49 protein-coding genes (1 of these 49 running past the window's edge) are annotated in these 56,443 nt (G+C 67.4%); 29 read left to right on the plus strand and 20 right to left on the minus strand.

What is annotated here, in order from left to right; genetic code table 11:
• Positions 1–1,218 carry the start of a chemotaxis protein CheB gene (locus C8261_RS14995; protein WP_107494540.1) on the minus strand. Its footprint begins 1,731 nt before the window's first position, so only the first 1,218 of its 2,949 coding nucleotides appear in the window; the start codon lies at positions 1,216–1,218; the stop codon falls past the left edge of the window.
• Positions 1,215–2,117, minus strand: a complete 903-nt coding sequence (locus C8261_RS15000; RefSeq protein WP_107494541.1) for a MerR family transcriptional regulator — start codon at positions 2,115–2,117, stop codon at positions 1,215–1,217. The genes C8261_RS14995 and C8261_RS15000 overlap by 4 nt, the downstream gene beginning before the upstream one ends.
• A gap of 298 nt (positions 2,118–2,415) precedes the next feature.
• On the opposite strand from C8261_RS15000, the gene C8261_RS15005 reads away from it, so the two are divergent.
• Complete coding sequence (locus C8261_RS15005) at positions 2,416–2,724, plus strand: hypothetical protein (RefSeq protein ID WP_107494542.1); 309 nt, start codon at positions 2,416–2,418, stop codon at positions 2,722–2,724.
• 3 nt (positions 2,725–2,727) lie between these two features.
• On the opposite strand, the gene C8261_RS15010 is transcribed toward C8261_RS15005, so the two are convergent.
• The 6 genes from C8261_RS15010 to C8261_RS17870 all read right to left on the minus strand — a co-directional run bounded on the left by C8261_RS15010 (position 2,728) and on the right by C8261_RS17870 (position 7,326).
• Positions 2,728–3,405 carry an HAD family hydrolase gene (locus C8261_RS15010; RefSeq protein ID WP_107494585.1) on the minus strand — a complete coding sequence of 226 codons (678 nt, stop codon included), beginning with the start codon at positions 3,403–3,405 and terminating at the stop codon, positions 2,728–2,730.
• A gap of 31 nt (positions 3,406–3,436) precedes the next feature.
• Positions 3,437–4,252 (minus strand): phosphonate ABC transporter, permease protein PhnE, encoded by an 816-nt coding sequence (gene phnE / locus C8261_RS15015; protein ID WP_107494543.1) that lies wholly within the window; start codon positions 4,250–4,252, stop codon positions 3,437–3,439.
• Positions 4,252–5,049, minus strand: coding sequence for a phosphonate ABC transporter, permease protein PhnE (phnE, locus tag C8261_RS15020; RefSeq protein WP_107494544.1), 798 nt, complete (start codon positions 5,047–5,049; stop codon positions 4,252–4,254). The genes phnE (C8261_RS15015) and phnE (C8261_RS15020) overlap by 1 nt, the downstream gene beginning before the upstream one ends.
• A complete protein-coding gene (gene phnC, locus C8261_RS15025; RefSeq protein WP_107494545.1) occupies positions 5,049–5,867 on the minus strand; it encodes a phosphonate ABC transporter ATP-binding protein in 819 nt (272 codons plus the stop codon). The genes phnE (C8261_RS15020) and phnC overlap by 1 nt, the downstream gene beginning before the upstream one ends.
• A gap of 17 nt (positions 5,868–5,884) precedes the next feature.
• Complete coding sequence (phnD, locus tag C8261_RS15030) at positions 5,885–6,841, minus strand: phosphate/phosphite/phosphonate ABC transporter substrate-binding protein (protein ID WP_107494546.1); 957 nt, start codon at positions 6,839–6,841, stop codon at positions 5,885–5,887.
• A gap of 140 nt (positions 6,842–6,981) precedes the next feature.
• Positions 6,982–7,326, minus strand: coding sequence for a phage integrase N-terminal SAM-like domain-containing protein (locus tag C8261_RS17870; protein ID WP_408003226.1), 345 nt, complete (start codon positions 7,324–7,326; stop codon positions 6,982–6,984).
• Between the two features lie 221 nt (positions 7,327–7,547).
• Here C8261_RS17870 and C8261_RS17215 point away from each other — a divergent pair, with 221 nt between their 5' ends.
• Positions 7,548–8,951: a coiled-coil domain-containing protein gene (locus C8261_RS17215; protein ID WP_146161691.1), complete on the plus strand. Its 1,404-nt coding sequence runs from the start codon at positions 7,548–7,550 to the stop codon at positions 8,949–8,951.
• Between the two features lie 98 nt (positions 8,952–9,049).
• Positions 9,050–10,303, plus strand: coding sequence for a hypothetical protein (locus C8261_RS15040; protein WP_219905216.1), 1,254 nt, complete (start codon positions 9,050–9,052; stop codon positions 10,301–10,303).
• A gap of 429 nt (positions 10,304–10,732) precedes the next feature.
• On the opposite strand, the gene C8261_RS15045 is transcribed toward C8261_RS15040, so the two are convergent.
• A complete protein-coding gene (locus C8261_RS15045) occupies positions 10,733–11,977 on the minus strand; it encodes a nitronate monooxygenase (protein ID WP_107494549.1) in 1,245 nt (414 codons plus the stop codon).
• A 173-nt stretch (positions 11,978–12,150) separates the two neighbouring features.
• Here C8261_RS15045 and C8261_RS15050 point away from each other — a divergent pair, with 173 nt between their 5' ends.
• Genes C8261_RS15050 through C8261_RS15065 form a run of 4 tightly spaced genes read left to right on the plus strand, consistent with a single transcriptional unit; the run spans position 12,151 to position 14,885 of the window.
• Entirely contained in the window at positions 12,151–12,615 is a 465-nt protein-coding gene (locus C8261_RS15050; protein ID WP_107494550.1) for a tellurite resistance TerB family protein, read from the plus strand.
• 48 nt (positions 12,616–12,663) lie between these two features.
• Positions 12,664–13,320 (plus strand): leucine efflux protein LeuE, encoded by a 657-nt coding sequence (gene leuE / locus C8261_RS15055; protein ID WP_107494551.1) that lies wholly within the window; start codon positions 12,664–12,666, stop codon positions 13,318–13,320.
• Between the two features lie 45 nt (positions 13,321–13,365).
• A complete protein-coding gene (gene xpt / locus C8261_RS15060) occupies positions 13,366–13,980 on the plus strand; it encodes a xanthine phosphoribosyltransferase (RefSeq protein ID WP_235864942.1) in 615 nt (204 codons plus the stop codon).
• Between the two features lie 44 nt (positions 13,981–14,024).
• Positions 14,025–14,885, plus strand: coding sequence for an HDOD domain-containing protein (locus C8261_RS15065; protein WP_107494552.1), 861 nt, complete (start codon positions 14,025–14,027; stop codon positions 14,883–14,885).
• A 6-nt stretch (positions 14,886–14,891) separates the two neighbouring features.
• Here the strand turns inward: C8261_RS15065 and C8261_RS15070 are convergent, their stop codons facing one another.
• Positions 14,892–15,836 (minus strand): alpha/beta hydrolase, encoded by a 945-nt coding sequence (locus C8261_RS15070; protein ID WP_107494553.1) that lies wholly within the window; start codon positions 15,834–15,836, stop codon positions 14,892–14,894.
• A 183-nt stretch (positions 15,837–16,019) separates the two neighbouring features.
• Between C8261_RS15070 and ppk2 the strand changes: the two genes are divergently transcribed.
• The 4 genes from ppk2 to C8261_RS15090 all read left to right on the plus strand — a co-directional run bounded on the left by ppk2 (position 16,020) and on the right by C8261_RS15090 (position 20,510).
• Positions 16,020–17,171 carry a polyphosphate kinase 2 gene (ppk2, locus tag C8261_RS15075; RefSeq protein ID WP_107494554.1) on the plus strand — a complete coding sequence of 384 codons (1,152 nt, stop codon included), beginning with the start codon at positions 16,020–16,022 and terminating at the stop codon, positions 17,169–17,171.
• 11 nt (positions 17,172–17,182) lie between these two features.
• Positions 17,183–18,334, plus strand: a complete 1,152-nt coding sequence (locus C8261_RS15080) for a trans-sulfuration enzyme family protein (RefSeq protein WP_107494555.1) — start codon at positions 17,183–17,185, stop codon at positions 18,332–18,334.
• A gap of 150 nt (positions 18,335–18,484) precedes the next feature.
• Positions 18,485–19,819: a TrkH family potassium uptake protein gene (locus C8261_RS15085; protein WP_107494556.1), complete on the plus strand. Its 1,335-nt coding sequence runs from the start codon at positions 18,485–18,487 to the stop codon at positions 19,817–19,819.
• Positions 19,812–20,510, plus strand: a complete 699-nt coding sequence (locus C8261_RS15090) for a potassium channel family protein (RefSeq protein ID WP_107494557.1) — start codon at positions 19,812–19,814, stop codon at positions 20,508–20,510. The genes C8261_RS15085 and C8261_RS15090 overlap by 8 nt, the downstream gene beginning before the upstream one ends.
• 11 nt (positions 20,511–20,521) lie before the next feature.
• Here the strand turns inward: C8261_RS15090 and C8261_RS15095 are convergent, their stop codons facing one another.
• From C8261_RS15095 to C8261_RS15105, 3 genes are read right to left on the minus strand one after another with little or no spacing between them, the layout of a single operon-like run.
• Positions 20,522–21,628, minus strand: a complete 1,107-nt coding sequence (locus tag C8261_RS15095; RefSeq protein ID WP_181358960.1) for an FAD-dependent oxidoreductase — start codon at positions 21,626–21,628, stop codon at positions 20,522–20,524.
• Positions 21,625–22,236 (minus strand): TIGR04282 family arsenosugar biosynthesis glycosyltransferase, encoded by a 612-nt coding sequence (locus C8261_RS15100; RefSeq protein ID WP_235864943.1) that lies wholly within the window; start codon positions 22,234–22,236, stop codon positions 21,625–21,627. The genes C8261_RS15095 and C8261_RS15100 overlap by 4 nt, the downstream gene beginning before the upstream one ends.
• A complete protein-coding gene (locus C8261_RS15105; protein WP_107494559.1) occupies positions 22,233–22,916 on the minus strand; it encodes a TIGR04283 family arsenosugar biosynthesis glycosyltransferase in 684 nt (227 codons plus the stop codon). The genes C8261_RS15100 and C8261_RS15105 overlap by 4 nt, the downstream gene beginning before the upstream one ends.
• A 229-nt stretch (positions 22,917–23,145) precedes the next feature.
• Between C8261_RS15105 and C8261_RS15110 the strand changes: the two genes are divergently transcribed.
• The 9 genes from C8261_RS15110 (at position 23,146) to C8261_RS15150 (ending at position 35,414) form a co-directional block, all read left to right on the plus strand.
• A complete protein-coding gene (locus tag C8261_RS15110; protein ID WP_107494560.1) occupies positions 23,146–25,977 on the plus strand; it encodes a DUF2339 domain-containing protein in 2,832 nt (943 codons plus the stop codon).
• Entirely contained in the window at positions 25,974–27,350 is a 1,377-nt protein-coding gene (locus C8261_RS15115) for a DUF3999 domain-containing protein (RefSeq protein ID WP_107494561.1), read from the plus strand. The genes C8261_RS15110 and C8261_RS15115 overlap by 4 nt, the downstream gene beginning before the upstream one ends.
• 249 nt (positions 27,351–27,599) lie before the next feature.
• Entirely contained in the window at positions 27,600–28,211 is a 612-nt protein-coding gene (locus C8261_RS15120; RefSeq protein WP_181358961.1) for a YitT family protein, read from the plus strand.
• Between the two features lie 8 nt (positions 28,212–28,219).
• Positions 28,220–28,453, plus strand: coding sequence for a hypothetical protein (locus tag C8261_RS15125; RefSeq protein ID WP_107494562.1), 234 nt, complete (start codon positions 28,220–28,222; stop codon positions 28,451–28,453).
• A gap of 41 nt (positions 28,454–28,494) precedes the next feature.
• Positions 28,495–31,284, plus strand: coding sequence for an EAL domain-containing protein (locus C8261_RS15130; protein WP_181358962.1), 2,790 nt, complete (start codon positions 28,495–28,497; stop codon positions 31,282–31,284).
• 147 nt (positions 31,285–31,431) lie between these two features.
• Positions 31,432–33,576 carry an FAD-dependent oxidoreductase gene (locus C8261_RS15135; RefSeq protein ID WP_107494564.1) on the plus strand — a complete coding sequence of 715 codons (2,145 nt, stop codon included), beginning with the start codon at positions 31,432–31,434 and terminating at the stop codon, positions 33,574–33,576.
• 4 nt (positions 33,577–33,580) lie between these two features.
• Entirely contained in the window at positions 33,581–34,405 is an 825-nt protein-coding gene (locus tag C8261_RS15140) for a DUF547 domain-containing protein (protein WP_107494565.1), read from the plus strand.
• Between the two features lie 152 nt (positions 34,406–34,557).
• A complete protein-coding gene (locus C8261_RS15145; protein WP_107494566.1) occupies positions 34,558–35,190 on the plus strand; it encodes a sigma-70 family RNA polymerase sigma factor in 633 nt (210 codons plus the stop codon).
• Positions 35,184–35,414, plus strand: coding sequence for a zf-HC2 domain-containing protein (locus C8261_RS15150; RefSeq protein WP_107494567.1), 231 nt, complete (start codon positions 35,184–35,186; stop codon positions 35,412–35,414). Before C8261_RS15145 ends, C8261_RS15150 begins: the two co-directional genes overlap by 7 nt.
• Before the next feature lie 9 nt (positions 35,415–35,423).
• On the opposite strand, the gene C8261_RS15155 is transcribed toward C8261_RS15150, so the two are convergent.
• Genes C8261_RS15155 through arsS form a run of 5 tightly spaced genes read right to left on the minus strand, consistent with a single transcriptional unit; the run spans position 35,424 to position 40,374 of the window.
• Positions 35,424–36,338, minus strand: coding sequence for an HD-GYP domain-containing protein (locus C8261_RS15155; RefSeq protein WP_107494568.1), 915 nt, complete (start codon positions 36,336–36,338; stop codon positions 35,424–35,426).
• Between the two features lies 1 nt (position 36,339).
• Positions 36,340–37,017 (minus strand): hypothetical protein, encoded by a 678-nt coding sequence (locus C8261_RS15160; RefSeq protein WP_107494569.1) that lies wholly within the window; start codon positions 37,015–37,017, stop codon positions 36,340–36,342.
• Complete coding sequence (locus C8261_RS15165) at positions 36,998–37,951, minus strand: metallophosphoesterase family protein (protein WP_107494570.1); 954 nt, start codon at positions 37,949–37,951, stop codon at positions 36,998–37,000. Before C8261_RS15165 ends, C8261_RS15160 begins: the two co-directional genes overlap by 20 nt.
• Positions 37,948–39,354: a sodium:solute symporter family transporter gene (locus tag C8261_RS15170; RefSeq protein WP_219905218.1), complete on the minus strand. Its 1,407-nt coding sequence runs from the start codon at positions 39,352–39,354 to the stop codon at positions 37,948–37,950. The genes C8261_RS15165 and C8261_RS15170 overlap by 4 nt, the downstream gene beginning before the upstream one ends.
• A gap of 15 nt (positions 39,355–39,369) precedes the next feature.
• Positions 39,370–40,374 (minus strand): arsenosugar biosynthesis radical SAM (seleno)protein ArsS, encoded by a 1,005-nt coding sequence (arsS, locus tag C8261_RS15175; RefSeq protein WP_107494571.1) that lies wholly within the window; start codon positions 40,372–40,374, stop codon positions 39,370–39,372.
• Between the two features lie 288 nt (positions 40,375–40,662).
• On the opposite strand from arsS, the gene pxpB reads away from it, so the two are divergent.
• Genes pxpB through C8261_RS15190 form a run of 3 tightly spaced genes read left to right on the plus strand, consistent with a single transcriptional unit; the run spans position 40,663 to position 43,225 of the window.
• Positions 40,663–41,406, plus strand: a complete 744-nt coding sequence (gene pxpB, locus C8261_RS15180) for a 5-oxoprolinase subunit PxpB (protein ID WP_107494572.1) — start codon at positions 40,663–40,665, stop codon at positions 41,404–41,406.
• Positions 41,403–42,440 carry a 5-oxoprolinase subunit C family protein gene (locus C8261_RS15185; RefSeq protein WP_107494573.1) on the plus strand — a complete coding sequence of 346 codons (1,038 nt, stop codon included), beginning with the start codon at positions 41,403–41,405 and terminating at the stop codon, positions 42,438–42,440. Before pxpB ends, C8261_RS15185 begins: the two co-directional genes overlap by 4 nt.
• Positions 42,441–42,454: 14 nt before the next feature.
• On the plus strand, positions 42,455–43,225 hold the full coding sequence (locus C8261_RS15190) for a 5-oxoprolinase subunit PxpA (RefSeq protein ID WP_107494574.1): 771 nt from the start codon (positions 42,455–42,457) through the stop codon (positions 43,223–43,225).
• On the opposite strand, the gene gdhA is transcribed toward C8261_RS15190, so the two are convergent.
• Complete coding sequence (gdhA, locus tag C8261_RS15195) at positions 43,218–44,561, minus strand: NADP-specific glutamate dehydrogenase (protein ID WP_107494575.1); 1,344 nt, start codon at positions 44,559–44,561, stop codon at positions 43,218–43,220. The genes C8261_RS15190 and gdhA overlap by 8 nt on opposite strands.
• Positions 44,562–44,684: 123 nt before the next feature.
• The gene (locus tag C8261_RS15200; RefSeq protein WP_107494576.1) at positions 44,685–45,863 is read right to left on the minus strand and encodes a GGDEF domain-containing protein; all 1,179 of its coding nucleotides are present in this window, start codon (positions 45,861–45,863) and stop codon (positions 44,685–44,687) included.
• A 221-nt stretch (positions 45,864–46,084) separates the two neighbouring features.
• On the opposite strand from C8261_RS15200, the gene C8261_RS15205 reads away from it, so the two are divergent.
• The 6 genes from C8261_RS15205 to C8261_RS15230 form a co-directional block, all read left to right on the plus strand.
• Positions 46,085–48,979, plus strand: coding sequence for a bifunctional diguanylate cyclase/phosphodiesterase (locus tag C8261_RS15205; RefSeq protein WP_235864944.1), 2,895 nt, complete (start codon positions 46,085–46,087; stop codon positions 48,977–48,979).
• A gap of 266 nt (positions 48,980–49,245) precedes the next feature.
• Entirely contained in the window at positions 49,246–50,613 is a 1,368-nt protein-coding gene (locus tag C8261_RS15210) for a hypothetical protein (RefSeq protein ID WP_107494578.1), read from the plus strand.
• 273 nt (positions 50,614–50,886) lie between these two features.
• Complete coding sequence (locus C8261_RS15215; protein ID WP_107494579.1) at positions 50,887–51,264, plus strand: MbcA/ParS/Xre antitoxin family protein; 378 nt, start codon at positions 50,887–50,889, stop codon at positions 51,262–51,264.
• On the plus strand, positions 51,261–52,004 hold the full coding sequence (locus tag C8261_RS15220) for an RES family NAD+ phosphorylase (protein ID WP_219905219.1): 744 nt from the start codon (positions 51,261–51,263) through the stop codon (positions 52,002–52,004). Before C8261_RS15215 ends, C8261_RS15220 begins: the two co-directional genes overlap by 4 nt.
• 105 nt (positions 52,005–52,109) lie before the next feature.
• Positions 52,110–54,878, plus strand: a complete 2,769-nt coding sequence (locus C8261_RS15225; RefSeq protein ID WP_107494580.1) for a sensor domain-containing diguanylate cyclase — start codon at positions 52,110–52,112, stop codon at positions 54,876–54,878.
• 135 nt (positions 54,879–55,013) lie between these two features.
• Positions 55,014–56,443 (plus strand): cache domain-containing protein (locus C8261_RS15230; RefSeq protein ID WP_181358963.1); only part of this gene is annotated, 1,430 nt, incomplete at its 3' end.

The following is a 56,443-nucleotide window of genomic DNA, read 5'->3' on the forward strand; positions in this document are numbered from 1 at the left end:
TTCGGGCTTGACCGTGTAGTGATTGCCGATACGGATGAAGAAGCGTTCAAGCCGCTCGGAGGTTAGCTCCGCCGCGGCTGATTCCGGGTAGCGTCCGGCGGCAGCAAACTCGACGTTGTGCTGATTGACGTCGGTGGCGAATATCTTGAGGCTGGGCCACCGTCGTGCACGTTCGAAGGCCTCGAAGAAGGCGATTGCAATAGAGTATGCCTCCTCCCCGGTGGAACAGCCTGCTACCCACACGCGCAACGCGGCGCCGGACTCAGCGTGGGCGACGAGTTCGTCGATGGCCTTTCGTGCCAAAGTATCGAACACCTCCTGATCGCGAAAGAAGCTGGTCACAGGAATCAGCAACTCACGTCGCAGCACCGACACCTCAGCAATATCGTGCTCAAGCAAGGCAAGATAGTCTGCAAAGCTGCGCATATGCCGTACCTGCATGCGCCGCTCAATGCGCCGGTTGAGAGTGGCTGGCTTGTAGTCGTTGAAATCGATGCCGCTTATTTGGAGCAATAACTGGACAATGCCCTGTCGCGCCTCGTCTTCCGACAGCGGTGGCGCAGTTGCGATCGCTGCCTGAGCGGGTGCATCCTCAAGCGGTAGCTTGCCAAGGTAGGAAAGGATGCGCGTCGCCAGTTTGTCGGCACTCAGAACGGCATCGACCAGTCCAGTACTGATCACGCTGCTGGGCATGCCATCAAACTTTGCCTCCCGTGGTTCCTGTGCAAGCAGAAAGCCGCCGGCAGCATTAAGCGCAACGGCACCACGGGTGCCGTCGGAACCGGTACCGGACAGAATCACACCGATGCCGCGGTTACCGAAGTCGTCGGCAAGCGAGCCGAAGAATATATCGATGGGCAAGGTCAGCAGATGGGGGTGCTTGGGTGTCAAGCGGAAGCGCCCATCCTCGATGCGCATTATCGTGCCGGGCGGGATCAGGAAGATCTGATCGGCGGCGATCGGCAACTCGTCCTCGACCATGCGCACCTTCATGCGGGTGTAGCGCGCGAGCAGATCGGTCATCATGCTCTTGTGATCCGGCGACAGATGCTGGATCACAACGAAGGCAGCGGTGGTATCGGCCGGGCAATGACTGAAGAACCGCTCCAGTGCCTCCAGCCCGCCTGCAGACGCGCCTATTGCAACCACGAAACCGTTGAAAACAGTCGTTGACGCCTGACCCTCCATCTTTGCCCGGCCAACTTTCTTGGCTTTCATCCTTCACTTCCCGCGGTAGGTTGCACATCCATCCGTTGCCATTCACGGCCGAGTCGGCGTTGCATACCGGCGGCGTCAGTGCAGATGACAATGCCATGTTCGCCTCCCCGGCGCTGACAGGCACCGCTTCCACCCAGCCAGAGTTCGCATCCTGCCGGCAGGGCTTCACGCAGCGCTTCGCTGTAGGCATGCAGCGCGCGCGGCGGGTATCCTCGACTCACAGACAACCCGACGATCCGCGCGCGGCAGGCACAAGCTGCAGCAGCGAGTTCATCCAGCGGGGTTTCAGCACCGAGATCCATGCAGTCAACATTCAAACTGCGCAGAATCAGGCCGGCCATCGAGAGCCCCAAGGTGTGCCGTTCACCGGGAGGCGTGGTCAGCAGCGCAAGCACTCGTTCATTCCCCAGGGCAAGAGACTGAGGGGCGACAGACTGACGGAGAACGTCGCGCATGACTGCGCTGACAGCATGCTCTTGCCATACACGAGCATGACCAAGCGCCCACTGATGACCGAGTGCACGCATCAGCGGGGCCGCAAACGATTCGACAAAAACAATATCGTCGAGGGCCGCTCGCCTCGCCAGCAACTCACTACGCAGCACGCTGAAGCGGCCAGCGGCAACCAGTTCGAGCAGGCGGTCTACATGCGGCAGCGATTGGTGGCGTACGTCGGCCAGAGGACTGTCCATGAGTGCAAGGGCAATTGCCTCCCCAACCGAATGCCCCGACTCGACGATGCGCTTGACGGCATGCAGCAGGTGAACCTGCGTTTCGTCGTAAAGACGGGTACCGCCCCCAGTACGCAAGGGGACCGGCCAGCCATGTCGGCTTTCCCACTTCCTCAGCACGTCCGGACTGACGCCAAGCTGCGATGCGACGGTGCCGATGGTGAGCAATCACTTCCCCTTGAACAGAAACCCAGCGTGCAACTACTGCCTGTAGGCTCGTCATTGTACGTCCAGATATTATCTGGACATTGACGAAAGTCATAGTTTCGGCCGAACGGAGCACCTGTCTCCGCCTGCTTTGCCAAGAGGCTGCGGCCCACTTCATTCAGACAAACTTGATTGCCATACTGGCAGGACCGGAAAGACCAGCCGAAGCATCTGCCCGGCAGCGGCACAGACCGTGAACACGCCGTAACCCGCGCTCCGGTATGATTGCTTCTTCATGCCGGGCTCGCGGTCACTGCCGATGGACTTCGACGAACACCCTCTCTACCTGCCCATGCTCGCCGTGCGCGCCCTGGTTGCCGCCAGCTTGCTGTGGATCGCCTTCTCCAGCGTGTCGTTTGCCGCCATGGTGGTGCTCGCCGCGGGCGCGGCTGGGGCGGGTTTTCTGGCCGACCGCGGCATTGCGGCCTACATCCGCCTCGACATCCGCAGCCGCGAGCGTGCCGAGCGCCAGCGCCTGATCGCCGAACGCAAGGCCCGCGAAGCCGCGGAGAAGGCTCGCCAGGCTGAAGAGCGTGCCCGCCGCCTTGCCGAGGCGCGGGCACGCTGAGCATCAGCGCAGGCTGATCACCGTCCAGCCGCGCCGGGCTGCCGCGGCGGCCAGCGCCGGATCGGGGTCCACCGCCACCGGATGATCCACTCGCTCGAGCAGGGCGAGGTCGTTGAGCGAGTCGGAGTAGAACCAGCTCGGCAACGCTCCGCTCAGCCCTTCCTCGCTGCGCCAGGCTTCCACGCGCAGCGGTTTGAGTTCGCGGAAGCAAGGCAGGCCGCACAGCGCCCCGCTGAAGCGCCCGTCCACCAGCTCCGCCTCGGTGACCAACAGATCCGCAATGCCGAGCGCCTGCGCGGCGGGTTCGACGAGAAAGCGATGAGTGGCCGAGACGATGGCGCAGCGATGACCCTGCGCACGGTGGCCGGCGACCAGCGCCGCGGCCTGCGGCGCCAGTGCCGGCAGCAGCCGGGTGTGGGCAAAGCGGGCGCGCAGCGGCAACAGTTCGGCGAGCGTGCGCCCGGCAAGGGTTTCGAGCTGGAAGGCGAGATAGGCGCCGATGTCGAGCCGCCCGGCGAGATAGTCGTCGTAGTAGCGGGCCTGGCGCGCGAGGGTGCGCGGGCCGTCGATGCAGCCTTCGTCAGCGAGAAAGTTCAGCCACAGCTCGTTGGTATCTGCAGCGAGCAGGGTATGGTCAAGGTCGAAGAGCGCGAGGGCGGTGGGCGGGACGTGGCGGTTCATGAACACGGAGCGGTGGGAAAAACGGTGATGGTCAGATCAGCGCATGGCGCACGCGCGCGGACACCCATTCGGAGAGCAGCACGGTAACCAGGATGACCAGCAGGATGAGGCTGACCTGTGGCCAGGCCAGCACGTTGAGCGAGGACTCCAGCGCCAGGCCGATGCCGCCGGCGCCAACAAGGCCGAGGATGGTGGATTCGCGGATGTTGATGTCCCAGCGGAACAACACGATGCCGGCAAGCGCCGGTGCCACCTGCGGCACGATGGCGTAATCGATGACCTGCGCGCGCGAGGCGCCGGTGGCGGCCACCGCCTCGACCTGGCCGGCGTCGATCTCCTCGATGGCCTCGTAGAGCAGCTTGCCGATGAAGCCAATGGAACGCAGTGCGATGGCGAAGATGCCCGCCAGCTGTCCGGGACCGATGATGGCAACCAGCAGCAGCCCCCAGATCAGCGCATTGATCGAGCGCGAGGTAACGATCACCAGCAGCGCCAGCGGGCGCACCAGGCGCACGCTGGGGGTGGTGTTGCGCGCCGCCAGGAAGGCGGTCGGCACCGCCACCAGCAGCGCCAGCAAGGTACCCAGGGTGGCGATGTTGAGCGTCTCCCACAGCGGCCACCACAGCCGTTCCATGTAGGACCAGCGCGGCGGCCACATGCGTGCGCCGATATCGGCGGCCTGCTGCGGCGCATCGGCGACGAAGACCCACAGCGTTTCGCGGGTCATCAGCTGCCAGGCGAATACCGTGACCACCACCAGCAGCAGCCAGCCACACCACAGCAGCAACTGCGCGGGCGTGCTGCGGCGCTGCCATACGCGGACCTCTGCGCGCTGATGGACCGCCATCACTGCACCTGCCTGCGGACAAAACCGGAGATGTACTCGGTGAGCATCACGATGGCGATGATGATGAGCAGCACGGCGGCGGCAGAGTCGTACTCGTAGCGGTCCATGGCGGTGTTGAGGGTGGCACCGATGCCACCGGCGCCGACAATGCCGATCACCGCGGATTCACGAAAGTTGATGTCGAAGCGGTATACCGACAGGCCGATCAGGCGCGGCATCACCTGGGCGCGCACGGCATAGTCGAGCACCTGCCACCAGCCCGCGCCGGTGGCGCGGATGGCCTCGACCTGGGTTTCGTCGATGTCCTCGATGTCCTCGGCAAGCAGCTTGCCGAGAAAGCCCACCGTCGACAGGGTGAGGGTGAGAAAGCCGGCGAAAGCGCCGAAGCCGAACATGGCGACGAAGAAGATGGCGATCAGCACCTCCTGGAAGGTGCGCGCAAAGGCGATAAGCGCACGGCAGCAGTAGTACACCGGCGCCGGGGCAATGTTGCGGGCCGCGCCGATGCCGAAGGGGATGGACAGCGCCACCCCGGCCACGGTGGCGGTGATGGTCATGGTGATGCTCTCCTGCAGGCCGAGGAGGATGTCGTCGCTGCGGGAGGAAAAATCGGGCTGCAGGAAACCTTCGACGAAGCGCCAGCCACGCACCAGCCCTTCACTCACCCGTGCCCAGTTGACCTCCAGCGAGGCCAGCGCGAGGCCGAGGTAGAGCAGCGCGCCGAGCCCCAGCGCCCAGCGCAGGCGGGCATCGGCAATCAGCGGCGGACGCCGCCACTGGCGCACGGCGCTGCTCATCAGAGGCCGGCGCCGGTGGCGAGCAGTGCGGCGGGAGCGGCGTCACAACGCTCGCCGTCCGGCTGCGCCAGCGCGCTCCAGTCGGCAACGCCGTAGATGCGTTCGAGCACGGTGGTGCTGAGGCCGTCGGGTGTGCCGTCATAGACCACCCGCCCGCCGTGCAGGCCGACGATGCGGCTGACGAAGCGCTGTGCGAGGGCGACGTCGTGGATGTTCACGATCGCCGGCAGGGCACGCTCGGCACAGATTTCGCAGATCAACTGCATGATCTGCTGCGAAGTCTTGGGGTCGAGGCTGGCGGTGGGCTCATCGACCAGCAGCAGCTCCGGCTCCTGCGCCAGCGCGCGGGCAATGCCGACACGCTGGCGCTGACCGCCGGAGAGCGCGTCGGCACGTTTGTCCACATGGGCGGCAAGGCCGACGCGGTCGAGCAGCGCAAAGGCGGCATCGATGTCACGCTGCGGAAAACGGCGCAGGAAGGAGCGCCAGAACGGCACGTAGCCCAGACGGCCGGAGAGGACGTTCTCCATCACTGTGAGGCGTTCGACCAGGGCGTATTCCTGGAAGATCATGCCGATCCGCCGCCGCACCGCCGGCAGGTGGCGCGTGGCCACCGCGGTGATCGCCTCGCCACCGAGAAGGATCTCCCCCGCGCTGGGTTCGACCAGCCGGTTGATGCAGCGGATCAGCGTGGACTTGCCGGCCCCCGAAGGGCCGATCAGCCCCACCACCTCACCGGGCGCAACCGTCAGGCTGATGCCGTCAAGGGCGCGGTCGCCGGTGCGGTAGGTCTTGCCGAGAGCCTCGATGCGCAGCATTGCGTGCCTGCCGCCGCTCACTTGCAGGCGTAGCTCACGCCCATCGCGCTGTCGATGTCACGCACCACCGCCCAGTGCTCCTTGAAGGTGATGGGCATGAACTTCTCCTGCGGCGGCTCGGCAGCGTTGAATTCGCGCGCCAGCGCCGACCCCGTCCAGTCATAGGAGAAGAAGGCCTCGCGGATCTTCGCCGCCAGCTCCGGCTTGAGGTTGTGGGCATGGCCGTAGCCGGTGGTCGGGAAGGTCTGCGAGCGGTAGATCACCCGCGTCTGCGCCGGGGTCACCACGCCGCGGGCCTCCATGCGCAGCTTCACCGAATTGGCGATCGCCGCCGCGGGGTAGTCGCGGTTGGCGACGCCGAGGATGGAGTTGTCGTGCTTGCCGGAGAACACCGGCTCGTAGTCGCGCCCGGCCTCCATGCCGAACTGCTCGCGCAGCAGCGCCGAAGGCGCCTTGTAGCCGGAATTGGAGGTCTCCGAGGTAAACGCCATCTTCTTGCCACGGATGTCCTCGACGCGCTGAATGCCCGAATCCGGCGCGGTGATGATCTCCATCTCGTAGCCGTAGCGGTCGTCCATCGAGGCCATCATCGCGAAGGGCACGAAGCCCGCACAATTGACCGCAAGCGGATTCGAGCCGGTATTGAAACCCGCCACATGCAAGCGTCCCGCGCGCATCGCCTCGATCTGCGCGGCATTGCTCTGCACCGGGAAGAACTGCACGCGCTTGCCGGTGACACGTTCCATGTGCTTGAGGAAGTCCTCCCACACCTTGGCATACACGGCGGGGTCTTCCACCGGGGTGTAGGCGAACACCAGCGTCGCCGGGTCGACCCACTGCTTCGGGTCGGCGGGCAGGTCTGCAACCAGGTCGCCGTCGGCATCACGGTAGCGCGGATCCATCGCCACAGCGGATGCGGCGATTGCCAGGGCACAGCCACCCAGCACCAACTTTCGGACAAGAGCGGGAAGCACGATCCAACCTCCATGAATGTCAGATTCAAGGCGATGGAATCTATCTGCAGCACGTTACGCAGGTGTTGCAAGGTACCGCCGGATCGACAGCAGCGGTCATCAACCCGTCAATCGACTACCGCTCGGCCCCACCCCTTCGGCTACGCTGATGACAGGCGCCGGGTCAATATGCGACGCTCGCGCATGGGCAACACCGGCTTCAAGGCCAAGCCAACGGCAGAAGCCTTGCCCCTTCGGTTTCCCGAACGATGCGAGCGCCCCACCCCACCGATGTCGCCGAACAAGCAGTCGTGCCGAGGCCACACAGACCGCCGCGCCAGCCCGGCGCGATCATTGGCGAGCCAACGCAGAGGCGCCTGAAGCTCCTCCGCGCCCATGCCATGCCGATGGCACATCCCCTGCAGCCTGATGAATGCACGGACCCAATGGACATGGGCTTTCTCTGTTCGTATGCTGTAGTCCTTGTAATGGATGCATGCCCGCACGCCTTTGGCCAAGTTTGGCGGGTGGACGCAGGTGTGGCCTTGGGGGTGCCGGGTTTGTCAGGGGCGAGGTGCTGTTTTATCCTGGCAGCATGAGTGCCCAGGGTGTTGATAGTATTGACAAAAGAGCACGCCGAGTTCGCAGGGATTAACCGGCAGATACCTGAATATCCGTCTGATTTGATGTATACAATTCGTTAGCTTTCCCATTTCAACTATCCGCTATGACCAACTTTTCAACTGAGTTTCCGATCGACACAAAGAATAGCGTCGAGGACGTCGTCCGCTTGGCATGCAAGTGGGTGACGGGAAGCCCCCACACAAAAATTCCTCCAACGGCATTTGGCGAACTGCCACTCGATTTGGAGCAGCGCTACTCAAGCGGGCCAGAGGAGGTGACCACCGCTATCGCTAAGAACGCCGACTACGACATCGGTGGCCTCCGGCACATACGTACGGAAAACGGTCTTGAGTGGGTCACATCTATTGTGTCCCTCAAGACGCCTGAAAGACATACGCTTAGCCTTCAGGTTTCGTGTGAGGCACTCAGTACCGCGGTTAGGTTGCCTCCTCCGAAGAAGCCCTACTTCATTCGACAGGCTCTCACGGAACTGGGTGGCGGAATGGATGGGGAAATACCGGTAACGGACAAGCCGTTCCGTTTGGGTGAGAGCGAGGCTGGGATTGCCGCAGCGCTGATGATGGGGGTCGCAAACAACAAGCTGCCCATTGTCTACGTCAGCGCAGGCTTCGACGGAACGCATCTAATCAATCCAGACGATCTGGCGAAATTTGTATCCGGAATGGCTCACGTGGTAGTAGAGCCGAGTCGGGCATTTTCATTCAAGGTTAAAACACTCACAAACTCGGGCAACGTGTTCGGTGGCACCATCGGTGTCTACTGGCCTGAGAGTAATGCGCGGAACGCCTATTTCCTCGATGACGAAACACCGAACCCCCGCGCCATTCAAATTGAAATTGCAAAGGACATTCGCCTTGCTCTTTCAAACAGAAGGGCTCGCACCAATTGCACGTGGGCGCATCTAAAGGAAACGATTTCACGTAAGCGCTACGATTTGTTGAAATCGCAGGGATCCACGGCGCTACAAGAGTACATCGAGGCATTTGACGCGGATCAAGCAGCCAAAGACACAAAGCTGGCTGACGCCGAGCAAGAAATTTCACGACTTAACGCCGAACTTAGGCGAGTCACGTCATCCAATCAGTCATCAAATCGCGGCCTAGTTTCCCTCGGAAATGAACAAGATCTGTATGAGCACGAAATTTCTGACATTATTGTTGACGCGCTTCGGGAGGCTTTACGTGCCGCCCGAGAGAATAGCCGTCGCCAGCACGTATTGACCGATCTATTGGCAGCAAACAAATCGTCTGGTACTAGACAAAAGCTCGAAGAGGAAATCAAGTCTCTCTTTAAGACCTATAGAGACATGGACGCGCGAACAAGAAATGCGCTGGCGAGGATGGGCTTTGAACTGTCAGAGGACGGAAAACACTATAAGGCCGTATTCCAAGGAGACGGTCGTTATACGTTTACACTGCCAAAGACAAGCAGCGACCATCGAGCTGGTAGGAATACAGCGAGTGATATCAACAATACTCTCTTCTAGAGCTAACACTACGCTGCATCCGACCGGCCAAAAGCTGCGCTTTTGTCCGTCGGCTGAGCTTCGACGTTGGACCAATCATCAGGCTAGGAGACGTCATCTTGCTTAAGTACCAGGATGTATTCGTTCCAGGGGGCTTTCCGCGCCATACCTACAACGCTCGGCTGGATTTGAATCTTGAGACGCGACTTGGCGAGATCAAAGACAACCTATGCAAACTTGTTACCGTCACCGGTCAGACCAAGTCGGGCAAGACAGTGCTAGCTCGAAAGGTATTACCCCCAGAGGAGTGCATTTGGATTGATGGGGGTACAGCCGGAACCGAAGACGAGTTCTGGCAACTTGTTATTGAGCAACTCGACTTATTTCAGGATTACGAGGAACAGGAAGGAACAGAAACCAGTACATGCATCGAAGGAAAGGGAACTGCAGAGGCAAATTTCCTTGTTGCAAAGGGGTCCGGCGAAGTCGGGGCAAGTCTTGAGAGGAAGCGCGGGACGGAAACACGTCGAGTTCGGTCCCTTTCATCGCGAGTAGTTGCACTCTCTGGACTCAAGACTCGCAAGCTACCACTGGTTATCGACGATTTTCACTATCTTCCTCCGGATCTTCAAGGCAGGATCGTCCGCGCCCTCAAGCCAATCGTCTTTGATGGTCTGCCCGTGGCGGTAATCGCCATTCCCCACCGAAGATTCGACGCGGTTAAGGTGGAAAGGGAAATGGCTGGGCGCATATCTGGGATTGAGATTCCGTCATGGTCCAACAGCGAACTCTCCTACATCCCAGAAACCGGTTTCAAACTGTTGGGCTATGAGCTAGATCCATCCAGCGCAACCCGGCTCGCATCACAGGCACTTGGTAGCCCACATTTAATGCAGGATTTTTGCCGCGGTCTCGCCAAACAAAGGGACATAAAGTATTCCGCGGAGCTCTCGCAACTTCAGTTCAGCCCCGATGAATGCGACGAGATCTTTCGTGATGTTGCAGACACAATCGGTAGGCCGATTTTTGAGAAGCTTGCTCGGGGGCCACGGCAACGTACTGACCGGATCCCAAGAGAGCTAAAGGATGGACGGCGCGTAGATATCTACGAGTTAGTGCTTCATGCCTTAGCGAGCATAAAGCCGGGGCTCGTGAGTCTCGAGTACGAAGACCTGCGCAGTGCAATACGCGAAGTATCGAGTTCGCAGCTGCCGCAGCTTCACGAGGTAGCACGCGTCCTCAAGCATATGGCGACGATCGCCTCAACCGACCAGAGCTCAACGCCTGTGATTGACTTCGAAGAGGAAGAGAAGAAGCTGCACATCACAGATCCATTTTTCGCATTCTATCTTCGGTGGGGCGACCTATCTTGACGAGTACGTCCAACGATTAAGGTTATGTCGTGATCGCAAAGCGAGCCACGACATGAACCGGTTGTTGAACAAGCCCGGTTCGTTTCCCTGGAAATAGCTTCGAGTGCCCCGGCCCGGAAGTGGGCGAGGCTGCCAGCGCCCTGGGCTGGTAGTTCCGGAGTCAACGCGTGGAAGCGGGCAATGTGCTCCATTTCGCGCTTGGCGCGCGCCTTTGCAGCGATTTTGGGCCGAGCGCCACCGCGGCGCCGGCCGGCGCACCACCCTCTCAGGTGGGCGGGCTTGCTCAACCGTCTCCACAGCCGGAAGCGGTCCTCGTCGCCAAACCGTTGCGGGAAGAATTCGCAGACTACGTTCGCTGCGTAGCCCGCACCGAGGCAGAGGCGAAGCCCGGGAAGACCGCCGCTAGCCCGGGCGCCTGCGCAGCGGCGCTTACGCCGGCAGGGCGAGCTTGCCGTCGGTGCTGAACTGGTAGTCGCGGAAGACGTGCTCGGCGCTGAGGATCTCGTAGCGCCCGTCCTCGCCCTTGCGGCTGGTGTCCTTGAGGCGGTAGGTGTAGTGCCCGCAGGTCCACAGGTCGAAGTTGCGCATGTGGGTGCACAGACAGGTCTTGTCCATGACCTTCACCTTGCTGCCTTCGGGCAGTTCGGCGACGGCGCGGTTGTAGGCGTCGATGTACTGGCAGCTGCCCTTGGCGTCGAGCAGGTAGCCGTAGGCCTCGCAGTTGGGGCGGATGCCGTTGCCGATCGCCGGGCTGTTGATGAGCATGCGCATCGGATAGCCGGTGGGCGAGATGAGGTTGACTTCGATGTCGCCCTCGCTGGCCTTGAAGTATTCCTGCTGGACGTCTTCGGGCAGGCCGCATTCGCGCGTCACGGTGAAGCGGGTGGCAACCTGCACGGCCGCCGCACCGGCTTCGAGGAAGTTCACCGCATCGCTGCCGGTGAAGATGCCGCCGGCGGGAATGAGGGGAATGTCGAGCTCTTCGGCCTTCAGCCAGGCGGCGATCTCGGCGACGATGGTGGCCAGATCGTACTGCGCCCAGTCGAGCCCGAAGCCGAGGTGGCCGCCGGCCAGCGGCCCTTCGACGACGACGTAATCGGGCAGGCGCCCGGTACGCGCGCTCTTCTTCAGGAAGAGTTGCAGGGCGCGCAGCGAGGAGACGATGATGCCGAGCTTGACGTCGCGGAAGCGCGGATGCTCTTCGATCAGCGCAAAGGAGCCAAGGTGCAGGCCGGCGGCCAGGGTGATGCCGTCGATGCCGTTGTCCATGGCGGCCTGCAGCCGCACCCGCAGGGTTTCCCGCGGGCTGTTCATGGTCAGCTTTTCCATGCAGTTGATGAAGACCAAGCCGTCACCGCGCTTGGCTTCCATGGTGCGGCTGACGTGGGTGGCGGTCGCCTCGGCGATGAGGCCGAGATCGAACTGCACCACCGACTTGTCGCTGTTGGCGACGTTGAATTTGTACTGCTTGAGCTTGTCCTTGACGTACTTGGTGTTGTAGCGGCGGTCGGACACCGTGGGCAGCATGGCGTCGGAAATATGGCCGATGCCGCCCAGCCGGGCAGCCTCCAGCGACAGTTCGGCGGTCGAGATGTCGACGCCCATGCCCCCGATCATGATCGGCACCAGTTCCTGCTTGCCAAACCGCAGGCGGAAATCATCCACACGCTTCATTGCTTGAGTGTCCAGATTGCGTAGCCCCGCATTATCGCCCGAGACCCGCTCCGCGGGCTAGGTAAACCGGCATTGGCAGCCGCGCCGAGAACTGCAAGCATAGCCTGCGAGTCATATTCCGGGGGCGCAGCAAGGGCTGCACGCCCCACCCCATCGACCTCTTTGCTCCAGCCATGCTCAGCTCTCTCAAGGAACTCTTCAGCGCTCTCGCCACCCCCGCGCCGCAAGCCGGCACCACCGCGGAGCATCATCTGCAACTGGCCACCGCCGTACTGCTGGTGGAGGTGATGCGGGCCGACGCCGACAGCCCCGAGGCCGAGCGCCTGGCCATCATCGAGGCCCTGCGCGAACGTTTCGCCCTCGCCACCGACGAGGTCGAACGCCTCTTCGAACTCGCGCGCGCCGCCTCCCACGACGCGCCCGACCTGTTCACCTTCACCTCGCAGCTGAACCGCGCCTACAGCCCCGCCGAGAAGCTGCAGATCGTCGACTACCTGTGGCAGGTGGCCTACGCCGACGGCCACCTCAGCCATCACGAGAACCATCTGCTGCTCAGACTCGGCGAACTGCTGTACATCCCGCGCGGCGATTTCGTTGCTGCCAAGCAGCGCGCCCGCACACGCAGCGGCAACTGCTAATATTCTCCCTTTGCAGCCCCGCGAAGGCTGCTGCAGCGGAGCCCAGCGATGTTCTACGGCGTTACCGACCTCACCACCTTCATCATCGGCACCATCTTCATCGTCCTGCTGCCGGGGCCGAACTCGCTCTACGTCATGGCGGTGGCCTCGCGCCACGGGGTCGCGGCGGGCTACCGCGGTGCCTGCGGCATCTTCGCCGGCGACACCATCCTGATGCTGCTCGCCGCCACCGGCACGGCCTCGCTGCTGCGCACCACACCCGAACTGTTCATGATCATCAAGTACGCCGGTGCGGCCTACCTGGCGTGGGTCGGCATCAGCCTGTTGCGTTCGGCGCTGCGCGACTGGCGCCGCCGCGGCGAAGCCGGGGACGCGGCCGCCACTGCGGCCGCCGCCCCCCGCGCACACCCGTTCCGCAGCGCACTGCTGATCAGCCTGATGAACCCCAAGGCGATCCTCTTCTTCGTCTCCTTCTTCATCCAGTTCGTCGATCCGGCCTACGCCCACCCGGGGCTGTCCTTCCTCATCCTCGGCGCCATCGTGCAGGTGTGCAGCGCCCTCTATCTCTCCGCGCTGATCTTCGGCGGCGCCTACCTCGCCGCCCAGTTCCGCCGCCGCCGGCGCCTCGCCGCCACCGCCACCGGCAGCGTCGGCGGCCTCTTCATCGGCTTTGGCGCCAAGCTCGCCGGCGCCACGCTGAGCTGAGATAGAATTGCGGATTGCCCCCACCCAGGGGGCTTTCCCGCACCAATGATGAGCCCCCACCTCCCCGCACTAGACCTCCCCTACGCCCCCCTGGTCCGCCGCATCGAAGCCGAAGCCACGGTCATCGGCGACCAGATCCTGCGCATCGACCACTTCCTCAACCACCGCATCGAACCGGCCTTCATCGCCGAGATGGGGCGCGAACTGGCCCGCCGCCTGTCGGCCTTCCACCCCACGGTGGTGCTAACCGCCGAAGCCAGCGGCATTGCCCCCGGGCTGGTGGTGGCACAGACCCTCAACGTTCCGCTGCTGTACGCCAAGAAGTACGCCCCGGAAGTGGAATCGCCCTACATCTCGCGCGTCATCCCCTCGCCCACCAAGGGCGGCGAAACCAAGCTGGTGCTCTCGCAGCGCTACCTGCAGCCCGGCGCGCGCACGGTGATCGTCGACGACTTCCTCTCCAACGGCCGCACCGCTGTGGCACTGGTGGAGATGGCCCGCGAGGCCGGCGCCGAGGTGCTGGCCGCCGGCTTCATCGTCGAGAAGCGCTTCAGGAACGGTCATCAGTCGGTCAGCGAACTGGGTGTACCGGTAGCCACGCTGGCCCAGGTCGAGGCTCTGCGCGACGGCAAGGCGGTGCTGCGTCAGCCGCAGGGCTGATCTGCGCTAAACTGACACTCTGAGCTGTCACCGGGACGCGCGCCATGCAGGAATTCGAACAACAGGCCCAGGCCTTTGCCAACCAGATCGAAGAGGAGCTTCAGGAAGGCCGCCTGAACTTCCCTACTGCGCTCGACGTTTCCCTGCGCATCAAGAAGCTCGCCGACAATCCCGAATCCACCCTCGACGAGATCGCCGCGGTGGTACGCGCCGAGCCGGTGCTCAGCGCCAAGGTGGTGCGCATGGCCAATGCCGTGCTGCTCAACCCCTATGGCGCGCAGATCACCGCGGTCAATGAGGCGGTCAAGCGCATCGGCCTGTCGGCGCTGCGCTGCCTGGCCTTCGCGGTAGCCGCCGAACAGCTCGCCCAGGATCACCGCTCGCGCGAGATGCGTCTGGTGGCCTCCGGGCTGTGGATGCACACCGTCGATGTCGCGGCGTGGTCGTACGCCTTTGCCCGCCACCTGCGCTCGGTGAATCCGGACACCGCCATGCTCGCCGGCATGATGGTGGATATCGGCCAGTTCTTCCTCCTCGCCCGCGCGGCCGATTTCCCCGCGCTTGAACACAACATGGCGCGCTTTGCCGAGTTCGTGTCGACCTGGGACGAACCGGTCGGGCGTGCGGTGCTGGAAGCCTTCGAGCTGCCCGAGACCATCCTCGACGCCTTCCAGTACGAAGACCCCTACGGCGGCTCGTGGCCGCCCGTCGACCTTGCCGACATCGTCTTCACCGCCGGGCTCGCCGCCGAGACCCCGAACCCCTTCGACACCCTGCTCGGCCTCAACAACCGCGGCGGGCTGCTTGCCGCGTGTACCGCCGGCATCGACAAGGACAAGTTCTCCGAACTCGTCGAGGCCGCCCGCGAAGGCCGCCAGGAACTGATCTCCGCCGTCGTCGGCTGAAACCCCTCAGCCGGCCAGCGCGCGCCTGAGCGCCGCCGCCGCGGCGCGCACGGTGTCGTTGGCCTCGGGGAAGAACTTCCCCAGGGTGATGAAGCCATGCACCATGCCGTCCACCGCCAGGTGTTCGACCGCGCCACCCTCGCTGCGCACGCGCTCGGCAAAGGCCACGCAGTCATCGGTGAGCGGATCGCACTCGGCGGTCACCAGCAGCATCGGCGGCAGGCCGGCGAGCGACGCCGCGCACATCGGCGAGGCCCGCCAGTCCGCGGTATTGCCCGCGGGCAGATAGCGCTCGAAGAACCACTGCAGGCTCTCGCGATCGAGAAAATAGCCGTCGCCGTATGTTTCGCGTGAAGCGCGCGAACTGAGGATCTCCGTACACGGATAGATCAACAGTGCAAAAGCCGGCAGCGCCACACCGCACTCGCGCCGGGCAATGGCGGTGACGATGGCGAGATTGCCCCCGGCACTGTCGCCACCCACCGCGACGCGGCTGCCATCGACGGACAGCAGGCCGGCGTTGTCCACCGCCCATTCATAAGCCAGAGCGGCGTCATTGACCGCCGCCGGAAAGGGGTGCTCGGGCGCCAGGCGGTAATCCACCGACAGCAGCGCACAGCCCGACAGGTTGGCCAGTTCGCGGCACAGCACGTCGTAGCTCTCCACCTCCCCCACGCACCAGCCGCCACCGTGGTAATAGACCAGCAGCGGCAGCACCGCCTGCGGCGGCGCACTGAGCGGGCGGTAGTAGCGGCACAGCAGCGCACTGCCGTCGCCGCGCGCGATCGGCACCTCGGTCACCGAGGCCACCGCCGGCGCCTCGGGGCGGAAGGCGAACTGCAGCTTCTGGAAGGAATGGCGGGCCTGCGCCACCGAAAGGTGGTGAAAACGCGGCGCACCGACCCGGTACACCATGTCCAGCATGGCGCGGGCCTGAGGGGAAAGAGGCATGACGGCAAGCGGCGCGGAGCGCGCACGGAAGAAACGACAGGCGGCATTCTAACCGCGCCGCCGAGCCCCGGCGGGGTACGGCGGTGCAAACTTGTGCAGCGCCCCCTGACGGGCCGCCTCAGCCCCGCAGTCCTTGGCATACAATGAAACGCTTACGCACAGACGACCAGGGAGAGGCTCAAGATGACCACACAAAAGAAGACCCCGTCCGCACCCCGCCGCCCGGCAGTGAAGCGCACACCGCGCCCGGCGCAGGCCGGCGACGTGGCCCCCGACCAGTCGCCCGCGGGCATCGAACACTTCGAACTCGACCAGGCCGTGCGCGCCGCGCGCGACAGCAAGGAAGTGGCCGTGCGCGACATCATCGCCAGGGCCGCCGATGAGGACATCGGCTCGCTCGCCAGGACCCTGGAGGCCATCCTCGCCGGGGCTTCGCCGGACGATGCGGCGGTGCTGCGCGAAGCCCTGCTGAAGGCCGAGGAACCGGCCACGAAGCTGCCCGTGGCCCCCGACGACCAGCTCTCCGACGACTGGCGGGTAGGCGGCTACCCGTACAAGAACCTGATGTCGCGGAAGAACTACGAGAAGCAGAAGTACCACCTGCAGGTGGAACTGCTCAAGCTGCAGGCCTGGGTGAAGGAGACCGGGCAGAAGGTGGTGATCGTCTTCGAAGGCCGCGACGCCGCCGGCAAGGGCGGCACCATCAAGCGCTTCATGGAACACCTCAACCCGCGCGGCGCGCAGGTGGTGGCGCTGGAGAAGCCCACCGAGACCGAACGCGGCCAGTGGTACTTCCAGCGCTACATCCAGCACCTACCCAGCGCCGGCGAGATCATCCTCTTCGACCGCTCGTGGTACAACCGCGCCGGCGTCGAGCGCGTGATGGGCTTTTGCAGCAACGACGAGTACAACGAGTTCATGCGCCAGGTGCCCGAGTTCGAGCGCACCCTGGCGCGCAGCGGCATCCACCTGATCAAGTTCTGGTTCTCGGTCAGCCGCGGCGAGCAGCGTCGCCGTTTCAAGGAGCGCGAGAAGCATCCCCTCAAGCAGTGGAAGCTGTCGCCCATCGATCTGGCTTCGCTGGACAAGTGGGACGACTACACCAAGGCCAAGGAGGCGATGTTCTTCTACACCGACACCGCCGATGCGCCGTGGACGGTGGTGAAGTCGGACTGCAAGAAGCGCGCGCGCCTCAACGCCCTGCGCTACGTGCTCCACAAGCTGCCCTACACCAACAAGAACATCGACGCCATCGGCCCCCTCGACCCGCTGCTGGTGGGCCGTGCCAACGTGGTCTATGAGCGCGGCGAGAAGGAATCCAGCGCCCTGCTGTGAGCGCCCAGCCAATGAAACCCGCCCCCGAAACCCTCGCCGCCCAGGCCATGGGCTGGGTCGCCCAGCCCTTTCACGACCTCGCCCCACCGCTGCACCCGAGCAGCACTTTCGAGCGTGGCGGCGATGGCGACTACCCCGGCGGGCGGGTCTATGCACGCGACCACAGCCCGGCCTACGACCAGGCCGAAGCCCTGCTCGCCGCCCTCGAAGGTGGTGAGCAGGCCCTCCTCTTCCCTTCCGGAATGGCCGCCGCCACCGCCCTGCTGCACGCCCTGCCGGCCGGCGCCGAGGTGCTCGCGCCACGCGCGATGTACTGGTCGCTGCGCAACTGGATGCGCGAACTCGATGCCCGCGGCCTGATCGCCATCGACTTCTACGACAACGGCGACAGCGCCGCGCTCGCCAGCCGCCTGGCCGCGCGTCCGCCCGCCCTGCTGTGGATCGAGACCCCGGCCAACCCGACCTGGGAGATCACCGACATCGCCGCCGCCTGCAGTGCCGCGCACGCCCACGGCACCCTGGTGGCGGTGGACTCCACCGTACCGACACCGGTGCTCAGCCGCCCGCTGGCACTGGGCGCCGACTTCGTCATGCACTCGGCAACCAAGTATCTCAACGGCCACTCCGACGTCGTTGCCGGCGCCCTCGCATGCCGCCAGCCCTGCCCGCTGTGGCAGCGCGTGCGCGTCAATCGCACCCAGGGCGGTGCCATCCTCGGCGCCTTCGAGGCCTGGCTGCTGCTGCGCGGCATGCGCACCGTGCATCTGCGCGTGCGCCACGCCTGCGCCAGCGCCCAGCGCATCGCCGAGCACTGCGCTGTCGATCCGCGCATCGCCGCGGTGCTCTACCCCGGCCTGCCCACCCACCCCGGCCACACCGTGGCCGCGGCGCAGATGGACGGCGGCTTCGGCGCCATGCTGTCGCTGTGCATCGCCGGCGGCGAACAGGCCGCCCGCGATACCGCCGCCCGCCTGCAGGTATTCAAGCGCGCTACCTCGCTGGGGGCGGTGGAAAGCCTGGTGGAGCATCGCGCCAGCGTCGAGGGCCCGGGTTCGCTGTGCCCACCCGACCTGCTGCGACTGTCGATCGGCATCGAGGCGGTGGACGACCTCATCGCCGATCTGGATCAGGCGCTGGGCCGCACTTCACTCCCGGGCACGTAGTCCGGCAGGGCAAACGGACACTGGCCGCCACCGTGCTGCAGACAATGGGAGTATGATCGCCGCCTCATGAGGCCGCTCGGCATACCCCGCGCGGCGCTGAACCGCCACGGAGCAGTGCTCACCGTGGCCTGAGCAGCGGCCGGAGAAATCTTGCGCATCAGAGAAGTCCAGCATCCAGCCCGGATCGTCCCTGCGGCCTTCCTGATCACCATCCTGATCGGAACCGCACTGCTGATGCTGCCTGCCGCACATGCCGAGGCAGGGGGAGCACCGTGGATCGTGGCCTTGTTCACGGCGGTCTCCGCGGTCTGCGTAACCGGACTGGTGATCGTCGACACCGGAACCTACTGGTCTCCCTTTGGCCAGGTGGTGATCATGGCCCTTTTCCAGATCGGTGGATTCGGCATGATGACTGCGGCCACACTCCTCGGTCTGATGGTGAATCGCTCACTACGCCTGCGGACCAAACTCACCGCCCAGGTCGAGACACACAGCCTGGGGGTTGGTGACGTTACCAGTGTGGCAAAGCTGGTGTTGATCGTCACCATCATCGCCGAGTCCATCGTGGCCGTATTTCTGACCACCCGTCTGCATGCGGCCTACGACCTGCCATTGACCGAGGCGGCGTGGAGCGGCGTGTTCCATGCCGTCTCGGCCTTCAACAATGCGGGCTTCTCGATCCATGAAGACAGCCTGGTGCGTTACGCTTCAGACGCCTTCATCCTCGTCCCCGTCATGCTCGCCATCATCGTTGGCGGCCTTGGCTTTCCGGTGCTCCACGACCTGCGCAACCGGCTGCGGGACCCACATCACTGGTCGGTGCACACCAAACTGACCCTGCTCGGCAGTGGCGTGTTGCTGGCTGGCGGCGCAGCGATCCTGCTCTTCTTCGAGTGGTCCAATCCGCTCACCCTGGGACCCCTGACGGTCGCCGAGAAGCTCCTCTCGGCCACATTTGCCTCCGTTTCCGCGCGCACCGCAGGATTCAACGCCATCGACATCGGGGCGCTGACTCACGAGAGCTGGGGCCTGCACTACTTCCTGATGTTCATCGGCGGAGGCAGCGCGGGCACTGCCGGCGGGGTAAAGGTGGGCACGGCAATGATCCTGATTCTGCTGGTGGTGGCGGAAATCCGTGGCCGCAGCGATACCGAGGCTTTCGGCCGCCGGATCAGCATTTCGGCACAGCGGCAGGCCATCACCGTGCTGGTGCTGGGCAGCACGATGGTGGTGCTGGGCACACTGGTAATCCTGCGCCAGACCGACATCCCCTCGGATCAGGTGATCTTCGAAGTCATCTCCGCGTTCGCCACGGTAGGCCTGTCGACGGGCATCACTGCCGACTTGCCCGAGGCTGCGCAACTGATGCTCGCCCTGCTCATGTACGTCGGGCGCGTCGGCACCATCACCCTGGCAGCTTCGCTTGCACTGGGCGAGCATCGCATGCCTTATCGTTATCCCGAGGAGCATCCCATTGTTGGCTAGGCTATTTACCGAACGCTTCGCCTTTTCCAAGGGCGACAGCGTAGTCGTGATCGGACTGGGCCGCTTCGGCGGCTCGGTCGCCAATTCCCTCATGCAACTCGGCCACGATGTCATGGGCATCGACCGCGACGCCGAACCGGTGCACGAATGGGCCGATCTGCTCACCCATGCGGTGCAAGCCGATTCCACCAGCGCAATGACCATGCGCCAGCTCGGCGTGGCCGACTTCTCCCACGCCATTGTCGGCATCGGCACCGATCTGGCCGCCAGTTTGATGACCGTAATGGCACTCACCGAGCTCGATATTCCGGACATCTGGGTCAAGGCAATGACGCCCGAACACGGCAAGATCGCCCAGCGCATCGGCGCGCATCATGTGGTTTATCCGGAAGCCGACATGGGCGAGCGCGTCGCTCACCTGATCAGCGGGCGAATGATGGACTACATAGAGTTCGACGACGGTTTTGCCATCGCCAAGATCCACGCCCCGGCGCTGACCCACGATCTGTCACTGGCAGACTCCGGGGTAAGGGAGAAATTCGGTGTAACGGTGGTCGGCATCAAGCGCGCCCACGAAGACTTCCAGCACGCCAAACCAGGCAGCATCGTGCGCCCCGGCGACCTCCTCATCGTCTCCGGTCCGACCCGCCAGGTCGAGGGCTTCGCGGCGGCCAAGGTGCGCGGCGGCTGACGCAGCAGCGGTCATCCACCACCGAAGCGGGCGATGAAGGCGCAATCGATGCGCCTTTTCCAGCGCCCGCTCCACCGCCCCCACCAGCCCAACGCGCCCCAGGCGCCGAGCGCCGCGCCGTCGTCATGGCGGATCAGGTAGAGCGCACGGCGTTGCGGCGACCACGCCTGCAACGGCGCGCCGCGCAGCGCGCGCAGCAGGTTCTCCGCCAGCGGCGGGCCGGCGCGCACCGCATAGACGCCCGACTTCGGCCGCCCCTGCGGCAGCGCTGCGCAGTCGCCGGCGGCAAACACGCCGGGATGGGATAGCGACTGCAGGCAGGCGTCGACCGCCACGAAGCCTGCAGCGTCGGTAGCCAGCCCGCCCTCGCCCAGCCAGCGCGGCGCTGCCGCGCCGGCCGCAAGGATGATCTGCGCCGCCGGCAGATGGCTGCCGCAATCCAGCCGCACGCCCTGCGCGTCGATGGCGACGACGCGGCTGTGGCCGCGCCAGCGGATGCCCTGCTCACGCAACAGGGCGGCGGCACGCCACTGCACGATGGCCGGCATGCCGGCGAGCGGGCGGGCCGCGGCGCCGAGCAACTGCAACGCCGGCCCCTTGGCGCCACCGCCGCGCAGGCGCGCCGCACAGGCAAAGGCCAGTTCCACCGCAGCAGCGCCGCCGCCGACGATGGCAAGGCCGTGGGGCGACGCCGCCGCGGCCTGCAGGGCGGCATCGAGACGGGCAACGAAACCTTCCAGCGGGCGCACCGCCAGCGCGTACCCGGCAGCGCCCGGCAACTCCGCGCCGCGGCTGACGGAGCCGACGTCGATGGAGAGCACATCCCACTCCAGCGTGCTGCCGTCGGCCAGCCACAGGCACCGCGCACCGGCATCGAGACGCAGTGCGGCCTGTTGCACGAAGCGCACCCCGGCGCGTGCGGCGAGCGCCGCCAGCGGCAGCGCACAGGCCTCGATGGCGTATTCCCCGGCGATCCAGCCCGGCACCATGCCGGAATAGAGCTGGCGCGCGTGCGGCGACACCAGCACCACCTCGACGCCGCCGGGGCGTTCGGCGGCGAGACGGTCGAGGACGTGGACATGGGCGTGACCGCCGCCGAGCAGCACCAGGCGCTTCACCGCTCCGCCTCCAGCGCGGCCAGGCGCAGCAGGTCGGCAGGCCGGTCGACGTCCCACAGGCAGGCCGGCTCCGCCCAGCGCAGCGCGCTGGCGCGCAGGCGCGCGCGGGTGGTCTCCATCACCGCGGCGCTGCCCCAGGGCATGGCGGTGAAAGCTTCTTCCGGCACCTGCGTGCGGGTGCCGGCGAGGACGTAGCCGCCATCCTCGGCGGGCAGGAAGACCATCTCCGCGCCCGCGGCGAGGCAGTCCGCAGCCTGGTGCAGATGGGCCACGGTGAGCGCCGGGCAGTCGCTGCCGATGAGCAGGGTGGGCGCCGGCAGCGCGGCCTGCAGGGCGTGAAGCATGCGCGCACCAAGATCCGCGCCGCACTGCGCACGGCAATCCACGCCGCGCCGCGCGAGGGCGCGGAAGAAACGCGCGCTGCAGTCGGGGGCACACCACAGGCTTACCGGCCCGAGCGCCGCGGCATGCGCGGTGGCCAGCGCCCGCAGCACCAGGCGGCGATGCAGACGCGCCGCAGCGGCAGCGCCCAGCGCCGGGATCAGCCGCGTCTTCGCCGCACCGGCGAGCGGCGCGCGCGCGAACACCACCACATGCACCGGGGTCACGGCCGGTAACCGTAGCGCCGGGCGAGCGCGGCGGGATCGGCGCCGAGGCGATAGGCCGCGCGCAGGCGCCACATCAGCCAGATCGTCCGCCACACCCCATGGCGCTCCCAGCGCCGCCCGGAGGTGTGCACGCGGGCACGCAGACAGGCCGGCGCATGGGCGCGCAGCAGCGCGCGCGAAAGGGCGATGTCCTCCATCAGCGCAATCGGCGGATAGCCCCCGACGGCGTCGAAGGCGGCGCGGGTGACGAAGATGGCCTGGTCGCCGGTGGCAATGCCGGTAAAGCGCGAACGCCGGTTCATCGCCGCGGCGATCACCGGCAGCATCCAGTGGCCACCGTCGATATCGACGTCGAAACGCCCCCACTGACGGCCCGCCGACACCACCCCGGCGATGATGCGGTCGGCCCCTGCGGGCAGCACGGTGTCCGCATGCAGAAAGAGCAGCACCCGCCCGCTCGCCTGCGCCGCGCCGGCGTTCATCTGGTGGGCGCGCCCGCGCGGGGCGCCGATCACCATGTCGGCGAGCGCGGCAGCGCGGTCGGGGGTGCCGTCGCTGCTGCCGCCATCGACGACGATGAGCTCCACGCCGCGCGCGCGCAGCGCCTGCAGACGGTCGAGCGCGGCGTCGATGGTGGCGGCCTCGTCGAGCACCGGGATGATCACCGACAAGGCCTTCACGATGCCCCTCCGGCGCTGCGGCGGGCGCGAACCTGATCGAAATGGCTGCACGACAAGTACATGCAAACGATACCTTGAGTCCTCATCACCCGCACTTGCGACGGCGCTGCACGCCCCCGCCCCCCAAGCACCACCTCACGGAGTATTCTTGCGCCCGATGCTGCAGCGCATGCCGACGGCAAGTCCGCACGCGCTGCGGATACCTTACCCACTGCACCGGATCCCCGCCATGGAAGCCCTCATTCTGCTCGTTTTTGGCGCCATCATGCTGGTCGGCTTCGTCGGCGGCATCATCGGTGGCCGTATCGGGCGCCGCAAGCTGTCGGAGGACGACGACAACGCCCGCGCGCGCATCGAGCAACGCCTCGATCATCTGCAGCGGGTCCAGAGCGAACTCGCCCGCCGCCTCGCCGACCTCGACGCCCGCCGCGACGCGCCGCCCGCCGCGGCAGCGGCACCACCGCACGATACCGCGGCAGCGGCACCACCGCACGACACCGCGGCAGCGGCACCACCATACGACGCCGCGCCGGCAGCGCCGCTGCCGGTGTTTACTGTCGAGGCTGCCACCGACACGGCGCCGACAGAGTTCGATTTCGACCTCCCCGAGCCGGCCGCCCCGGCCCGGGCCACCGCGCCCACCCCGCCCGCTGCGTCCGCGCCCCGACGCCCCCTGCCGGCGCCCACGGTGCTCCCCGAGCCCCCCACGATCAGCCCCCCGGCGCTGCCCGAGTGGCTGCGCCACTGGCTGTTCGGCGGCAATCTGGTGGTGCGCATCGGCATCGTCATCCTGTTCTTCGGCGTCGCCTTCCTGCTCAAGTTCGCCTACGAGCACGTCCATGTCCCCATCGAACTGCGCCTGAGCGCCACCGCGCTCGGCGCCATCGCCCTCCTCGGCCTCGGCTGGCGCCTGCGCACGCGGCGCGTGGGCTATGCGCTGGCGCTGCAGGGCGGTGGCATCGGTGTGCTCTATCTGGTGGTCTTCGCTGCCTTGCGCCTCTATGAACTGATTCCGGCACCGGCAGCCTTTGCGCTGCTGGTCGCCATCGCAGTGTGCGCCGGCATCCTGGCACTGCTGCAGGACGGCCGCTCGCTGGCGGTGCTGGGAACGGCCGGCGGCTTTCTCGCCCCCATCCTCGCCTCCACCGGCAGCGGCAGTCACGTCGCGCTGTTCTCCTACTACGCGCTGCTCAATGCCGGCGTGCTGGCCCTGGCCTGGCGGCGCACCTGGCGCGAGCTGAACCTGCTCGGCTTCGCGTTCACCTTCGTCATCGCCACCTTGTGGGGCGCGCAGTACTACCGCGCCGAACTGTTCGCCAGCGTCGAACCCTTCCTGCTGCTCTTCTTCCTGATGTATGTCGCCGTGCCGGTGGGCTACGCGCTGCGCAGCCGGGCCGCCGAGGCCAATGGCGGCAAGATCGCCGCCTACCTCGACGGCACCCTGGTGTTCGGCACCCCGCTGGTCGCCTTCGGCCTGCAGCTGCGTCTGGTGAGCGCCTTCGAGTACGGCGCGGCGTTCAGCGCCCTTGCCCTGGGCATCTTCTACCTCGCCCTGGCGCGGCTGCTGTGGGCGCGCACCGGCCAGCACCTGCGCCTGTTGCTGGAAGCCTTCCTGGCCCTCGGCGTGGTCTTTGCCACCCTCGCCATCCCGCTCGCCTTCGAAGGGCGGTGGACCGCCGCGGCGTGGGCGCTGGAGTCTGCCGCCATCCTGTGGATGGGCCTGCGCCAACGCCGCCTTGCCGCCCGCGCCTTCGCCATCCTGCTGCAGCTCGGCGCCGGCGCGGCGTTCATGATCGACCTGCCCGGCGCCGGCACGCTGGCGGTGCTCAACGCGCAGTTCCTCGGCTGCGCGCTGATCGCCGCTGCGGGGCTGTTCAGCGCCTGGCTCATCCACCGCCACGGCGACATCGTGCATCCGCTCGAACGGGCGGCGGCCCCCGTGCTGCTGGGCTGGGGCCTGCTGTGGTGGGGAAGCGCCGGCGTGCTGCAGATCGACGGCCACCTGCCGGCGCACCTGTTCGCCAACAGCGCGCTGCTCTTCGCCGCCCTCTCGGCAGTGGCTCTGGCCACGCTGGCGCGGCGCACCGCATGGGCGGCGGGCAATGCCGCCGCGGTGCTGATCTCGCCGCTGCTCGCCATCGCCGCGCTGGCCGCCGCCGGCGCAAGCACCAACCCGCTCGCCGCGCTCGGCTGGCTGGCCTGGCCGACGGCGCTGGGCGCGCACCTGTACGCCCTGCGCGGACACGATGAGGCCTATCCGCGGGCGATCGGCTGGCTCCATGCGCTCGGCGTCTGGGTGCTGGCGCTGGTCGCCGGAGTGGCCGCGGCGCGCGCCATCGACGGCGTGGTGGACGGTGCTTCGAGCTGGGCGGTGCTGGGCCTGGCGCTGGTCCCCGGTGCCGTGCTGGCCGCGCTTGTGCATCTGCGCGAGTGCGCCCGCTGGCCGCTGGGCGCACAGCGGCGCGCCTATCTGCTGCACGGCGGCGCCCCGGTGGCGGCCTTCCTGCTGCTGTGGGCAATGCTGGCCAACATTGCCAGCCCCGGGCATGCCGACCCACTGCCCTACCTGCCACTGCTCAATCCGCTGGAAATCGGCCTCGCCGGCGCCCTGCTGCTGTGCCTGTGGTGGTATGCCGGCGTGCGTCGCGCCGGCCTCCTCGACGGCGGCGCGGACGCTCAGCGCACGCTCGTCGTGATAGCCGGACTGTGCGCCTTCGCGCTCGCCAATGGCGTGCTGCTGCGCAGCCTCCACCATTTCGCCGCGGTACCGTGGGCGCTCGACGCGCTGGCCGGCTCGCGCCTGGTGCATGCCGCGCTGGCGCTGTTCTGGACCGCCATCGCGCTTGCCGTGATGCTGCTCGCCACCCGCCGCGGCTTGCGCCCGCTGTGGATGGCGGGGGCCGCGCTGATGGCGGTGGTGGTGGTGAAGCTGTTCCTGATCGACCTCTCCAACATCGGCGGCATCGAGCGCGTGGTGTCCTTCCTGGGTGTCGGCGTGCTGATGTTGGTGATAGGCTGGTTCACCCCCGTGCCTCCGAAAACGACCGCCGAGCAGCAATGAGAGACCTCCTCCGCCTTCCCCTCTGGCCCATCCTGGGCATCGTACTGAGCCTGCCGGCACAGGCCGCGCAAGTGGACGACTTCGCCTATGCGGCAGCCATCGAGCTCAGTGCCGGCGCCCCCTTCCAGCGCGTCGAACTGCCGCCGCAGGTGTATCGCAGCCTCACCGACGGTGCGCTTGCCGACCTGCGCGTGTTCAACGGCGCCGGCGAGATCGTCCCCCACGCCTTCGAGCCGCGCGCGCTGACCAGCAGCCTGCCCGCGCGCCCCACCGAGGTGCCGCTGTTCGTGCTCGGCACCGCTGCGGACAGCGGCCGCGCACTGAACCTGCGCGTGGAGACCAGCGACGACGGCACGGTGATCAGCCTGCACGGCGAATCGGGGCGGGCACGCGGCCCGGCGGCGGCATGGCTGGTGGATGCCAGCCAGCTCGGCCAGCGCATCCAGGCCCTCGAACTGAGCCTGGTCGAGCCGGAGCGCCAGTTCTCCGGGCGCATGCGCGTCGAGGCCAGCAACGACCTCGCCCAGTGGCGCACACTGGTGGCCAGCGCACCGCTGCTGCAACTGGCCGCCGAGGACGGCGAGATCGCCCAGTTGCGCATCGAATGGCCGGCCACCCAGGCGCGCTACCTGCGCCTGACCTGGTCGGGCGCGCCGCCCGCCGGCCTGCGTGAGCGCGTCTTCGCCAGCGTGCGGGTGGAGCCGGTGCCGCAACCGCAGGAGGCCGCGCGCAGCTGGCTGAGCCTCGCCGCCCCCGAAGTGCGCGAGGTCGGCGGGCGTCAGGAACTCATCTACGCCCTCCCCGGCGCCGTTCCCACCGACCGCGTGCGCATCGCCCTGCCGCAACCCAACAGCGTGGTCGGCATCGAACTCTTTGCGCGCGCCCGCAAGGACGCCCAGTGGCGCTCGCTCGGCCGTCACCAGCTGTACCGCCTCAGCGAGGGCGGCGAGGAACGCCGCAACCCCGACATCCACGCCGAGCCGGTCGGCGAGCTGATGTTGCGCGTGGATGCGCGCGGCGGCGGCTTCGGCAGCGGCCTGCCGGCACTCGACATCGGCTGGGTGCCGCACCGTCTGGTCTTCGCCGCCCGCGGCGAGGGCCCCTTCACGCTGGCCTGGGGGCGCCACAACGCCAGCCCCGGCGACTACCCCATCGCCAGCCTGGTACCCGGCTACGGTCGCGACGACGGCAGCCCGCCGGCCATCGCCGACGCCCGTCTCGGCGAGGCGCGCAGCGCCGGCGGCGAAGAGCGCCTGCGCGCGCCGCTGGATGCGCGGCGGCTGATGCTGTGGAGCGTGCTCGTCGGCGCCGTGCTGATCCTCGCCCTGATGGCCTGGCGAATGAGCCGGCTGATCCAGTCCTCGGACAACTAGCCCGCATGTCTCACCCCGTCCCTACTGCGGGTGCCGATGCGCTCGCCGTGGCACGCCGTACTCGCTCGCGCCGCCTCGACGTAGTGTCAGCTACGCCTTCGGCGCCGCTCGCTCCGTGCGGCGCACCACGACGGCGCCTCGGCCCCCTCGTGACGTGCCAGTGTGAGAAATGCGGGCCAGCCCGCCTGACCCGCTGATGCGGGATTTCCCGCGTTCTCGCTGCTGCGCGGCGGCCCTATCATGCCGCCCATGGCACCCACCCCTTCCACCCCCCGCCACAATCTGCTCGAAGACGCCCAGGGCCTGTTCGCCGGGGCGCTCTTCGTCGCCCTCGCGGTGGTCTTCTTCAAGCACGCCGGCGTAATCACCGGCGGCACCGCCGGGCTGGCGCTGCTGCTGCACTACGCCAGCGCGCAGAATTTCGGCGTGCTGTACTTCGCCATCAACCTGCCGTTCTACGTCTTTGCGGTAAGGGCGATGGGGTGGGAATTCACCATCAAGACCTTCTGCGCGGTGGTCCTGCTGGCACTGTTCAGCGAGTGGCTGCCGCAGGTGATCAGCATCGACTCCATCCACCCGGTATTTGCCGCGCTGATGGGCGGCCTGCTCGCCGGCACCGGACTGCTGATGCTGATCCGCCACCATGCCAGCCTCGGCGGCATCGGCGTGCTGGCGATCTGGCTGCAGCGCACGCGCGGCTGGCGCGCCGGCACCGTGCAGATGATCGCCGACTGCCTGATCCTCGCCACCGCGCTGCTGTGGGTTTCGCCCTGGCTGGTGGCGCTGTCGGTCCTCGGCGCCCTGGCGGTGAACATGGTGATCGCCATCAATCACCGCCCCGGACGCTACTTCGGCATGTAGGGGCGGCGATGCTCATCGCCGAAAGCGGGCGCTGCCCGACCTGCCGGCGCTGGGGCGGCTGCCGCGAGGCCGCCGCCGACGGCAGCACGGTGCTCCCCGATCCGGCACGGCTGCGCGGCCCGTGCATCGAAGGGCCGTGGCACGGCAGCCTGCGCGGGCCACGCAACGCGTGTGGGCAATGGGTGGACTGGCTGGCCACCGACGATTTAACAAAAGTTATAGCAGCAAAGAAATCGGGCTGATAGCCTTGCGCATAACATACCGTTCTCAGGAGCCCCTCCGCGTGCCCAAGCCCCTGCGTCCCGCCGCGTACCGTCTGTTCGTCTGGCTTGCGGCCGCAGTGCTGTTCGTTGCGGCGGGCCTGCCAGCCCGCGCGGCGCCACCGGCAGAGGACGGCGCCGCGCTGCCGGTCGCCCGCATCGCCATCCTGTCCTTCCGCAGCAAGGAGATCACCCTGGCGCGCTGGCAGCCGCTGATCGATCACCTGAATGCCGAGATTCCGCGGGTCCGCTTCGAGCAGCACGCCTACAGCAACCGCGAAATGGACGCCGCGGTGGCCCGCGGTGAAGTCGATTTCGTCTTCGTCCAGCCCTCGCACTATGTCGTACTGACCTACACCCACCGGCTCTCCTCTCCATTGGCAACCCTGGTCAACCGCGAGGGTGGCGAAGCAGTCAGCATGTTCGGCGGGGTGATCTTCAGCCGCGCCGAGCGTGCAGACATAGAGGGCCTCACCGACCTGCGCGGAAAGACCGTCGCCACGCCGGATATCAGCGGTCTCGGCGGCTTTCAGATGCAGGCCTATGAACTGCTGCAGCACGGCCTGCGGCCGTTCAGGGATTACCAGGTACTGGAAACCGACCAGCCGCAGGACCGCGTCGTCGAGGCGGTGCTCTCCGGGCGCGCTGACGCGGGCTTCGTGCGCACCGGCCTGCTGGAGGCGATGCAGGCGGCTGGCAAACTCGAAGCCGGTGCCGTCAAGGTGGTGGCGGCGCGCCGTCACCAGCAGTTCCCCTTTCCGTCATCGACGGCGCTGTACCCGGAGTGGCCATTTGCGGCGATGACCCACGTCGACCGCGACCTTGCCCGTCAGGTTGCTTCGACGCTGCTGTCGATTCCCCACGACGGCGATCTGGCGCGCCAGATGCGCATCTCCGGGTTCACCATTCCCGGCGACTACCGCAGCATCGACCATCTGCTGCGCGACCTGCGCCTGCCGCCCTTCGACCAGTTGCCCGAGTTCACTCTCGCCGAGGTATGGAAACGCTGGCAGTCCGCCTGGCTCAGCCTCATCGCCGCCATCGCCTCCTTGCTGCTGTTCAGCGTCATCCGCCTGCTCGGCCGCAACCGCGAACTGCTCGCCATCCAGCACCGCCTGGAAGACTCCGCGCGCGAGATCGCCCGCCTCGGGCAAGCCGTCGAGCAAAGTCCGGAGAGCATCATCATCACCGACCTCGACGGCAACATCCTCTACGTCAACCGCGCCTTCGAGACCAGCACCGGCTACACTGCAAAGGAGGTCATCGGCCTCAACCCGCGCATTTTCAAGAGCCCGCGCACCGCCCCTGAAGTCCATGCCGGGCTGTGGGCAACACTGTCCGGCGGCGGCATCTGGCAGGGCGAGCTGGCCAATCTGAGGCGCGACGGCAGCGAGTTCCAGGAGTCGGCGATCATTTCCCCGATCAAGGATGCCGACGGCAGGGTATTCGGCTATCTGGCCGTGAAGCAGGACATCACCGCGCGCAAGGAGGCCGAGGAGCGCATCCATCGCCTGGCCTACTACGACAGTCTCACCGGACTGCCCAACCGTGGCCGCCTCAACGAGCTGCTCGCCCACTGCCTTGCCGCCACGCCCCGCATCGACCATGGCGACGCGCTGCTGCTGGTCAATATCGACCGTTTCAAGCTCATCAACGACGCCCGCGGGCACCAACTCGGCGATGCCCTGCTCACTGCGCTTGGCCGACGCCTGGACGAGCGCGTCGGCGAGGCCGGCAGCGTCGCGCGCATGGGCGCAGACGAGTACGCCATCCTGCTGCCGCAACTGGGCGCGGACGAAGCCGCCACCGCGGCCGCTGCCCGCCAGTGGGCAGATCGCCTGATCGCCAGCGTGGCACAACCCCTGCATATCGACGACGAAGCCATCACGGTCACCTTCAGCATCGGCGTGGCGACCTTTCCCGACCCTGCCGACAGCACCACGGCCGACGTCCTGCGCCGCGCCGACACCGCCCTGCACCGCGCCAAGGATGGCGGTGGCAACCAGGTCGCAGTGTTCGAATCGCACATGGGCGAAGCCATCGCGCAGAGCTTCCGTATCGAGGCCGAACTGCGCCATGCGCTCGCCCACGGGGAACTGCAGCTGCACCTGCAGCCGCAGACCCTGCCCGACGGCACACTCTCCGGCGCGGAAGTACTCGTGCGCTGGCAGCATCCGCTCGAAGGACCGATTCCACCCGGGCGCTTCATCCCGGTCGCCGAGCAGTCCGACCTCATCGTCGAGCTCAGCGCCTTCATCTTCCGCGAAGCCTGCCTGCTGCTCGCCCGCCTGCAGGCCGCCGGGGTCGACCTGCGGCTGTCGGTCAACCTCAGCCCGCGCCACTTCCGCAAGCACAGCTTCATCCCCTGGCTGAAAGGCTTGCTGGCCGATACCGGGGCCGACCCTCACCGCCTCACCCTTGAAGTCACCGAGGGCCTGTTCATCGACAACCTCAGCGAAACCGCGGCGCGCATGGACGAGCTGTGTGCCCTCGGCATCCACTTCTCGATCGACGATTTCGGTACCGGCTACTCCTCGCTGGCCTACCTTAAGCGTCTGCCGATCCGCGAGCTGAAGATCGACAAGGGCTTCATCCAGGACGCCCCCAGCGACCCCGACGACGCCGCGCTGGTCGATGCCATCCTCGCAGTGGCGCAGAACCTGCACCTGGAGGTAGTCGCCGAAGGCATCGAGACCCCCGAGCAGGCTACCTTCCTCAGCACCCGCGGGCGCATCATCCGCCAGGGTTACCTGTTCGGCCGCCCCGAACCCGCTGAACTGTGGCTGCAGCGGTGGACAACACCGCCACTGTAAGGAAACACTGCCCCGCGCGACCAACGGACAGGATCCGGCACGCCCCCGGGTGAGGGTAGTGCTCTGATCTGCGCCCTCCGCGGTCGATCCTGACGCAGACCGGGCAACGGCTGGCACCCCCTCAATTACTGCATGCGAGCGATAACGATGTCCGTCAAGAAACTCTCCCTGGCCGGCTCCCTCGCACTGCTGCTGGCGCTCTGGTTCGCCCTCGATCTCGGTCGTTTCCTCGACCTGCAGACCCTCAAGGACAGCCAGGCCGCCATCGAGGACTTCCGCAGCGCCCGCCCCTGGCTTGCCGCAGGGTTGTACTTCGCCCTCTACGTGCTGGTCACCGCGGTCTCCCTGCCCGGCGCGGCGCTGCTCACCCTGGCCGGCGGCGCGGTGTTCGGCCTGCTGTGGGGCACGCTGATCGTATCCTTTGCGTCCACCGTCGGTGCCACGCTGGCCATGCTGCTCTCGCGCTTCCTGCTGCGCGACTGGGTACAGGCGCGCTTCGGCCGCCATCTGGCGGCGATCGACGACGGCGTGCGCCGCGAAGGCGCCTTCTACCTGTTCACCCTCAGGCTGGTGCCGGTAGTGCCCTTCTTCATGATCAACCTGCTCTTCGGCCTCACCACGCTGCCCGCGCGCACCTTCTTCTGGGTCAGCCAGGCCGGCATGCTCGCCGGCACCGTGGTGTACGTGAATGCCGGCACCCAGCTGGCGCAGATCGACTCGCTCAGCGGCATCCTCTCGCCAGCACTGCTTGCCTCCTTCGTCCTCCTCGGCCTCTTCCCGCTCATCGCCCGCAGAGTGCTCGACAGCATCCGGGCGCGCCGGGTTTACGCGCAATGGCAACGGCCCGCCCGCTTCGATCGCAATCTGGTGGTGATCGGCGGCGGCAGCGCCGGACTGGTCACCGCCTACATCGCGGCCGCAGTCAAGGCCAAGGTGACCCTGGTGGAGAAGCACAAGCTCGGCGGCGACTGCCTGAACACCGGCTGCGTGCCCTCCAAGGCGCTGATCCGTTCGGCCAGATTCCTCTCGCACGTCAGCCGCGCAGGCGAGTTCGGCATGAGCGCTGCCAGCGCCGACTTCCGCTTTGCCGAGGTGATGGAGCGTGTGCAGCGGGTGGTCAGGACCATCGAACCGCACGACTCCGCCGAGCGCTACCGCGGCCTGGGCGTGGACGTCGTCCAGGGCACGGCGCGCATCGTCACGCCGTGGGAAGTGGAGATCACCGCAGACGACGGCAGCACCCGCCGCCTGAGCACGCGCAGCATCGTCATCGCCGCCGGGGCCCGCCCCTGTGTGCCGCCGATACCGGGCATCGAAGAGGTCGGCTACCTCACTTCCGACACCGTCTGGAACCTGCGCGAGGCCCCCGGCCGCCTGCTGGTGCTCGGCGGCGGCCCCATCGGCGCCGAACTCACCCAGGCCTTTGCGCGCCTGGGCGCCAGGGTCACCCAGGTCGAGCGTGGCGCGCGCATCCTGCCGCGCGAGGACGAAGACGTGTCGCAGGCGGTGACGGCGCGCTTCGCCGCCGAGGGCATCGACGTACTGACCGGCCACGACGCCCGCCGCTTCATCATCGACAAGGGCGAAAAAGTGCTGATTGCCGACCACCACGGCAGCGCGGTACGCATCCCCTTCGACACCCTGCTGGTGGCGGTCGGGCGCACTGCCAACCTTAGCGGCTACGGGCTCGACACCCTGGGCATCCCCACCGGCAGAACCATCGCCACCAATGCCTGGCTGCAGACCAACTACCCCAACATCTATGCCGCCGGCGACGTCGCCGGCCCCTACCAGTTCACCCACACCGCCGCGCATCAGGCCTGGTACGCGGCGGTGAACGCCTTGTTCGACCCCTTGAAGAAGTTCAAGGCCGACTACCGGGTGATCCCCTGGGCCACCTTCGTCGAACCCGAAGTCGCCCGCGTCGGCCTCAACGAACTGGAAGCACGCGAACACGGCATCGCCTGCGAAGTCACCCGCTACGGCATCGACGACCTCGACCGCGCCATCGCCGACAGCGAGGCCCACGGCTTCGTCAAGGTACTCACCGAACCGGGGCGCGACCGCATCCTCGGGGTGACCATCGTCGGCGAACACGCCGCCGACCTGATCGCCGAATACGTGCTGGCGATGAAACACGGCATCGGCCTCAACAAGATCCTCGGCACCATCCACATCTACCCCACCCTCGCCGAGGCCAACAAGTACGCTGCCGGCGAATGGAAACGCGCCCACGCACCGCAAAAGCTGCTCGCCTGGGTGGAACGCTTCCACGCCTGGCGCCGGGGGTGAGGCCATGAGGATCCTGCGCACTCTTCTCGCCTGTCTCTTGCTGTCCGCTCCGGGCATGCACGCTGCGGCCTTCGACCACACCCACAGCCAATGGTCCAGCTTGCTCGATCGCCATGTCCGCCTGCTGGCAGACGGCAACGCCAGCCAACTCGACTATCGCGGCATGGCGCGCGACCGTGCGGCCCTGCAGGGCTATCTCGACGCACTGGCGACGGTAACGCCGGCCGAGTACGAGCAGTGGCACCGCGACCAGCGCCTCGCCTTTCTGATCAATGCCTACAACGCCTGGACGGTGGAGCTGGTGCTCGGTGGCTATCCGGGCATCACTTCCATCAAGGAGCTCGGCAGCTTCCTGCGCTCGCCGTGGAAGCGCCGCTTCATTCCGCTGCTCGGCAACCGTCTCTCGCTCGACGACATTGAACACGGCATGATCCGCGCCCCCGGCGCCTTCGACGAGCCCCGCATCCACTTCGCCGTGGTGTGCGCCTCGGTCGGCTGCCCGATGCTGCGCCCGCACGCCTACACCGCGGACGCCCTCGACGCTCAGTTCGAAGACAGCTTGCGGCGCTTTCTCGCCGACCGCACCCGCAACCGTTTCGACGCCGGACGGGGCGTTCTGCAAGTCTCGAAAATCTTCGCCTGGTACCGCGGGGATTTCGCATCCGGCCACCGCGGCTTCGATTCGCTGCACCACACCTTTGCCCGCCACGCCGACGCACTGGGCATGGACGCATCCCAACGACAGGCAATGCTGAGCGGCGCGTACCGCATCGAGTACCTCGACTACGACTGGAGCTTGAATGACACGCCCGCGTACCTTGAGCGGTAGCGCCGATCACCGCCCTGGCGAGGCATCGACCCGAGCCCGCGAGGCCTTTTGAGGTAATGTATCGAGAGCCCGCAACGCATGCTGAGCTTCATCGTCTCGCACGCCCTGATCTGCGCCGAGCCCGAGCTACGCGCAGCGCATACGGAATCACCATGACCGGCCGCCACACCACGCCCCCCGCTACCGCGCCCCTGCCCTTGCTCAGCGACCCGGCGCTGCTGAGCGAGCTGCACCGCGACATGCTGCGCTTTGCCCGCCTGCAGCTGCGCGACGCCGAACTCGCCGAGGATGCCGTACAGGAAGCCATCGAGGCGGCCCTGATGAACGCCGCCACCTACGCCGGTACGGCCACGCTGAAAACCTGGGTATTCGGCATCCTGCGCAACAAGATCATCGACATCCTGCGCCGCGGCAGCCGCTCACCCTTGCTCAGCACGGTCATCGGCAGCGACAACGACGACGAAGACGGCGCCATCGACGCCCTCTTCCGCGCCAATGGCCACTGGCACCCCGGGAGCCGCCCGGCGGCTTGGGCAGCACCGGAGGAATCGCTGGAGAACAAGCAGTTCTGGGCGGTATTCGAAGCCTGCCTTGATCACCTCGCGGAGAACGTCGCGCGAGTGTTCATGATGCGCGAGATGCTCGGCCTGGAAACCGCCGAGATCTGTGCCGAGCTCGGCATCACCGCGAACAACTGCCACGTCATCCTGCACCGCGCCCGCACCGGCCTGCGCGGCTGTCTGGAGAGCAACTGGTTCGTCAAGGGAGCGTGCCGCACATGTTGAGCTGCAAGAAAGCCTCCCGTCTGTGCTCCGAGGCCCTTGACCGCGAACTCGGCCTGCGCGAGCGGCTTGCCTTGCGCATGCATCTGATGATGTGTTCTGGATGTACCAATTACCACGACCAGATGGCCTTCATCCGCCGCGTGACGACCCGCTTCGCAGACGGCGACCTGCCGCCGCATGGCGAGACGGGAAGCTGTAGCGAGGACACCCCGGAAAACAGATGAGCCCGCGCATCACCCCGCGATTGCAAGCAGCTCACCAAGCGGCGCCCGCGCCGCCGCGCCCTGCACGACGCGCGCGATCAACGCTTCGTCGGCAACCGCTTCGAGTGCCGCCGCGCTGCCGCGCTCTCCGGTCGGCACCGCCTGCGGAAGGCCGGCGTCGCCCGCCTCCAGGCGGTACTCGCCACTGCAGGCACGGCAGTAGACATGCTCGCCGGCCTGCGCCTCGCGCCGCACCACCAGCGTAGGGCCGCACATCACGCAGTTCTGCAGCGGAATGCCGTCGTCGCTGTGCCCGGCGACATGGGCCAGCGCACCGCTGCGGCCCAACTCCATGAAGCTCAAACCGAGGTCCATGTCGAACTGCTTGCCGAGGCTCCCGGCGATGATCTCAAGCGCGCGCTCGATGCGCATGCCCGCACGGTAGGGACGGGTGCTGGTCATGGCATCGAAGGCATCGCAGACGCCTACGATACGGGCGTCGACAGGGATGGCCCCAGCGGCGAGTCCATGCGGATACCCTCCGCCGTCCGGGGTTTCGTGGTGATGCAGCACTGCCGGGCGCACCAGCGCGGCCAGAGGATGAGCGGACAGCAGACGGGCGCCGACTTCCGGGTGGGTGCGGATGACCTCGAACTCTTCGTCGGTGAGCCTGCCGGGCTTGCGCAGGATCGCGTCGGGGATGCCGATCTTACCCAGGTCGTGCAGGAAGCCGCCGATCTCCACCCGCGCCAGCGCCGCGCCGCTCAGGCCCGCCGCTTCGCCCAGCATCGCGGCGTAGCGGGACACACGCCACAGATGGCCGCCGGTGTAAGGATCGCGCGCCTCCACCACCCATGCCATCACCAGCAGGCTGGCCAGCAGCTTGTCGGCGCCTTCAGCGTGCGAGCGGCCGGTACGACCGACAAGCCGATTCCACAGTCCCATCTCAGTTCTCCCTTCCCTTGTCCGTTCTCTTGTCCGTGGCGGGTGCGACCAAGCAGCTATAGCCCGCGAGCGCGGGCGTGCGGATGCGTACCGGACTGTGTGCAGACGCCATCAGCCGCCGCGCCAGGGCGGCCGGCACGCAGGTTGCGTCGGGCGGCACCCCACCCACCGCCATGAAGGCGCTGCGGCGCACGAACAGCGGGTGGGTGCGATGCAGACCCGCGCGCCGGCTTGCCCGCAGCCTGATCCAGGCAGTGGCGAACCACCCGCGCATTCCCCGCGTGCAGCGCACGTCGAACCAGCCCCAGTCGCCGCCGTTCAGTTCCAGCGCGTCCTCCACCAACTGATCGGCGAAAGACGGCAGCAGCACGCCCTCGGGCAGCAGAAGCAGCACATCGGCACGCGCGAAGGCCGCCGCGGCGTTGTATTGCGCGGGCAGCGCTGCGGGCACGATGAGCAGGCGCGAGGCCATGTGGCGCAGCATCCCTGCCGCATTCGCAGCGGCCGCCCCCCTGCTTGCGATCAACTCCACGCCGCAACTGCGCAGCGGCGCCATCAGGCGCAGTTGCGCATATGCGCGCGCTGCATCCTGCGCGACCGGCAGCAGCACCGAGAGGCGGGGCGCCGGCTCGCACGTGCGCTCCGCATCGAGACCGTCGTCAGCGCACCGGCCGTTCATCGCCGCCCCCGCTGCGCACAGCCGCCGCCCCCTGCTCATGCTCCGGCCCGTCCGCGATACGCGCGTAGTAGGACAGCCAGGCGTCCGAGCCCGCGGGCCAGTTCGTCAGGAAGGCGGCACGCCAGCGCTCATCGTCGTAATGGACCGCCAACGCATCAATGTGCACGCCCTGCCACACCGTGCCGTAGAGCGGCGCAACGCACGGCGGCCGCAGCGCGATGCGGGTGATCGTCCCGGCCCGCTGCCCGGCAAAGTTGGGCATGCCGGCGGCACCGTTGTTGATCAGGACACCACCCGCGTATCGACGCAGCAGGGGCAGGCAGGTATGGGTGGAGGCAAACACCGCCACCCCGGCCGCAACGAAGGCGTCCTCGATCCACTGCCGCCCGGCCGGAGCGTCCGCACCTTCGACGCCGAAGCGCCAGCCCGCCAGCGATTCGGCGTCGCCATGCACCACCCCCACGGCAAGCCCGCCCACCCGGTAGCGGGCGAACATCGGCAGCTCGGCAAGCCGCGCGAGGACTTCGGGAAAAGCCGCCGCAGTGGCCCGCAGGCGCGCGTGGATGCGGTTGGAGCGCTGCACCACCGCCTCCGGCACGTCGGCCGGATAGGCGCAGCCGCAACCGGCCTCAAGTCCGTCGGCGCCAAGCTCCGCCTCCACGTTGCCAAGGATGGCCTCGTGCGCCAGCACCCGCCGGTTGATCTCCTCGAAGCCCGCCGGATCGACGTTGAACCAGTTGAAATCGCCATTGAATACCAGCCGCACCGGCCCCGGCTCGGCGGCTGCCAGCACCTCGATGGCATCCAGCGCTGCGAGATTGCCGTACAGCCCGCCGATCACGTACAGCGTCTCGGCCTCGCGCACCGGGGCCGCGGCCAAGGCTGCCGCACCGTAGCGGTAGCGCAGCGGACAGCTGCGACCCGGCACGCTCATGCCCCCGCTCCGGCCTGGGTGGAGCGCCGCCCGCCGAATGCCAGCGGCACCATGAAGCCAGCAAAGCACAAGACCAGGCCGTACAGGTTGGTGCCCAACAGCAACGCGTACTTGCCCTCGCCGATCGCCCAGACGGACGGAATCTGCCCGGCGGCAAGCAGCACGCCCAGGCTCATGCCGGTCCAGAAGCTCAGATGGAAGGACAGCGGCGAGTAGGCCACCCGGCGCGCCAGCAGGAACACCGGCGCCAGGCCGATCACCATGGTGCCGCTGATGGTGGTCGCCTTGAGGATGTCGGTGCCGGCAATCATCGGCAGGTTGCCGACCACCGCAAACAGCCCCATCGCCACCGCGCCGACCAGCACCGGGCGGCGCAGGCCGTCCCGTCCGGCGAGCTGCGGCAGGTCGTGGGCCACCGACTTCGACAGCGCGCTGAAGGTGGAATCCAGCGTGGACGCCGCCGAGGAGATCATCACCACAGCCATCGCAAAGAAGCCGGCGACACCGAGCATGCGCGCAACATCAGCGGGCACATTGCCGGAGGGCGGCAGGCCTTCCAGACGCGCATGCACCCCTACCAGGCTGAACGCCAGGATGGCGAAAAAGCCCAGCACGCCGGCGACAATGAAGGCGCGCAGCATGGTCTTCTCGCGGGTAACGAAGCCGCGGTCGGTAAGCACCGGATCGTGGAAGGGATAGGACAGCACCTGCAGCAAGGCCACCAGCAGCAGGTCCACCCCCGCCCCCAGGGCGAAGCTGCCTTCGCTGAGCAGACGTGCCGGACCATGTGTGGGCACCACCCAGAGCAGCGTGAGGCCGAGGAAGAGCACGAACACCACCGCCTGGATCACATCGGTAAAGATCGAGCTGCGCAGCCCGCCCTTGAGACTGTAGAACAGCACCGCGGCAGTGAACAGCAAGGCGGCGGCGATGAACGCGCTGGAACCACCCTCGCCGTAGTAGCCGCCGACTACCGCGGTGTTGCTCCACACCTCGTTGAACAGACGCACCAGGATGGCCAGCGAGAAGGCCAGCGCCGCGCCGCGGCCGTACTTGCCGACCAGGAAGGACACCAGACCGGCAGCACCTTCCTGCGTGCGCAGGCGATAGATCACCCAGCCGGCCAGCGGGATCGACAGCCAGTAGGCGGCATAGGCCAGGCCGCCGACGATGCCGTAGGCCGCACCCAGGTTGGCGGCATTGGTCACCGACTTGGCGAATATCCAGCTGATGAACACGCTCATCATCAGCGCCCATTCCGAGGCCGGGCGCCCCGCCTCGTCGTGCCCGCGAAAGAAGCCGCCCTCGTCGCGTGCGCGCGGCGACACCCAGTACATCACCACCCCGAACACCACCAGGAAAGCCCAGAAGAACACACCCTGCATGTCGCTCATCGGCATCATGGCCGCCTCCCGCGCTCAGCGCGTGCCACAGGCCGTGGCGGCCGCCGGACTGTCGTCCAGCGCGCCGCCACAGCTCGACCCCTGCCCGGCGGTACAGCCCCAGCAGTGCGCCGCGACGCGGACCGGCAGGCCGGCCAGGGCCGCCGCGGTGGCCTGGGTGATGTGCAGGCGCGGGCGGCCGTCCGGCGCGGTCAGCGGCAGGCCGAGTTGCTGGTTGAAGTCGCAGTCGTACAGATCGCCCTGCCAGTCCACGCTGACCAGGCTGCGGCACATCACCCCGGCGAGGTTCTCATCACGGTGGGCAGCGCGCAGCAGGTCCATGTAGCGCGTGAATTCGCCCTTGCTGACCAGCATCGAGCCGAAGCGCTGGATGGGCATGTTGGCGAGGGTGAACAGGCGGGTGAACACGATGCCGAATTCCTTGCCGAGGTGTTCGCGGTAGGCCGCCTCCAGCGCCGCCTGGGGTGGCGGCAGGCTGGGGCCCTGCGGGTTGTACACCAGCGACAGCACGCGTTCGCCGCCGGCCTGGCCGTAGCCCAGTTCGTTGAGCCGGCGCAGCGCGCGGATGCTGGTGGCGAATACGCCCTTGCCACGCTGGCGGTCGACGTTGTCTTCCAGGTAGCAGGGCAGCGAGGCGACCACCTCGACGCGGTGGTCGGCAAGGAACTCGGCCAGCCCCTCCTGGCCCGGTTCGTACAGGATGGTGAGGTTGCAGCGGTCGATCACATGCAGGCCGCGGGCGCGCGCGGCCACTACCAGGCGGCGGAAGTGCGGGTTCAGTTCTGGCGCGCCGCCGGTGAGGTCCAGCGTATTCACCGTGGGACTGGCGTCGACGAAGGCAAGCAGTGCATCCACCGTCTCGCCGCTCATCTCCTCGGTACGCTTGGGGCCGGCGTTCACATGGCAGTGCACGCAGCTCTGGTTGCAGCGGTAGCCGAGATTGACCTGCAGGGTCTGCAGGGTAGCGCGGGCGAGCGGCGGGAAATCGGTTTTCTGCAGCAGCGGCAGGGTGGCGTGCATGGGCATTCTCCGGACGGCGACGGTGATTGGTCGCCGCAGTGCCGCTTACCTTACACCACCCCGGTGGCAGTCACACCGACGGCGCCGCTGAGGTCCGCCGTGAGCCCTCAGCGCTCGCATGGCACGCCTGCAGCAGGCACATGAAGATCGATGACGCTCTCCGGGCCGCATGCAGCCACCGTGCACGTCACTGCGGTGCATTGGGCACGACCGCCTCCGCCGCGCTGCCTCTTGAAGCGGTGCCGCAAGGCCGATAACGTGCAACTTCCAACCACCCCCGCCCACCCCATGACCGTCCGACTGCTCGACGCCGGCGATGCCGCCTTCACCATCGAATTCGGCGACGCCATCGATCCGCTGCTGCTGGCGCAGGTGAATGCGCTCGATGCGGCGATCGCGCAGCGCCGCGCCGCGGGCGAGCTGGCCGGTGTGATCGAGACGGTGCCTACCTTCCGCTCCCTCACCGTGCTTTACGATCCCCTGCTCACCGGGCGCGCCAGCCTGCAGGCCGCACTGGCCCCGCTGCTTGCCGCCGGGGCAGCCAAAGCGCCCGGCGGTGGCCGGCGCTGGCGTCTGCCGGTGTGCTACGGCGGCGACCACGGCGCCGACCTCGATGCCTGCGCCGCGGCGCTGGGCATGGACCGGGAGACCCTGATAGGGCTGCACGAAGCCAGCGAGTACCGGGTGTACATGATGGGCTTCATGCCCGGCTTTCCGTTCATGGGCGACCTGCCGGAAGCATTGCGCCTGCCCCGCCGCAGCGAGCCGCGGCTGCGGGTACCGGCCGGCAGCGTGGCCATGGCCACCGCGCTGACGGCGATCTACCCGTGGGAGAGCCCGGGCGGCTGGCATCTGCTCGGGCGCTGCCCGCTGCGCCTCTTCGACGCCCGGCGCAGCCCTCCGGCTTTGCTCGCACCCGGCGACCGCGTGCGCTTCGTGGCGGTCTCCGCCACCGAGTACGACTGCCTCGACGCGGCCCAGCGCGCCGGTGATGACCTGCCGGCAGAGTGGCTGCCGGAAGCCACCCCATGAGCGCGAACGTGGAGGTCATCGCCAGCGGCGCCTGGGCCAGCGTGCAGGATCGCGGCCGGCGCGGCTGGCGGCGCATCGGCGTGCCCTGGGCCGGCGCCCTCGACCCGGCCTTGCTGCGCATCGCCAACGCGCTCGCCGGCAATGACGAAAACGCTCCCGCCATCGAGGCCTTCGACGGCGGCCTGCAGCTTGCAGCGCGCGGCGGTGCGCTGCGTCTGGCAGTGGCCGGCAACGCCGTGCTGGAGGTCGAGGACGCCCATGGTCAGCGCCGCCCTCACCCGCCCTGGCGCTCGCTGACGCTGCATGCCGACGAGGTGCTGCGGGTGCGCACCCTGCGCAGCGGCCGCATTGCCATGATCGCCATTCACGGCCTCGCCCTGCCAGCCGTGATGGGCAGTTGCGCAACCTATGCGCGCGCCGCGCTGGGCGGTGTGGATGGCCGTGCGCTGGCCGCCGGCGACCGTCTCCCCGCGACCCCCGCGGACGGCCCGGAACGCTGGCTGCCCGACCCGCCGGCGATTGCCGGCGACGCCGTCCGCGTCGTACCCGGGCCGCAGGCGACGCACTTCACCGACGCCGCCCTGGCCTGCCTGCTGAACAGCGCCTACCGCGTCAGCGCGCAGGCCGACCGCATGGGCGTCCGCCTCGACGGTCCGCCGCTGGCGCACCGCGACGCCCGCGAGATCGTCTCCGACGCCACCGTGCCGGGCTCCATCCAGGTCCCCGGCAATGGCCTGCCCATCGTCCTCCTGGCCGATGCGCAGACCGCCGGCGGCTACCCCAAGATCGCCACCGTCATCGGCGCCGACCTCGCCCGCGTGGCGCAATGCCGGCCGGGCGAGACGCTGCGCTTTGCCGCCGTCGACGTCCCCACCGCAGAAGCCGCCGCGCGTGCCGCGGAGGCCACCACGCGCTCCCTGCTGGCCTCGATCCGCCCGCTGGCGGAGGCTGGCGCCGACCATGCGGCGCTGTACCATGCCAACCTGATCGGTGGCGTGGTCCATGCGCTGGCCCCCGAGTACCGCCCACTGTGACGCACGGAGAAAGGATGAAACACATCAACCTCAACGCCGACCTGGGCGAATCCTTCGGCCCCTGGCGCATGGGCGAGGACGCAGCGCTGCTGCAGGTGGTCGCGTCGGCAAGCATCGCCTGCGGCTTTCATGCCGGCGATCCGACGGTAATGCGGCGCACGGTGCGTCAGGCACTGGATGCCGGCGCGAGCCTCGGCGCCCATCCCGGCTGGCCGGATCTGCAGGGTTTCGGGCGGCGGCCGATGCAGATGAGCACGGCCGAAGTGGAAGCGCTGGTGATCTATCAGCTTGGCGCCCTGGCGGCGCTGGCGGGCGCCGAAGGCGGGCGCCTGAGCCACGTCAAGCCGCACGGTGCGCTCAGCAACCAGGCCTGCGCCGACCCCGCGCTGGCGGCGGCAATCGTGCGCGCGGTGGGCGCCGTGGATGCGGAACTGATCCTCCTCGCACCGGCGCTGTCGGCGCTGGCTCGGGCCGGGGAAGACGCGGGACTGAGGGTGGCGCTGGAGATCTTCGCCGATCGTGCCTATGCCGACGATGGCAGCCTGCTGCCGCGCAGCGAGGCCGGGGCGGTACTGCACGAGCCCGCTGCCATCGCCGCACACGTGCTCGGCATGCTCGCTGCCGGCGGCGTGCGCAGCGCGCGCGGCAAGATCCTGCCCTGCCGCATGGACAGCATCTGCGTGCATGGCGACACGCCGGGCGCGGTCGCCGCCGCGCGCGCGCTGCGCACGGCGCTGGAAGACACAGGGTGGCAGATCGCCACCCTGCCCGAACTGCTCAGATGACGCCCTGTGCCAGCATGGCGTCGGCGACCTTGACGAAGCCGGCGACGTTGGCGCCGTCCACATAGCTCACCGAACCATCGGCGCGCTTGCCGTACTGCAGGCAGGCGTTGTGGATGCCGCGCATGATCTCCTGCAGGCGGCCGTCAACCTCTTCGCGGGTCCACGAGATACGCATCGCGTTCTGGCTCATTTCCAGGCCGGAGGTGGCCACGCCGCCGGCGTTGGAGGCCTTGCCCGGAGCGTAGAGCACGCCGTTGTGCTCGAACACCTTCACGGCCTCGGCGGTCGACGGCATGTTGGCGCCTTCGGCGACGCAGATCACGCCGTTCTTCACCAGGGTGGCGGCGTCGTTGGCGTCCAGTTCGTTCTGCGTGGCGCACGGCAGGGCGATATCGACCGGCACATGCCAGGGGCGCACACCCGGCTCGAACCTGGCGCCGACGCGCTCGGCGTAGTCGCTGGCGCGGCCGTAGAGATGGTTCTTCACTTCCATCAGTTCGGCGAGCTTCTCGGGCGTGAAACCGTCCTCGTCGATCACCGTGCCGCTGGAGTCGGACACCGTGATGACCTTGGCACCGAAGGCCATCGCCTTCTCCACTGCGTACTGGGCGACGTTGCCGGAACCGGACACCGACACGCGCAGGCCCTCCATGCTGCGGCCGGCGTGGCGCAGCATCTCTTCGGCGAAGTACACCGTGCCGTAGCCGGTGGCTTCGGGACGGATCAGCGAGCCGCCGAAGGACAGGCCCTTGCCGGTGAACACGCAGTCGGCACGGTTGGAGAGCTTCTTCATCATGCCGGCCATGAAGCCGACTTCACGCCCGCCGACGCCGATGTCGCCGGCCGGCACGTCGGTGTCGGAACCGACATGGCGATACAGCTCGGTGACGAAGGCCTGGCAGAAGCGCATCACTTCGCCGGGGCTCTTGCCCTTCGGATCGAAGTCGGAACCGCCCTTGCCACCGCCCATCGGCAGCGTGGTCAGCGCGTTCTTGAAGGTCTGTTCGAAGGCGAGGAACTTCAGGATCGACAGATTCACCGAGGGGTGGAAGCGCAGACCGCCCTTGTAGGGGCCGATCGCCGAGCTGTGCTGGATGCGGTAGCCGCGGTTGACCTTCACCTCACCCTTGTCGTCCACCCACGAGACGCGGAACAGGATGGCGCGCTCGGGCTCCACCAGGCGGTCGAGCAGGCCATGTTCGGCATAGCGCGGATGCTGCGAGATGTAAGGCCAGATGCTTTCCATGACCTCGACCACCGCCTGCAGGAACTCCGGTTGTCCGGGATTGCGCTCGCCAACGGCGGCCAGAAACTCTTCCAGGTTCTGATATTTCATCGTCTCGCTTCCTTTCCTCGCCTCTTGGCAAAAAAGTTGCACCAAAAGGGTGAATTCTGGCGGAAAACGAGAAAAAACGCACCAATTCAGTGATTCACGCACCAAATCGATGCTGCGCGCACCTCAGGCAGTGAAGCTGAGCACCTCGTCACCCGGCAGCACGGCGCGATCACGCCCGCCATGTTTGGCGCCGTACATGCGCTGATCGGCGAGCTCGACCAGCGCATTCCAGCTCAGCGCGCCATCGGCCTGGCGCTCGGCAGCGCCGATGGAGGCGGTCAGCGCACCGCCCTGCGGGCGTTCGCCGAAGCCGGCGGCACGCAGGCGGCGCAGGAAGGCGGCCAGTTCCCGCGCCGGCATGTCCGGGAGTACGGCGACGAACTCCTCACCGCCCCAGCGCACCAGCACGTCACTGCGCCGCAGACTCTGGCGCAGGCGCTCGACGAAGGTGCACAGCGCCTGATCGCCGGCATCGTGGCCGTAGCCATCGTTGATGGCCTTGAAATGGTCGAGGTCGAAGAACAGCACGGTGAGCGGCTTGTCGGCCATCGCAGCGAGGCGGAACATCAACTCCAGCGCCTCGCTGCCGGAGCGGCGGGTGTAGGCACCGGTCAAGGGATCGGTCAGCGCCTTCAGCACCAGGCTCTCCATGTAGTGCGACTGGCTCATGCCGGAGAACATCGCCACCCCCATCATCATCGCCATGAACCATAGCGTGGCGCCATGGCTGGCGAGATTGAGGGCCTCGCCGTCGGCGGTCATGCCCAGCACCGCGACACCGGTGACCGGCAGCGCCAGCAGCAGGATCTCCAGCGCGGTGAGCGGAAACACCGCCAGGCCGCCAAGGACGATGGTGGGCATGAAGGCGTACAGTTGCGCCACCAGACGCTGGGTATCGGAGAATGCGCTGTGCTCGATGATCTGCATCGAAGCGAGGTAGAACACCGGCGGCACCATCAGCATCACCACCAGCATCACCATCGCCTGCGCGTAGGGGCGCCGCGACGACAGCTCGCGCGGCCACGCCAGACCGACGAACACTGCCGCCGACCCCAGCCGCAGCGCCACCAGCGGCCAGGCCACTGCGGGTTCGAAGACCAGTACATCGATCACCGCCCACAACGGCACCAGCACCGCGAACAGCATCGCAATCAGCTGCACGCGGGCGATGATCACCGCCGCGGCATGGCGGCGCACATGCACCGAACGTGAGAAGGGCGTGAGCAACCCCAGCACCTGCCCGGCGCTGATCTGAGTCGGCGCGACAATGTGGCGGGAGATGGTGTTCCAGAGGGTCTTCATCGGCAGTTTCTGCGGGCAGGAGGGGCAGTTTAGCGCACCCCCGCGACAGCGATGCGGCACTGTGACACACTCCGCGCAAAGACAGCGATGGACGGCGACAAAGTATGTCTTTTTGCTTATAAATGAAGTGAACCCCGGCGGCACCGTGGGGCGCATGTCGTATGCTTGCTGCTGTCGCCCCCAAAACTGCCGGCCTGGCGGGCCTTTGCACAGGATTTCCCTTGAGCCTGATCGACAAGTCACGCACCGTTCCGCGCCTGCACCTGCTCGGCACGCTGACGGTGGTCGCGCTGTTGACCACGATGCTGGGCGGCTTCTTCGCCTGGCAGAGCGCGCATGAGCGCCAGGCCTCGTTCGATCGCATCGAGGAGACGGTGCTGCGCCAGCAGGACGAACGCCTGCAGGCCGAACTCGATTCGGCGCTGAGCCATGTGGAGTTCACCCGCTCGCGCGCCGAGCGCCTGCTGCGCGACAGCCTGGTCGAGCAGGTCGACATCGCCCATGCCGTTGCCGAAGGCATCTACCTCAAGGAGCACGGACGCCGCCCCGACGCCGAGATCCGCCAGCTCATCGTCGAAGCCCTGCGCCCGGCGCGCTTCTTCGACGGCCGCGGCTACTACTTCATCGACGGCATGGACGGGCGCTTCATCCTCCTCCCCACCGCCCCGCAGTTCGAGGGCCAGTTGCTGCCCGACAATCAGGACGACACCGGGCACTACATCATGCGCGGTCTCATCGAAGCCGCACGCCAGCCCCGCGGCGAGGGTTTTTCCCGTTACCGCTGGTATCGCCCCGACGACCCCGCGCGGATGGCCGACAAGCTTGCCTACGTACGCCACTTCGAACCCTACGACTGGCTGATCGGCACCGGCGACTACACCTACGAATGGGACAGCCGCCAGCAGCAGGAGGCGCTCTCCCGCCTGCGCTCACTGCGCTTCGGACGCAGCGGCTATATCGGCGTGCTCGACCGCGATGGCCGCCTGCTGCTGTCGCAGGACTTCCCTGCGCTCGAAGGACTTCATCTGCAGCAGATGCCCGCCAGTGCCGCCCAGGCCCTGCACCGCCTGCTGCTGCGCGCCGAGGCCGGCGGCGGCGCGCTCAGCTACCGCTGGCACAACGCGCACGACGGCACCATGGTCAACAAACGCGCGCTGGTGCAGCGCATCGAGCCGTGGGGCTGGACGCTTGCCGCCACCCTGCACGAAGGGGAACTGAGCGGCGCTCTCGCCGACGAACGCGAGCGCGCCAGGGCCGACAACCGCAGCCGCAGCAGCCAGGTGCTGGTCGCCGTCGGCCTCGCCCTGCTGGTCGCGGTACTGGCCTCGCTGGCTTTCTCGCGCTGGTCGGGACGCCTGTTCCGCGCCTATCACGAGGAGAACCTCGCCCAGCGTCAGGCACTGCAGCAACAGGCCGAGGCCCTGCACGAAAGCGAGGAGAAGCTCAGCACCATCCTCGACAGCGTCGAGGCGCACATCTACATCAAGGACACCACCTACCGCTACCTGTACGTCAACCGGCCGATGTGCGCACTGTTCGGCAGCGAAGCAGGCAACGTCGTCGGACATACCGACGATGAGTTCTTCGACCGCGAGACCGCCCTGCACCTGCTCGCCAACGACCGCCGCGTCATCGAGCACGGCGAACGCATCGCCACCGAGGAGAGCGTCTGCGGACACGGCGATGCCCTGCCGCGCACCTACTTCTCGGTGAAGATCCCGCTGCGCCGCAGCGACGGCAGCATCTACGCGCTGTGCGGCATTTCCACCGACATCTCGCAGCGCAAGGCACTCGAGGACGAGATCCGCCAGCTCGCCTTCTACGACTCGCTGACCGGCCTCGCCAACCGCCGCCTGCTCATCGACCGCCTCCAGCAGCACCTTGCCGCCAGCGTGCGCCACGGCCAGTACGGCGCCCTGCTGTTCGTCGATCTGGACAACTTCAAGACCCTCAACGACACCCTCGGCCACGATGCCGGCGACCGCCTCCTCGTGCAGGTCGCCGCACGGCTGCGCGAGTGCGTGCGCGACGACGACACCGTGGCGCGCTTCGGCGGCGACGAGTTCGTCTGCATGCTGGGCAGCCTGGGTTTCAACGAGACCCGTGCCGCCGCCAATGCGCGCACCGCGGGAGAGAAGATCCTCGCCGCGCTGCGCCAGCCCTATGTGCTGCGCGACAAGCCCTACGTCAGCACGCCGAGCATCGGCATCACGCTGTTCGCCGGGCGCGACGTGCAGGTCGACGACCTCCTCAAGCAGGCCGATCTGGCCATGTACCAGGCCAAGGCGGCGGGACGCAACAGTCTGAGCTTCTACGATCCGCTCATGCAGGCCCGCCTCAACGCGCGCGCAACGCTGGAGGCCGACCTGCGCGAGGCCCTCGCCGCACAGCAGTTCGTCCTCCACTACCAGCTCCAGTTCGATGCTGCCGGCAATGCACTGGGCGCCGAGGCCCTGCTGCGCTGGCAGCACCCCGAACGCGGCGAGATCCTGCCCGGGGAGTTCATCGCCACCGCCGAGGAAACCGGGCTCATCGTTCCGCTCGGCAACTGGGTGCTCGAAGCAGCCTGCGCGCAACTGCGGCGCTGGCAGCAGGCGCCCGCACAGGCGCACTGGAAGCTGGCGGTCAATGTCAGCGCCCGCCAGTTCCGCCAGCCCGAATTCGTCGACCAGGTGCTCGCCGCCCTCGCCCACAGCGGCGCCGATGCGCACGGCCTGAAGCTGGAACTGACCGAAAGCCTGCTGCTGGAGGACATCGACAGCACCATCGCGCACATGCGCACGCTGAAATGGCACGGTGTGGGCTTTGCCCTCGACGACTTCGGCACCGGCTATTCCTCGCTGGCCTACCTCAAGCAGCTGCCGCTCGACGAGCTGAAGATCGACCGCGACTTTGTCCGCGACCTCCACAGCGACCCCAACGATGCCGCCATTGCGCGGGCAATCATCAACCTTGCGGCCAACCTCGGCCTGCAGGTGATCGCCGAAGGGGTGGAAACCGCTGCCCAGCGCGATTTCCTCGTCCGCGAGGGCTGCCAGAGCTTCCAGGGCTACCTCTTCGCCCGCCCGCTGCCGGCCGACAGGCTCGCCCCACTGGGCACGCCAACGCCAACCTGAACACGCCATACGCCAGCCTGCAAGGGGGGGCACCGCGGCGTTCGCGGCGCGCCCTTTGCATGCGCCCTGCCGTCGCGGCACTGGCACCGCCGAAAGGGCCGCGGCAAGCGTTTCCGATGGACCCGGGAAAGCCCTGCAAGTATACTTGCGGCATATGCATAAAGATTGCACGGCAGCATCATGCCGACGCAGCGACAAGCCGCCCCCCAGCGCAGAGAGGTCAGCACCGCCATCCCTCTCGACCATCACTGCAGGCCCCGCCCGTCATGAAAAGCCAGGACAGCATCGACCAGTACCAGCGCTTCGAGAACACCATCGCGGAATTCCGCCGCCAGCCCACCGAATACCCCCGCCGGGTCCATAACCGCCTTACCCGGCAGATGCACAATGCCCTCCCTGCCTTCCTCTTCTGGCTCGCCACCGCGCTGCTGCTCAACCTGCTTGCCGGCACCTGGTTCACCGAGCGCGAGGACAAGGCCGACGCCGCCGCGGTGCTCGCCCTCTGCGCCCTGGCACTGACCATCGCCGCGCGCAGCTACACCGTCAACCACCTCCTCTACCACTCGCTCGGCCGTCTCGGACGACTGCACGGCGTGCATTACGTCAGCGAACGCATCGGCTTCCTCCACCGTTTCATGGCGCTATCCACGCTGCTGTGGCTGGGCGTCCACGCCGCCGAGCGCCATTACGCCCCCCCCTATGGCGACGAAGCCCTGCTGCTCGGCCTGCTCCTCGCCCTCGTCGTCATCATCGCCTCGGCCAGTACACCGTTCCGGCGCCGCCACCACAACCATTTCGAGAACATCCACCGCTACGTCGGCTATCTCGCGGTGATCCTGCTGATCGCCTACCTGCTGGTCGACAGCACACAGTCGGCAGGCTCGCCGGCCGCCCTCATCGACCGCCCTCAGCCCTACCTCGTCGCCGCCATCGTGATGATGCTGATCGCCCCGTGGATCGGCGTGCGCGAGGCCCATCCGGCGCTCGTCCATGTCGGCCCCCACGTCATCGGCATGCGCCTGCCCGGCGCGCCGAGCTTCGGCACCTACACCCGCTGCACGCTCGCCAACCGCCACTTCCACCCCTTTGGCGATTCGATGATCGACTTCGACGACACGGCAAACCGCGTCCTCTACATCACCCCCGCCGGCGACCGCACCACGGAGGTGGTCAACGCCGCCCGTGCGGGCGATTTCATGCTCGCCGAATGCACCACCCGCGCCGACCGCTTCAAGGGCTTCATGTACCACCTCGGGGTGTACGACGACGTGCTCATCGTCGTCACCGGTGGCGGCATCGCCCCGGTGATTCCCTGCCTGGTGCTCAATACCGACAAGCGCATCAACGTACTGTGGCTGGGCCGCAACCAGGCCGAGGAATTCACCGAGGAACTGCTCGGCAAGCTGCTCGACAAGATCGCCGGGCGCGACATCAACATCCACATGCTCAACACCAACGACCCCGACCTGCGCGCGATCGGCGACCGCCACTACACCGCCCTCATCCTCCAGGCCTGCGCCCACTACCGCCCACAGGCGGTATTCGTGATGTCCAACCAGAAGTTCACCATCGACGTCATGCACGCCCTGCGTGAAAACGGCATCAAGGCCTACGGGGCGACCTTCGACTCCTAGGGAAGCACTGATTTATTCCCCACCGTTCGGGCTGAGCCTGTCGAAGCCCTTGACTTTCCAAGGAATGCCCTTCGACAAGGCTCTCCTGAGCGTAGCCGAAGGGCTCAGGGCGAACGGATTTAATCTGCGTTTCCCTAGCCGCGCGGGTGGCAGGCGACGGGACGGCAGGCACACCAGGTCAGATGAAATTCTGACGTGTTTTTCGGTCATTTGATGGACCAAACGCCGACGCTGATCTAGGATAAGCCTGAACGCCCAGCACGGAGTCCCGCCATGCCGACCGCCCAGACCCGCCAGCAGCCCGATGCCGCCATCGTGCTCAGCCGCGCCACCGTGCGCGCGGCCGACCTGCTCGGCCTCAAGGCCGCCGACCTTGCCACCGTGCTGGGGATCAGCGAATCGGGCGTCACCCGCCTGAAGCGTGGCGGGCGCCTGATCGACACGGACAGCCGCGAGGGCGAATTCGCCCTCCTGCTGATCCGCGTCTTCCGCGCCCTCGACCCCCTCGTCGGCGGCGACGACGCGCAGCGCAAGCTGTGGATGCACAGCCACAACCACGCCCTCAACGGCGTACCCGCAGAGCTCGTCAAACGGGTCGAAGGACTCGCCCGCACGCTCAGCTACCTCGACGGCATGCGCGCGCCCGCATGAGCAGCGCGGCGGTGCCCTGGCAGGCCTGGCTGGAAGACGAAGGGGGCGTCCTGAGCATGCCGCGGGCCTGGCGCGGCGTCGAAACCCAGTACCTCGCTGCCTCGCTGGCGCTGGTCGATGACGCCGCCGAGCAGGCCCTCCTCGAGGCCTTGCTGGAAGACAGCAAACCGCCGCTGCCGGCGGATGGTGCCGGCAAGCCCTACCTCCTCGCCACCCCCTTCCGCTACGCGCCGGCTCACGACTCGCGCTTTCGCCGTGCGGCCTCCGCGCTGGGCGGCCTGTGGTACGGCGCCGCCACGCTGGCCGCGGCATGTGCCGAGGTGGCCTACTGGCGGATGCGCTTCGTCGCCGATTCGAGCGGCCTCAACGCCGTCGGCGCACGCACGGTGAGCGCCGAACACACCTTCTTCCACGCCCGCGTCCATGGCCGCGCCATCGACCTGATGAGCCCGCCCTGGAACACCCTGGCAGCACACTGGCGCCACCCCTCGGACTACACCCACACCCACGCGCTCGCCGAAGCGGTGCGCACCCATTACCCCGCGATCGACTGGATCCGCTACGAATCCGCACGCTGCCCGGGCACCGCCTGCGCCGCGGTGTTCAATCCCGGCGCCCTGTATGGCAGCGACAAGAGCCTGCGTGCGAGCTACCAGCGCTGGCTGAGCAAGGCCTCCGCCAACAGCGTGACGATGATCAGCCTCGACGACCCCGGGCGCGCCTTTCAATGGACACGCTGAGGCGGCGCGCCCTGCCTGGGCTGCCGCGGCACTTTGCGTCAACCTTAAAGCTCCTGATGAATTAGGCGAAAGGTATAATCGCCTTTTGCCTGCGGCATCCACCCGATGCACCGACTGTCCTTCCGCGCCGTCGCAGCGCTCGCCTGCCTCGCACTGGCCCTGATCCATACCGCCATCGGCACTTACGCCTGGCAGTACGGTCGCGACAAGCTGGAGGACGGTCTGCAGCGCGAGGCGCACACCCTGCGCACCGCCTTCGAAGTCGGGCTGTCGGGTCTTGAGCAACAGATGCTCACCCTGGCCTCGCTGGTGGCTGCCGACCCGCAGGTGCCCGAACTCTTCCACCGCGGGCGCACCGCGGTGCTGGCCGAAGGCGGCGGTGCCGGCGGTGTGCAGGCGGGGGCGCTGCGCAAGGATCTCTACCAGCAGGTCGCCCCGGCATGGATCACCCTGCAGCAGCGCTACGGGGTACGCCAGCTGCATTTCCAGTTCGGCCCCGGGGCACTGTCCTACCTGCGCGTGCATACCCCCGAGCGCTTCGGCGACCGCATGGACGGGCTGCGCCACATCATCGAGGACGTCAACCGCGACCACCAGCCGCGCAGCGGCTTCGAAACCGGGCGCATCTACTCCGGCGTGCGCGGCGTGGTGCCGGTCTGGCACACCGCCGCCGACGGCCGCCGCGAATACGTCGGCGCACTGGAGGCCGGCACCTCCTTCGATGCCCAGTTGCAGCATCTCGACGAACAGCTCGGCGCCGGCGTGGCGGTGCTGCTGCGCGAGCAGCATGTCGACAAAGCGGTCTGGGACGAATATCGCAACCGCAACGGCCTGCGCTTCGAAAAGGGCTGCCGCTGCTACCTGGAGGCCAGCTCACGCGACGAGGTCAATGCCTGGATGGATGCCGGCGTGCTGCTGCCGCTGCATGGCGATGAGACGCTCTCGCAGCTCATCGAATGGGAAGGCCGCCACTGGCACCTGACCCGTTTTGCGCTGCGCGACTACCTCGGCAAACGGGACCCGGGCGTCCACGAAGCCGTCGGCTCGGTGCTGGTGTGGCGCGACGCCAGTGCCGCCCTTGCCACCTGGCGCAGCCAGCAGCGCAATCTGCAACTCACCGTGCTGGCGGCCTACGTGCTGACCCAGGCGCTGCTGCTGTGGCTGCTGCTGCGCACCCGGCGCAGCCTGCAGCAACGCATCGACACCACCACCGCGGCGCTGCGCGACAGCGAGGAGATGCTCAAACGCGCGCAGAGCGTCGCCCGCCTGGGGTGCTGGCACTACGTGCCGGCCGAAGACCGCCTGATCTGGTCGGAGGAGATCTACCGCATCTTCGCCATCGATCCCGCCACCCCGCCGGACTACGCCCTCTTCCTCGCCCGCGTGCACCCGGACGACCGCGAACGCGTCGATGCTGCCTGGCGCGCCGCGCTCGACGGCAGCGACTACGACGTAGAGCACCGCATCCTCGTCGCTGGCGAAACGCGCTGGGTGCGCGAACTGGGCGAGTTCGTGCGCGGGGCGGACGGTCGCCCGCAATCCGCACTCGGCACGGTGCAGGACATCACCGCGCTGAAGTGCATCGAACTCGAACTGCGCCACAGCGAGGAACGCTACCGCAGCACCATCGCCGCCGTCGAGGACGGCCTGTGGGAATGGCTCGTGCCCGCCGACCGCATCGACTGGGACGCGCGCTGCTTCACCATGCTGGGCTACGCCGCCGACGCCTTCACGCTCAACTTCGAACGCTGGCGCGCCCTGCTCCACCCCGACGACGCTGCCGCCACCATCGCCACCGTGCAGGCCCAACTCGCCAGCGGAGCCTCCTTCGCCGTCGAATTCCGCTACCTTCGCGCCGACGGCGGCTGGCAATGGACGCAGGGCCGCGGCAAGGTCGTGGAGTGGGCGGACGGCCAGCCCCTGCGCGTTGTCGGCACCCTCACCGACATCGGCGCCCGCAAGGCCGCCGAGGCCGCCCTGCAGGCCGGGCACGCGCGACTGGAGGCGGTGATCGGCCAGGTTCACGGCGCCATGCTGCTCGAAGACGGCGATGGCCGCATCGTGCTCGCCAACGCCACCTTCTGCTCGCTCTTTCTCCCCGCTACCACACCCGCACAACTGGCCGGCGAGCGCAGCGACGACTGTCTGACCGCCGCCAGCGTGACACTGCCCGGCGGCCGCGCCTTCATCGACCGCATCGCCGCCCTGCGCCGTGCCGCCCAGCCGCTTGCCGGTGAAGAGATCGTCCTTGCCGACGGCCGCGTGCTCGAACGCGACTACACCCCGGTGCGCAGCGCCGCCGGCCTCATCGGCCACCTGTGGACCTACCGCGACATCACCGAGCGCAAGCAGCGCGAACGCGAACTGCAGCGCCTGGCCTCCACCGACCTGCTCACCGGCCTGCCCAACCGTCGCGCCTTCCTCACCCGCCTGGAACAGGAGCAGGCCCGCATGCAGCGCTTTGGCAGCGCGGGCGCGGTACTGATGATCGACCTCGATCACTTCAAGCGCATCAACGACAGCTATGGCCACGCTGCCGGCGATGCTGCGCTGCGCCTGTTTGCCGAACGCGCGCAGGCCTGCCTGCGCGCCACCGACCTGCTTGGCCGCCTCGGCGGCGAGGAGTTCGCCGCCCTTCTGCCGGGCACTGATGCGGCCGGCGCCACCCTGCTCGCCGAGCGGCTGCGCACCGAGATCGCCGCAGCCCCCTTCCCCAGCCCGCAGGGCGCACTGACCATCACCGTCAGCGTCGGTGTCGCCACCCTGAGCGGCGGCGACACGCGCGCGGAGATGGCACTGGCACGCGCCGATGCCGCGCTCTATCGGGCCAAGTCGTGCGGACGCGATCGCGTCGAGGTGGACTGCGTCGGCTGAACGCCCCGTACGGTTCTTGCTTCATTTTCCCTCTTGTGGCGTCTGACGGCGCCTGCACGCTGCGCGCCGCGGCCCGGACCGACTTTCTTCGTACCCGCCAGGCGCCCTCAGGAATGCCCCAAGGGGAGACAGAAAGTGACTGTTTACAAGAACATGGCATTCGACGACAGTCTCGCGCCGGTAATCCGCCATGTGGACATAGTCCATGAATACCGCGAGACCCTGCAGGACCTGCAGGGCATGTGGGACAACCTGACATTGTTGGGACAATTGTCGGGAAGCGGCACCGACATGAGTGCCACCCGCGCCGCCTTTGCCACCCTCACCGCAGACCTGCTCAACCACCTCGGCATCGAGATCCGCAACAAGGCTGTGCAGGCGCTCAAGTCGAAGGCCCAGGTGGCGGTGGACATCATGGTGCGCAACCTCTTCGAGCGCACTGCCGACATTGGCTTCCTGGCTCTCGACGAAGACCTGCGCGACTACGCCCGCTGCATGGGCGGGCTGCTCGCGCGCGGCGAAGACCCGGCGCTGTGCGCCGATCACCGCGCCCGTCTCGAAGCACGCTTCAGCGAGTACGTGCGCAAGTACTCGGTCTATCACGACATCGTCCTGCTCGGCAGCGACGGCCAGGTGCTGGCGCGCCTGGACGCGCAGGGCGCCCAGGGGCGCAGCAGCGATGCGCTGGTGAACGAAGCCCTGAACACGACGGCGAGCTACGTCGAGACCTTCCGCCCCAGCGACCTTTTCCCCGCCCAGGGCCCGGTACTGATCTACGCCTACCGGGTCACCGATACCGACGGCGAGGCCCTGGCGGTGCTGGCGCTGTGCTTCAGCTTCGCCAACGAGACGCGGCGCATCTTCGCCAATCTCGCCCAGGCGCGCGACTGGACCGTGCTGGCCCTGCTCGACCCCGGCGGTACGGTGATCGCCTGCAGCGATCCCCATCACCTGCCGGTCGGTGCGCAGGTGGAGCGCGTGCTCGAACGCGACTGGGACATCGTGCGCTTTGCCGGACGCGAGTACCTTGCCACCACCCGCCGCACCCAGGGCTACCAAGGCTATACCGGCCCGGGCTGGCTCGGGCACGCGATGATCCCCCTCGAACATGCCTTCGACGACCACGGCTCGGGCCGCCTCGCCGCCATGCCGGCCGATGTGGTGAGCACGGTGATGCGCAGTCCGGCGCTTTTTTCCGCCGCGCTGCGCAGCATTCCACGACAGGCCGAGCAGATCCAGCGCGAACTCAACCGCGCGGTGTGGAACGGCAACGTCCGCCAGAGCAGCGCCAGCGCGGGGGTGAGCAGCTCATTCTCGAAGGTGCTGCTGTGGGAGATCGGCAACACCGGACTGAAGACCACCGACGTCTTCGAGCGCTCGATCGGCAATCTCAACGAGACCGTGGTGAGCTCCATTCTCGATGACAGCTGCTTCCAAGGGCCTGTTCTCATTCGCCATGGCGGTCGCGCTCGCACCAAATGGCTCGCAGATCAAGGCGCGCCGACGCAGCAAGACTGGCCGTCTTGCAAGGAGGCGCAACGCCGAGATGCGGGCCATTTGGTGCG

Source organism: Pseudothauera lacus, from assembly GCF_003034845.1.
In the GTDB taxonomy this organism is placed as follows: Bacteria; Pseudomonadota; Gammaproteobacteria; order Burkholderiales; family Rhodocyclaceae; genus Pseudothauera; species Pseudothauera lacus.

What these genes read in the sequence shown, in the direction of transcription:
- C8261_RS15005 (WP_107494542.1), top strand. Translation starts at nt 2,416, where the DNA reads ATGGACTTCGACGAACACCCTCTCTACCTGCCCATGCTCGCCGTGCGC.
- C8261_RS15010 (WP_107494585.1), bottom strand. Translation starts at nt 3,405, where the DNA reads ATGAACCGCCACGTCCCGCCCACCGCCCTCGCGCTCTTCGACCTTGAC.
- phnE (WP_107494543.1), bottom strand. Translation starts at nt 4,252, where the DNA reads ATGGCGGTCCATCAGCGCGCAGAGGTCCGCGTATGGCAGCGCCGCAGC.
- phnE (WP_107494544.1), bottom strand. Translation starts at nt 5,049, where the DNA reads ATGAGCAGCGCCGTGCGCCAGTGGCGGCGTCCGCCGCTGATTGCCGAT.
- phnC (WP_107494545.1), bottom strand. Translation starts at nt 5,867, where the DNA reads ATGCTGCGCATCGAGGCTCTCGGCAAGACCTACCGCACCGGCGACCGC.
- C8261_RS17215 (WP_146161691.1), top strand. Translation starts at nt 7,548, where the DNA reads ATGACCAACTTTTCAACTGAGTTTCCGATCGACACAAAGAATAGCGTC.
- C8261_RS15045 (WP_107494549.1), bottom strand. Translation starts at nt 11,977, where the DNA reads ATGAAGCGTGTGGATGATTTCCGCCTGCGGTTTGGCAAGCAGGAACTG.
- C8261_RS15050 (WP_107494550.1), top strand. Translation starts at nt 12,151, where the DNA reads ATGCTCAGCTCTCTCAAGGAACTCTTCAGCGCTCTCGCCACCCCCGCG.
- leuE (WP_107494551.1), top strand. Translation starts at nt 12,664, where the DNA reads ATGTTCTACGGCGTTACCGACCTCACCACCTTCATCATCGGCACCATC.
- xpt (WP_235864942.1), top strand. Translation starts at nt 13,366, where the DNA reads ATGATGAGCCCCCACCTCCCCGCACTAGACCTCCCCTACGCCCCCCTG.
- C8261_RS15065 (WP_107494552.1), top strand. Translation starts at nt 14,025, where the DNA reads ATGCAGGAATTCGAACAACAGGCCCAGGCCTTTGCCAACCAGATCGAA.
- C8261_RS15070 (WP_107494553.1), bottom strand. Translation starts at nt 15,836, where the DNA reads ATGCCTCTTTCCCCTCAGGCCCGCGCCATGCTGGACATGGTGTACCGG.
- ppk2 (WP_107494554.1), top strand. Translation starts at nt 16,020, where the DNA reads ATGACCACACAAAAGAAGACCCCGTCCGCACCCCGCCGCCCGGCAGTG.
- C8261_RS15080 (WP_107494555.1), top strand. Translation starts at nt 17,183, where the DNA reads ATGAAACCCGCCCCCGAAACCCTCGCCGCCCAGGCCATGGGCTGGGTC.
- C8261_RS15110 (WP_107494560.1), top strand. Translation starts at nt 23,146, where the DNA reads ATGGAAGCCCTCATTCTGCTCGTTTTTGGCGCCATCATGCTGGTCGGC.
- C8261_RS15115 (WP_107494561.1), top strand. Translation starts at nt 25,974, where the DNA reads ATGAGAGACCTCCTCCGCCTTCCCCTCTGGCCCATCCTGGGCATCGTA.
- C8261_RS15120 (WP_181358961.1), top strand. Translation starts at nt 27,600, where the DNA reads ATGGCACCCACCCCTTCCACCCCCCGCCACAATCTGCTCGAAGACGCC.
- C8261_RS15125 (WP_107494562.1), top strand. Translation starts at nt 28,220, where the DNA reads ATGCTCATCGCCGAAAGCGGGCGCTGCCCGACCTGCCGGCGCTGGGGC.
- C8261_RS15135 (WP_107494564.1), top strand. Translation starts at nt 31,432, where the DNA reads ATGTCCGTCAAGAAACTCTCCCTGGCCGGCTCCCTCGCACTGCTGCTG.
- C8261_RS15140 (WP_107494565.1), top strand. Translation starts at nt 33,581, where the DNA reads ATGAGGATCCTGCGCACTCTTCTCGCCTGTCTCTTGCTGTCCGCTCCG.
- C8261_RS15145 (WP_107494566.1), top strand. Translation starts at nt 34,558, where the DNA reads ATGACCGGCCGCCACACCACGCCCCCCGCTACCGCGCCCCTGCCCTTG.
- C8261_RS15150 (WP_107494567.1), top strand. Translation starts at nt 35,184, where the DNA reads ATGTTGAGCTGCAAGAAAGCCTCCCGTCTGTGCTCCGAGGCCCTTGAC.
- C8261_RS15155 (WP_107494568.1), bottom strand. Translation starts at nt 36,338, where the DNA reads ATGGGACTGTGGAATCGGCTTGTCGGTCGTACCGGCCGCTCGCACGCT.
- C8261_RS15160 (WP_107494569.1), bottom strand. Translation starts at nt 37,017, where the DNA reads ATGAACGGCCGGTGCGCTGACGACGGTCTCGATGCGGAGCGCACGTGC.
- C8261_RS15165 (WP_107494570.1), bottom strand. Translation starts at nt 37,951, where the DNA reads ATGAGCGTGCCGGGTCGCAGCTGTCCGCTGCGCTACCGCTACGGTGCG.
- C8261_RS15170 (WP_219905218.1), bottom strand. Translation starts at nt 39,354, where the DNA reads ATGATGCCGATGAGCGACATGCAGGGTGTGTTCTTCTGGGCTTTCCTG.
- arsS (WP_107494571.1), bottom strand. Translation starts at nt 40,374, where the DNA reads ATGCACGCCACCCTGCCGCTGCTGCAGAAAACCGATTTCCCGCCGCTC.
- pxpB (WP_107494572.1), top strand. Translation starts at nt 40,663, where the DNA reads ATGACCGTCCGACTGCTCGACGCCGGCGATGCCGCCTTCACCATCGAA.
- C8261_RS15185 (WP_107494573.1), top strand. Translation starts at nt 41,403, where the DNA reads ATGAGCGCGAACGTGGAGGTCATCGCCAGCGGCGCCTGGGCCAGCGTG.
- C8261_RS15190 (WP_107494574.1), top strand. Translation starts at nt 42,455, where the DNA reads ATGAAACACATCAACCTCAACGCCGACCTGGGCGAATCCTTCGGCCCC.
- gdhA (WP_107494575.1), bottom strand. Translation starts at nt 44,561, where the DNA reads ATGAAATATCAGAACCTGGAAGAGTTTCTGGCCGCCGTTGGCGAGCGC.
- C8261_RS15200 (WP_107494576.1), bottom strand. Translation starts at nt 45,863, where the DNA reads ATGAAGACCCTCTGGAACACCATCTCCCGCCACATTGTCGCGCCGACT.
- C8261_RS15210 (WP_107494578.1), top strand. Translation starts at nt 49,246, where the DNA reads ATGAAAAGCCAGGACAGCATCGACCAGTACCAGCGCTTCGAGAACACC.
- C8261_RS15215 (WP_107494579.1), top strand. Translation starts at nt 50,887, where the DNA reads ATGCCGACCGCCCAGACCCGCCAGCAGCCCGATGCCGCCATCGTGCTC.
- C8261_RS15220 (WP_219905219.1), top strand. Translation starts at nt 51,261, where the DNA reads ATGAGCAGCGCGGCGGTGCCCTGGCAGGCCTGGCTGGAAGACGAAGGG.
- C8261_RS15225 (WP_107494580.1), top strand. Translation starts at nt 52,110, where the DNA reads ATGCACCGACTGTCCTTCCGCGCCGTCGCAGCGCTCGCCTGCCTCGCA.